We start from the raw sequence: 54233 nt of genomic DNA, 5'->3' as shown, positions 1-54233 counted from the left end.
GGGCAGTCCATAGTGATTGCCTCCTCGTTGGTGATGGTTGTGTGGAAACTCCATTCTACCATACGAGGAAAAGTCACTATGGACTTTTTTGTTAAGTGTTCAACTTCATTTTACAATCAACCATTTTTATTTTTTCTTAATATAACACGTTTATGGCAATCCTCCCAAGTGGCCATGTACTATTGAGTTTTCACCGTTTTAGTTCGTTTTCCGCTTCCAATACCGACTCTTCATAGCGGGAAATCTTGAGATTTAATCGGTCCAATGTTTTTTGCATATCTTCCATTCTTCCTTGCAGCAGTTTGCGCTGTTCAATTAAAATTTCCTTGCGCGCATCCCTGGTTTCCTCCCCTTGTTGAAATAAGCTTACATATTCGATTAATACTTCAATAGGAAGTCCGGCGCCTCTCATACATTTTACAAATTCAACCCAACGGCAGTCATCTTCGTTATAATCGCGGTTGCCGCTCTTGCTTCTCCCTACACGCGGAATTAAGCTGATTCGTTCATAATAGCGAAGTGTATCCGGGGGAAGATTAAACTTTTCACTTACCTCGGTAATTGTCATTGTTATTCACCTCTTTTTATATGTTCATCTGAAAAAAGTTACTTTTTATCCGTTTTCGACGCGGGAAATGAAAGCGACACTTCAAAAATAGCGGCAACATCTTTTGAACAATTCACAATTTCACTATCTCAATCTCCTTGCGTTATCATTTATTTTCAATCATGTTCATATCTCTACTGTACTACTTTGAGTTTACTCCATGTCAATATATTTTTTAAAGAAATAGCAAATTGTCAAGATCACTTCGATTCCTTATTAGAAGCAATTTGCCAGGGCGCTCTGTCTTTTGCATTGTTTACATCCTGGAGTTAACTTTAAGCCAAGAGCAAATTTCAGTTTCTCAGCAATACGATAGTTGACAAACTGGACGTTCTTTTGTTTTTTATGGCATAATGAAAGTAACTTTTTTCCAAAGGAGATGCCTGAATGGATAAAAAAGAAGCAGTTTCCGACGCTGCTAATTCCTGTTCGCTATCGGATGCCGCTTTTCTTCCGCTGCGTGAGGGAGAAACCTATGAGCCCATCTTGAAGCTGCGCCAAAAGCCAAAGGAAGCGACAGGTTACGCGGTCCTGTTGGGCTTGCTTTTTGGTGCCGTTTTTACGGTGGCTTGCACCTATATGCCTTTAAAAGTGGGCCAAGGCGTTTCGGCGGATACGCCTATAGCAGCCATGGCGATTGCGCTGGCGGCGATATTGAAAAGAAGCGATGCGCTGGGAGAAAATATGCTGATGGAATGCATCGGTTCTACTGGGTCCATGGTCAATTCCGGCCTTGTTTTTGTACTCCCTGCTTTGTTTATTCTACAATTGCAGGCCGCGTTTACGGAAATGGTCTGGACTACGCTCTTGGGCGGCCTTTTAGGTATTGCCTACGCTATTATTTTGCGCAACTATTTTGTGGTACATATGCACGGGCATTATCCGTTTCCCGGCTCTTTGGCGACGACGGAGGTTCTCTTGTCTGGAGCGAAAGGCGGCGGCAGTCTGCGCGTAATTTTGCTCAGCAGTCTAGTAGGCGGTGCGGCTGATTTTGCTACCAACTCTTTTGGCTGGTGGCATGCGGCGTTTACTTCCCGCTTTTGTACTTTTGGTAGCTATTTAGCGGAAAAATATAAGCTGTTTTTTGCCATTAATGTAGAGGCCGCTGTTTTAGCCATCGGTTACATGACGGGCTGGCGTTATGCGGTGATTATCGCCGGAGGCTCTTTGTTTGGCTGGTGGGTACTGCTTCCTTTCGTGGCTTCTTTATCGGCTGACAATCAAGCTTGGCTGCTTGGAACTGCTGCGGAAAAAGTATTCCAGGATATGACACCAGAGGCTATTTTTCGCCAATCTGTTCGCTTTATCGGTATTGGGACCTTGGCGATGGCAGGTATTTTGGGAGTGTTAAAGATGACCCCTTTTATCGGCCTTGCCTTTAAGGAAGCCATCTTGGGCATCTGGACGGATAAAAAAAATACATCCGCCTCTGTGCGGACGCAAGAAGATGTTCCGATGGCCTGGGTTGTGGGACTAATTGCATTGATTGCCTTGGTGTTTGCTTTGCTCATTCACCTTCACTATGGAGCTAGCTGGCTGCAAGCGCTTCTTTTAACGGTGGTACTGCTGGCAGGGTCTTTTCTTTTTTCCGTCGTAGGAGCTACATCGATTGCCTTTACCTCCTCTGAACCTGTATCTGGTTTAACCTTATTGACTTTGATTATTGGCGCCCAAGCTATGATCAGCACGGGCTTAGTCGGCGAGGTCGGCATTTTAGTGGTTCTGCTTATGGCGGCGGTTGTTTGCGGCTGCCTCTGGATGACGGGATGCTTTGTAGGGGATTTAAAGGTAGCCTTTTGGCTTGGCATTACGCCGAAGACGCTGCAGATTTGGAAGGTCATTAGCACTCTAATTTCCGCGTTCATTGCCGCCGGAGTCATGCTGCTTCTCGCTAAAAGCATGGGCTTCAGCGGTCCGGGGTCCTTGGCGGCTCCTCAGGCCAATGCGGTAGCCGCGGTCATCGGACCGCTCATGGCGGGCCAAGAAGCTCCTTGGATGTTATATGTTGCAGGCGCTGTATTAGCTGTTTTGTTAGACTGGTTGAAGGTGCCGGCATTGGCGTTTGGCTTGGGCTTATACATCCCGCTGGAGCTCAATACGCCCTTGCTTGCGGGCGGTGGTATTTCCTATTTAATGGCTCATAGCAGCCGCGATGCGCTTTTGAACCAATGGAGGCAGCGGCGAGGCCTTCTCATTAGCTCCGGTTTTATTGCTGGCGGCTCGATCATGGGCGTATGCAGCGCCGGCTTGCGCGTGCTGGGTTATGACTTCAGCCAGTTTTCTTGGGGAAGTACGGAAAACCCGGAAATGTATTCCTTGGTGATGTATGTTTTCTTGTGTGGCTTTTTCATTTGGTACAGTCGACGCGGCCAACCGACCGTCTAAGCTTTTTTAATGCCATTTCATGCGTACATAAAAGCGACCATTTTTTTCAAAAGGTTCTCCTTCGCGCTGAAAGCCGAAAGAAGCGTAAAAAGCTTCTTTTTCTTGACGCGAATCTAGCACAATCGCGCGTCCTTGGGCAAGGTGCGACGATTCCTTCAGCACATGCCTTAGCAGCTTGCTTCCCCAGCCTTGTTGCTGCCGTGATGGCAGGGTGGCAAATTTGCGTAATTGCAAAGCCGCATCGTTGCTAAATACGGACAGACAGGAAACTAGTACTTTGCAGTTTGACGCTGTAATTACAAAGAGGCCAAAATGCACTGCTTTTTCATCGCCAGGAAGTTGTACGAAAGAAATATCTTTGTCCGGCCACATGGCTTCTTGGCGCAGCGCCCAGGTGTCTGCGGCCTGAAGCAATTCAATACAATAGGATGGACTTTGCATATTCATTTTAGGCTGCTCCTTTCTAAAATAAAGTATGAAACGATAATTTAGTGCATGTTTTTTGTTGTTTACTACCAAAAGACAATGTACATGGAACTGCCTAATGGTATGGTAAGGGCATTGCTAAAAACGACGCGTATAGGGGATTTATGGGCGTCGTTTTTTCGGTATACAGACTTTATAATTTCGTGCTTTTCGCGTTTTTCGCGGTTGGATAATAATGTTCTTATATCAATCCACTTGAATGGGAATTTTGCTGGTGTAACGATGCGACAGCTGATCATCCAAGTGGGCGTACTTAGCAGTCGTCGTGGGGCTGGCATGGCGCAGGGTTTCCTGGACGATACGCAAATCTTTCGTTTCCTGGTAGAGCAAAGTACCGCAGGTATGGCGCAATAAATGACAGCTTTTTCCCGGCTTTTTAAGCTTGGCTTCTTGGAACCAATGATCAACAATATCGCGGATGCCGCAGCGTGAAAGACGTCCGCCGTTATGATGACGGCTGATGGAAACGAAAAGCGGCGTGCCTTCCGTGTCCCCCTGCACAGGGCGGCGCTGTTTGGCATAGGCGTCTAACGCGGCAAGGACATCCTCGCGCAGATATACATAGCCGTCTCTTTTTTTGCCGTGCACCAGCATCATGCCGTTGTTCCAATCGACATCTTCGATATTGGCGCGATGGATTTCTACGGTACGCAAGCCTTGTAACGCCATAAGTACCAAAATAGCTTTAGCTCGCAGCGCTTCTTCCCCTTCTTTGGGAATGAGCGACAGCAAATGCTGCATGTCGGCGGCGGTAAGAAAAGACTGCTGCTGCAGCCGCGCGCGACGGTCTTCACCAGCATACACTTCTGCTGCCGGATTTTCTTTGAGGATCCCTCTAGAAACGGCGGCTGCGTAAAAACGGCGCAGCGCCGTTAATTTTAAGGCAATGGTGCTGACTTTATAGCGCTTTTTCTCCCAAAGATACTGGCGGTATACTTTCAATTGGTGTACCGTAGCCTGTTCGGGTTGCAGCCCTTCTTCGCGGCACCAAAGGAGAAACTGACGGATATGAGAAAGATAGGTAGCCATCGTATCGGCAGCGGCGCGGCCATGGGCTACGTCCAAACGGAGAAATTCGCCGAAGCGCTGCAGGAATTCTTCTTTGCTCCAACTGTCTGGACTCAGCAATGAAGCTGGTACTGCTGGCATGGTTACATACTGCCCGTTCATACCTATTTCCCCCTCGTAACGTACCTCATAGCTCCTTAACTCCTTATAATTATACTTATAAGGAGTTATGGAGTCAAGAAAAGGCGGTTTTGGATAAAACCGCCTTTTCGAATATTGCAGGTCTTCTCTTTTACTTTTTAATGAAATCGGCACCGCGCTGGATGGCTGCTTCGTTAATTTTGAAGAGTTCCGGCTTATTGGCGAATTTCTTTTCAAACATTTTTTTGAAAGCTCCCAGCATGGATTCAGTTTTCACCGGCTCCCCTGCTGCAATAATAGCTCCCAGCATGACCATGTTGCCTACTTTGGGATTGCCAAGTTCAGCAGCAATTTCATTGACAGGAACTTTAAAGACATTAATGTCTTTACGAGTAGCATCTTTGTCAATGAGGGAACTGTTGATGATCAAGGTGCCGCCTTTTTGCAAGGATCCTTCAAAGCGAGTCAGAGACGGCAGATTCATGGCCACAACCATGGACGGCTCGCTGACCATAGGGGCGCCGATGGGGTCTTCGGATACGATAACCGAGCAATAAGCGGTGCCGCCTCGCATTTCCGGGCCGTAAGAGGGAATCCAGGTTACTTCCTTGCCTTCAAGCATGCCCGCATAGGTCAATAGCTGTCCCATGAGCATGATGCCCTGACCGCCGAAGCCAGACATAATAATTTCGTGTGTTTGCGACATTATTTAGCCACCTCCTCAGGTGTTTTGAAAACCCCAAGGGGATAGTAAGGCATCATATTGGCTTCCATCCATTTTACAGCGTCAATGGCGCTTAATCCCCAGTTGGTCGGACAAGTGGAAAGAACTTCTACCATGGTGAATCCTTTGCCTTCCAATTGCATCTTGAAGGCTTTTTTAATGGCGGCTTTCGCCTTAGCCATATTGGCGGGATTATTGACAGCTACGCGTTCAATATAAGCAGCGCCGTCCAAGGTAGCCAGCATTTCAGAGACGCGAATTGGGATGCCTGCCGTTTCCGCTTTACGACCGTAAGGCGAGGTTTGGGTGACTTGACCTACCAAGCTGGTAGGCGCCATCTGACCGCCGGTCATGCCGTAAATAGCGTTGTTGACAAAAATAGTGGTGATTTTTTCGCCGCGCGCCGCTGCATGGACAATTTCCGCTGCGCCAATGGCGGCAAGGTCGCCGTCGCCCTGATAGGTGAATACCGGAGCTTCCGGATGAACGCGCTTGATGCCGGTAGCTACAGCCGGAGCACGGCCATGAGCGGCTTCAAACATATCAATGTTGAAATAATCATAAGCAAGTACCGAACAGCCGACAGGTGCGACGCCAATGGCGCTGTCCTGCACGCCCAATTCATCAATAACCTCTGCTACCAGGCGGTGGATAATGCCATGATGGCATCCGGGACAATAGTGTGTAGGTACATCTACAAGTGAAGCAGGACGACCAAAAACTTTTTCAGCCATGAGATCATTTCCCTCCTTTGCCGCTCATAATAGCAACGATTTTTTCGTAAATTTCATTGGGGCTGGGCATTACGCCGCCCATGCGTCCATAGAAATGAACCGGCTTGTCTTTACCGACGGCCAGCCTTACGTCTTCGACCATTTGGCCGGCGCTGAGCTCTACCGTCAGGAAGGCGGAAGCCTTTTGCGCTAATGCTTCGAGCGGAGCTGTGGGGAAAGGCCACAAAGTGATCGGACGGAGCATGCCGACTTTCAGTCCTTCTTTATGCGCTTTTTCCATCGCTGTGCGGGCAATACGGGAGCTAATGCCATAGGCTACAATGACCAATTCGGCATCATCTGTATAAAGCTCTTCATAGCGAACTTCAGCAGCGGAAATTTTGGCGAATTTTTCCTGCAGATGCAGGTTATGCTGTTCCATCGCATCCGGCTGGAGATACAGCGAATTGATGATATTCGGTTTTTTACGGCCTTTCAAGCCAGCTGCAGCCCAAGGCTTAGCCGGAGGAGTGATGGTGCTGGCCTTGAATTCGGCAGGCTCCATCATTTGGCCTAAAGCGCCGTCGCCCAAAAGCATGACCGGCGTGCGATACTGATCGGCCAAGTCAAAGGAAAGAATCGTATAGTCAACCATTTCCTGTACAGAGTTCGGCGCCAGGACGATCAGACGATAGTCGCCGTGACCGCCGCCTTTAGTAGCCTGGAAGTAGTCGGACTGTGCCGGCTGGATACTGCCCAGGCCCGGGCCTCCACGAGCAATGTTGACAATGACACAAGGCAGTTCGGCCCCTGCAATATAGGAAATTCCTTCTTGCTTTAAGCTAATGCCGGGGCTTGAAGAAGAAGTCATGGAACGAGCGCCTGCACCGGCTGCTCCATAAACCATATTGATAGCGGCAATTTCGCTTTCCGCCTGTAAAAACACCCCGTCAATTTTCGGCATGCGTTTGGCCATATATTCGGTAAGTTCGGTTTGAGGGGTAATGGGATAGCCAAAATAATGACGACACCCGGCAACAATGGCAGCTTCACCTATCGCCTCATTGCCTTTCATTAGAACTTTTTCAGCCACAGTACTTCCTCCCCTTTATTTATAGACTTCAATAGCTACATCTGGACAAGTTTTACCGCACAGAGCACAACCGATGCACTGCGATTCGTCCGTACAGAAAGCGGGACGATAGCCTTTACTGTTGAAATGATCTGCAAATGTCAGAATTTTTTTCGGGCAAGCAACGGTGCATAAGCCGCAACCTTTGCATCGCTCTTCGTTGATGACCGGTTTTGCCATGAAAATAACCCCTTTCCTCTCTTCGCCTGTAATGTTGTAAACCACTAACTCGGTATATTCACTTTATTCGGAACTAACATAAAAATTCCTGCTTTTGTACATAAAAATACCCGCAAAAATTGCGGGTATTTTGTATACTGGTCACTAACATTTACTTAGTCGACAATAACTTCCAATTGATCGCCATTTTTGCACAACGCGGCATTTCCTTCATCAGTATCGACATGCATTTCCAACGCATAGTCTTTGTTAACGCGAATCAGCACATTTTCAAAAATCAGGCCGCGATTGCCGCCACAGCGGACTTTAACGAGATCTTTATCTTTGACGCCGAATTCGGCGGCTTCAGCAGGATTCATATGGATATGACGTCCAGCTACAATGACGCCTTCTGTCAGTTGGACTTCGCCTTTCGGGCCTACCAGTTTGGCGCCCGGCGTGCCGACCAAATCGCCGGAATCACGTACAGGAATATTTTTCAGACCCAGTTTCATGGCGTCGCTCATGGAAACTTCTACTTGGCTCTTGCTGCGGATTGGTCCCAAAATACGTACATTTTTAAACGCCGATTTTTCGGTGACTACATCAATGGTCTCGTTGGAAGCAAACTGTCCAGGCTGTGCCAAATCTTTTTTATTGGTCAGCTCATAGCCAGCTCCATAGAGAATATCCAGATGCTCCCGGGTTACATGGACGTGGCGGGCGGAAATACCTGCGGTTACTGTTTTGTTAGACATAAATAACACACTCCCTGTTTTGTTTTAGCGGCATTTTTCTTAAGGAATCGGCGCAGTAACAGCAATGATTCCTTAAATATAAAAATAAACCGAAACTGTCAATAAATCAGCTTCGGTTTATTATATCATGAAATGTTACTCAATGATTTCTGAAAAATAAACAACTGTTACCGTATCGTCTGGAGCAATGCTGCGCTCGTAGACCCCTTCCAAGAAACGGGTCAGCTCTTCGACACTGGCAATATCCGGATTTTCCCCTTGCAGGTCTTCGCGGGTTAATTGACCGATGGGTTTTACCAAAACGCGGTCAATAACAGCGGCATATATCTTCTTGCGCTGATGAAACCGTTTGCCCACCGTTACCCAGACAATGTCGCCTTCCTGATATTTGCTGCGCTTGTCGCCAAAGCGAATGGTACAGGATTTGCGGCGACAGACTAACTGTACATGGTAATTGGATGAATAAAAATTCAATGCTTTCATTGACAATTCCTCCTTTGTCAATCTGGATATTGCTGCAATTCAGCCCTTTTTCAACCATTGCACGGTACGATCAACTGCTTTTTGTAAACTTGCCTCTTCTTCTACCAAGGCGATGCGCACATAGCCCTCGCCTTGCGCTCCGAAAGCGCTTCCCGGCACTACGGCTACCCCTGCTTCACGCAGCCAGGATAACGTAAATTCCATGGAGGTTTCCTTGGTTGGCACCGGTGCCCAAACAAACATGGTGCCTTTAGGCTTGGGAATCTGCCATCCGCAGGCGGCTAAGCCATCAATCAAAAGATCCCGGCGGCGTTGGTAGATGGCGGCTGTGTCCAGTACGGCCTGCTGCGGTCCGCGCAGAGCGGCGATAGCGGCTTCCTGGACAGGAAGAAAAATACCATAGTCAAAGTTTGATTTCAAGCGTCCTAAATAGGAGATAACTTCAGCATTGCCCAAAGCAAAGCCTACGCGGCAGCCGGCCATATTGTATGTTTTGGAAAGAGAGTGGAACTCAATGCCCACTTCCTTGGCTCCTGGAGTTGCCAGAAAGCTCGGCGGGCGATAGCCATCAAAGACCAGCTCGCTATAGGCAAAATCATGGCAAACAACAATTTCATTTTGTTGGGCAAAAGCCACTACCTTGCGAAAAAATTCTTCGTTCGCCACGGCTGCTAAAGGATTATTGGGATAGTTTAGAATCATCAGCTTGGCGCGCTTGCGAATGTCTGCCGGAATAGCTTCCAAGTCAGGTAAAAACTCATTCTCTTTGCGCAAAGGCATATGATATAATTCGGCGCCGGCTACCAAAGGTCCTGCGCTGAAAATCGGATATCCTGGATCGGGAACCAGCACTACATCGCCCGGGTTAAGCAGGCAAAGAGCGATGTGAGCCAGACCGTCCTGGGAACCCATCAGCGTATGTACTTCTGTTTCCGGGCAAAGAGTAACAGCAAATTTATCTTGATACCACTGCGCCATAGCTTCCAGCAGTTCACTTTTACCGCGTGACAAGGCGTAGCGATATTGATGCCCCTCCCTAGCGGCGTTGCATAAAGCATCGACAATATGCGGCGCTGGAGCTAAGTCGGGACTGCCAATACTCAAGGTAATGATGTCGCGGCCTTTGGCTTCTTCCGCGCGGCGCAAAGCGTCAATTTCCGAAAAAACAGCGGACGAAAGTCCGTTCAACCGTTCAGAGCAAACTGGATGAAACAAGTAAATTCCTCCTCGGATCCTTAGTTACGGGCAGTAAGGTGCTGGCTGCGTACAGCCACTTCATGACGCAGTCGTTCAATATCGATTGTTGTGAACTCGCCATTGTCTAGCAATACTTTGCCATCGACCAAGACGGAGTGCACATCAAGGGCATTCGCGGCATAAGCCAGAAGGGAAATACGGTCATAACGAGGCTGCCAGTGCAAGCCATTCATGTTCCAAAGGGTCAGGTCCGCTTTTTTACCGGGAGCAATTTGACCGATTTGCTGCTCCAAGCCCAGCGCAAGCGCGCCCGCGCTGGTAGCCATCTGCAAGGCTTCACTTGCGGATACGGCCAATGGATCGCCGGTATTAGCCTTATGCAGGGTTGCCGCCAAACGGACTTCTTCCAACATATCTAAATTATTGTTGCTGGCGGCTCCGTCGGTACCAAGGGCCACGCACAAACCGGCTTTCAACATAGCCGGCACCGGTGCAATCCCGCTGGCCAGCTTCAAGTTGCTGCCGGGATTATGAGCTACACGAACCTTGCGGCGTACCATCAGTTCGATATCTTCCGGTGAGAGATGCACGCAATGAGCTGCCAAGGTGCCGCATTCCAGCAGACCAAGGCGTTCCATCAAAGCCATGGGCGTAGCGCCGTGGTCTTTTTTGCAGTCTTCCACTTCGCCTATTGTTTCCGCCAGATGAATGTGAATGTTGGCGTTTAGGCAATGGGCCATGGAAACAACGCGTTCCAAATAAGCAGGCGGGCAGGTATAGGGCGCATGCGGTCCGAGCATGACGGTGATTCGGCCATCAGCGGCACCGTGAAATTCCCGAAAGAAGGAAGCGCTTTCGGTCAGTGCTGTTTCCGCATTCGGCGCTACACCGGCCATGCCGCGGGCCAAACTGGCGCGAATACCGCTTTCGGCGACAGCGCGAGCCGCATCAGGCATAAAAAAGTACATATCTGCAAAAGTGGTTGTGCCGGTGCGCAGCATTTCCGCAATCGCCAGCTGCGTCCCCCAGTAGACGTCATCCGCTTCTAAACGGGCTTCTGCGGGCCAAATTTTTTCTTGCAGCCAGTCCATAAGCTGCATATCATCCGCATAGCTGCGAAATAAGCTCATCGCCGCATGAGTATGTGTATTGATAAAGCCAGGCATAGCCAGAAGATCTTTTCCTTCAATAATGCGATCCGCTGACCACGCTTCAGGCACAATGCCTACATAAGCAAATTTACCTTCTGCAATGGCAATATCCCCGGTAGCTACTGCTCCGTCCGGGCCCCAATATTCGATATTGCGAATCAAGATGCGTTCAGTCATTCCCTGTATCCCCTCTCCGCTTGCGATAATGCGAAACGTAAAATTCATGCATAATGTTTACATCTTCGTCGCTTAAGGCCTTAGCTCCTCCTAAAAGATTGGCATAAAGATAAATTTGCGCCGCTTTTTCTACTAATTCTGCTGCTGTCATGGCTTCCGCCAAAGTAGTACCGCAGCATACTGCTCCATGATTGGCCAATAATACGGCCTGTTTGGAGCCAAGAGTGGCGGCAGCTTGCGCCGCCAGTTCTTGGGTTCCAGGCAGAGCATACGGCGCTAAAGGAATTTCGCCGCCCGCTAATTGAACTATGTCTTCAATCACCGGAGGAATGGGCTTATGGGCTACGGCGCAAGCACTAGCGTGAACACTGTGCGTGTGAACAATAGCCATAATATCCGGCCGTGCTTGATAGATCGCCAAATGAAGAGGCATTTCCGAAGAAGCGGTACGGCCAGATGCCTGAAAAATAACCTGGCCGTTTAGATCGACGATAACAACATCTTCGCTTTTTAAGGAGCCATACTCGCGGCCGGAAGGAGTAATCGCTACTTGATCTTCAGCTACGCGCAGGCTGAGGTTGCCCCAGGTCCCTGCAACTAAGCCTTTAGCCAAAAGACTTTGCCCGGCCAGCACAAGCTGTTGGCAAGAAACTTCAAGCATTGTAGCGCCCTCCTTGATTTAAGCCTGTTTCAAATAGGATTCCTGTTCCGCTGAAAGGGCGTCAATGCCAAAGCCCATGGCTTTCAGCTTATAGCTGGCAATTTCCTTGTTTAGATCATCGGAAACGGTGTGAACGGAGTTATCCATCTCTTGATGGTGGTTCAAAATATGCAGAACTGCCATGGCCTGCACCGCAAAAGACAAATCCATGATTTCTGCCGGATGGCCGTCACCGGAGGCCAGGTTTACCAGACGTCCTTCCGCCAACAGATAGATGCGGCGGCCGTCTGCCATTAAGTATTCTTCAATATTGTGGCGAGCGGTCCGCTTTTGCACGGCTAAAGCATCTAGATCGCCTTTGTTGATTTCCACATCGAAATGGCCGGCATTAGAAAGAATCGCGCCAGTTTTCATGACTTCGATATGCTCTTTGCGGATAACATCCTTGCAGCCGGTGACGGTTACAAAAATATCTCCTTGCTTGGCGGCTTCCTCCATAGGCATAACCTGGAAACCGTCAAATACGGCTTCAATGGCTTTAATGGGATCAATTTCGGTAACGATGACATTGGCGCCTAGGCCCTTGGCGCGCATGGAAACGCCTTTGCCGCACCAGCCGTAGCCGGCGACAACAACGGTCTTGCCAGTCACGGTGAGGTTGGTAGTACGCATGATGCCGTCCCAAGTCGATTGGCCGGTACCGTAACGATTATCAAAGAGGTATTTGCAATAAGCATCATTAGCTGCAACCATTGGGAATTTCAGTCTTCCCTCTTCCGCCAGGGCGCGCAGACGATGTACGCCGGTAGTGGTCTCTTCGGCGCCGCCAAGGATATTAGCGGCCAAGTCGCTGCGTTCGCCGTGCAGCAAGGAAACCAGATCGCCGCCGTCGTCAACGATGATGTCCGGTTTGGTATCCAAAGCGCGATGCAGGAAGGTTTCGTATTCTTTATCGGTGCAGCCATGCCAAGCGAAAACAGAAACGCCTTGCTCGCTCAGCGCCGCCGCCACGTCATCTTGCGTAGAAAGCGGGTTGCTGCCGGTAATGGCTACTTCAGCGCCGGCATTTTTAAGAACCAAAGCCAAGTAAGCGGTTTTCGCTTCCAAATGCATGGTGATAACGATTCGCTTGCCTTTGAGCGGCTGTTCTTTACTCAAATCTTTATCCAAAAGGCTGAGTACAGGCATGAAGTTTTTTACCCAATTGATTTTGTCGTGGCCGCCGGGGGCCAGTTTGCTGTCGCGAATCATGGAAGTAGTCATAGTGTCATTCTCCTTTTTATTTGTACGTATTGTTGCGCAGGCTGCGCCGCTTGTTGGCGCATGGCGGCAATGGCTTGGTCATAAGGCGCTCGCAGAACGCCGTACTCGGTAATAATGGCAGATACATATTCGTGAGGCGTTACATCAAATGCCGGATTGAAGACCGCAATGCCTTGTGGAGCGGTGGCTTTACCCGCAAAATGCGTAACTTCGCTTTCGTGCCGTTCTTCAATGGGAATACCCTCTCCGGTAGCCAGGGAAACATCAAAAGTAGAAAACGGCGCGGCTACGTAAAAAGGCAAACCATGTTCTTTCGCCAAAACCGCTACGCTATAGGTGCCGATTTTATTGGCCACATCGCCATTAGCGGCAATGCGGTCAGCTCCGACAATAACCGCTTTGACACGGCCTAATTTCATAACATAGCCAGCCATATTATCCGTAATCAGCGTAACAGGAATAGAATCCTTGGAAAGCTCCCAAGCCGTTAAGCGGGCGCCTTGCAATAGCGGTCTGGTCTCGTCAGCGTAGACTCCGCTGATGCCTCCTTGTCGGTAGGCTTCACGAATAACGCCTAAGGCGGTTCCCTGTTCGACCGTGGCCAGCGAACCAGCGTTGCAGTGCGTCAGAACCGTTATGGGATTGGATGCATCAAATAAATCAGCCCCAAACCGGGACATACGCTGGTTAATCAGCACATCTTCACGGGCAATAGCATTTGCTTCTTCTTCCAAAGCCGCAACAATTACGGTAGCCGGCTGGTGCTCATGGGCTTGGGCTGCTTGCAGCATGCGCTTAATGGCCCAGGCTAAATTAACAGCAGTAGGCCTTGTGGCGTTAAGATCTTTGGCAATGCGCTGTAATTGCGCAGAAAAGTCGTCGGCATGCTCAACGCTTTTAGCTCCCAGTACTAGACCGTAGGCGGCTGCAGCGCCAATCGCCGGGGCGCCTCGTACTTCCAATTTACAGATGGCGTCAGCTACAGCCTGGTAATCTTCACAGCAACGCTGGCATTCTTCTAGCGGCAGCGCTGTTTGATCCAAAAGCCAAAGGCAGCCGTCTTTCCATTCCATGGTTTTCATGAAAGCCGTTCCCCTTTTACTCAAATTTCGTCATGTCAAAGCCGCCGTACTCTTGCAGCGCGTGGCGGCAGGAGCAGTCCGCTTCCGCCTTAATGCGAGTCAGCGTTTTTTCTAAAAGCAAGCGCAGCTTGGCGCTATTTTGTTTCATGATCTCGACAACTTCGCCATGCGTAAGATTTTGCGGCGAAAGGCCTGCTCCGTAATTAGTTATCATAGAGACGGTAGCATAGCACATTTCGGCTTCTCTGGCCAGCACGGCTTCCGGGATATTGGTCATGCCGACAACGTCGCCGCCGAAGGAAGCAAAAAGCCTTACTTCCGCCGGTGTTTCAAAGCGCGGCCCTTCTGCACAGACGTAACAACCCTGGGAGTGAAGAGTTATACCGGTTTCCTGGGCGCTTTCGGCCAGAACGGCGCGCAACGAAGGACAATAAGGCTGGGTAACGTCTACGTGCACTACGCCGCGGCGACCGCCGTCAAAAAAAGTATTGACGCGATTTTTCGTAAAATCAAGAAACTGATCTACCGCAACAAAATCGCCGGGCTTATATTCCATGCGTAGCGAGCCGACAGCTGTCGTGGCCAAAACAGCCACAACACCCAGCTTTTTTAAAGCGTAGATATTCGCCCGGTAGTTAATTAAATGCGGCGGTATGGAATGTCCAGCGCCATGACGTGACAAAAAGACAACTTCCTGACCTTCCAAACGTCCCACTTGATACGGAACCGAGCCAAAGGGCGTCGACATGGTATCTTCCCAAAGAGAACTCAGCATACGGGGATCGTATACTCCTGTGCCGCCGATGACGGCCAAACGATGCGGTGTGGTGGTCATGAATACGCCTCCTACTTACCGGTTTCCCGTCACCAGGAAGACCAGGTCGTTTATTGTTTGCAACACATGATCGGGTTTCGATGCCGCAAGATTTTCCCAGGGCACTAGCGTCCAGGAAACGGCAGCTGTTTTTAAGCCAGCTGCATGACCGCTGGCGATATCAGCAGGGCTGTCTCCCACCATCAGACAAGCGGAAGCCGGCAGACCCAAATGGGACAAGCCTTTTTCCACCGGTTCCGGATGAGGCTTGTGCTGCTGGGTTGATTCCATGCCCACTACATGCCGGATATAACCGTCTAAATGGAACAGACGCAGGCCGCGCCAGGCGGTTTTTTCCGTTTTAGAAGTAACTACGCCCATGGCGACGCCCGCTTTATCAAGAGCCTGCAACGCTTGCTCAACTCCCTCAAAGGAGGCAGCCAGTCGGTCATGGTGCTCTAGATTAAAAGCGCGATAAATTTCAATCAAGTGATCTGCGTCTCCTGGTTCGCCCAGGACCTCCATGGCCGTACGTAAGGGTTCGCCAAAATACCGTGAAATGGCCTCTTCCGGCAGCGTTCGTCCGTAAGCGGTTTGAAAGGTATGCTGAAAAGACGCAATAATTAAGGGTGAAGTATTAATTAACGTTCCGTCCAGATCAAATAAAATGCCTGCAAATTTCACAAAGATCCTCCTGCTTGCAAAATGGTTATTTCGTACTTCGTACAATAATTCACTTCTCTTTATTCTTTGTCCTGCCGGACTTTTTTGCTTACTGTTCCTTAGCCCAAGACTTTACCAGCGGCAAAAGGCTGTGATCCGTCATATCCAGACAAATGGGAGTAATGGAAACGCATCCTTTGGCAACGGCAGCGATGTCGCTATCCTCATCATTGCTGACGTTTAGCACTTCGCCTCCCATCCAATAGTAAATGCGTCCTCGGGGATCAAGACGACGTTCAAAGGTATTTGTATATTGGCGCACACCCAGTTTGGTAACAGCGACTCCTTTAAGCTCCGCTTCCGGCAGCGCCGGAATGTTGAGGTTCAGCAGCATTCCGGGCTGCAGTTGATGCGGTAGAATTATGGTTTCCAGAATGCGTCTCGTGATTTTGGCTGCGCTTTTGAAATCGCCATGGCTCCAAGCATTAAGAGAGACCGCCAAGGACGGAATACCATGCAGGGAACCTTCCATAGCAGCGCTGACTGTACCGGAATAAAGCACATCCGTGCCTAAGTTAGGGCCGTGATTGATACCGGAAATGACCAGGTCCGGTGTCTCACTAAGGAGCGCTTCCAGTGCAATTTTCACACAATCTGTAGGCGTACCCCCGATTCGCCAGGCTTTAATGCCGTCTTCTTTTACAACATGGCGATCCACGCGAATGGGATGGGTCACAGTAATGGCCTGGCTGGTAGCGCTTCGCTCTCGGTCCGGAGCGGCAACAATTACATCCGCCCAAGGAGAAAGCTCTTGCCATAAAGCGCGAATGCCGGAGGCGTCAATTCCGTCGTCGTTTGTCAGTAATATACGCATAGAGAGGCGCCTCCTATCAGTTTGCCCGTGCCTTAGTATAAGCTACAGCGGAATGAAGTGATTCCCAAACTTTTACCTGCGTCAGAAACACATCCCCCTGACGCAGCAGGGGCAATTGTTCTAGTTTTTCATAAACATAACGAGCCAAATTTTCCGCCGTAGGATTCAACTGGCTGAAAGCTTCCAATTCATTCAAATAATGATGATCCAGTTCATTAAGAACCCCTTTGGCAGCGTCCTTAAGATCATGAAAATCGACAAGCATGCCCAGTTCATTTAAGGTCTCACCGCAGACGCTAACCTCAACACGCCAGTTGTGGCCGTGCAGACGACGGCACTTTCCGGGGTACTCGCGAATACAATGCGCGGCTTCAAAATCGAGGCTTATCGTTAAGTCATACATACTATGTTCCTTTCTTTTCTAAGAGATTGTGTTGTTGAAATGGAGAAAAAGAGGTGAGTTAGACTCACCTCTTTTTGAATTATTTCGCTGCTTGTTTGCTGAATACCGGCTCGTTAGCGAATTCATCATTGGCTTTCATCAGCATGTCTTGATAGCTAAGTGCACGGGTATGCTGCGTATGACTCCAAACGCGCTCGTGCCGATGCAAAAAGCCCAGGAAGGTGATGGGAATCCAACTGTAGACAAAGACAGGATACATCAGCAGATACAGCCAGCACTTCCAATTTGCTCGAATCTTGGCCAAAATAATGACAGGGAAAATATATTGGCCAAAAGCGAGAATAGTCCAAACTTCAAGAGGTAAAACTCGCTCTAAAATATTCGTGTAAAAAGGATAAACCGCACCAGCATAACTGGCAATAACGAAGAATGTAGACATCAGCAAAAAGTGAGGCTGTACCAAGTGCAGCACTCCGTCCAACAGACGAATATCGCGGCGGCGGATGCCCTCCTTAATCATGGTGGGAATATAGCGTCCGGCAATGTCGAAATGTCCCTGTGCCCAGCGTTTGCGCTGATTCCAAGCCTGCTTGAACGTTAGCGGTTTTTCATCGTAAACAATGGCATCATGGGCCCAGGTAGTACGAATGCCTTTCAATAAGACCTTCATGGTAAACTCCATGTCTTCCGTCAGACAGGTAGCGCCCCAGCCGAAACGGCGCAGGACACTAGTGGAAATGCACATGCCCGTGCCGCCTAGAACACTGGATAAACCAATATTATACTTGGCTAAATGCCAAATATGATCGATCAGCCAGAAGGCAATGGCAAAGGTTCCGGAAATCCAGGTATCTGTGGGGTTTTTGGCATCCATGTAACCCTGGATAACGGTCTCCCCTTTTTGCAAACGATTATTCATTTCCAAAAGAAAATTTGGATGCACCAGATTATCAGCATCAAAAACCACAACGGCATCATACTGGCGTTTCATCTTAAAAAGCCGCGCGAACATCCATTCCATGGCAAAGCCTTTGCCACGTATTTCCTTGTCAAAGCGTTCATGCACAATAGCGCCGTATTCGCGGGCTACTTTCGCTGTAGCGTCTGTGCAGTTATCTGCGATAATAAAGATGTCATAAAGCTCTTTAGGATAGCGCAAGACATGCAAATTTTCTACTAATTGTCCAATAACCGATTCTTCGTTATGAGCGGAAACCACAATGGCAAAAGTATGTTTCGGTTGGAAATTTTTCTTTTCTTTTTTCTTCCAAAAACCAAAACAAGCGAGAACAAAATAGTACACGCTGAAAAAAGCAATCATTGCTTGAATGGGGATCATGATAATATCCATTATATAGTTCATGGGAGACGCTCCTTTTCGCACACCAAAATTCTAAGATGGTGTCCGTCTATTGCTTTGCTGCTGTTATCCGTTGGCGTCCAAAAAGTCCATAGGCAAAATTTAGCACGCCAAAAAATGCATAAGAGAAGAAAATGACAAAAACAATGGCCTCTAGGGAATGCCAGAGAATATAACCGGCCATGACAGCAGTCAATATAACGGGAATGGCGTGAATCTGCTCATTTCCCTTCCCCTTGAAATCAGGGTAATGAACCGAACTGACCATTAAATAGGCGAAAATAGCAATCAGAATGGGAAATGTCCAGCCGCTGGGCTTGTAGCCGAGAGCCACAAAAGTACCTACCAGGCAGCCGCCTGCCGGAATGGGCAGACCCATGAAATACCCTTTGACCGTAGTGGTGTTTACGTTGAAACGCGCCAGGCGTAAAGCGCCGCATAAAGCAAAGAAGATCGCAACAGAAAACCCAATCCAGCCAAACTCCTTTAGCGCAAACTGATAGGCCAGCAATGCCGGAGCAACGCCAAAAGAAACCAGATCGCAAAGCGAATCAAGTTCCTTCCCAAACTCGCTGCTGACTCCAAGCGCCCGTGCCACCCTGCCATCCAAACCGTCCGCAATCATAGCGGCGACGATAAAAAAACCAGCCGGTACGAAATCTCCCTGCATCGTAAAGCCGAGAGAAATCATGCCCAGAACTAGGTTGAGGGCTGTAACGGCATTGGGAATCCAATACTTCACTCGTGTAACCTCCCTATGATGGTCTTGCCGCCATAAACGCGATCTCCTTTTTTGACCAGCACTTCCACGGCAGCAGGCATGATGATTTCCGTACAGGAGCCAAATTTAATCATGCCGAAGCATTCGCCGGAATGCAGCTGGCTGCCGAGAGTAACCCAGGAGACGATGCGCCGTGCAATAAGACCGGCCACTTGTGTGACCAATACCTGCAAGCGTCCATTATCCAAACCGATGGCATGGCGTTCATTTTCACAGCCTGCCGAAGCTTTATAGGCTGGTTTGAAGCGGCCGCATACATACTGCTGATACTTGATTTCCCCGCCAATGGGGCTGCGATTGACATGTACGTCAAAGACGGAAAGAAAAATTGTAACTTTTGTGCCTTTGGTATGAAGAAATTCCTCGTCAGTCACTTCGCAAACGCTCATAACTTTGCCGTCCGCCGGTGAAAGTACCAAATTATCCCCTGTTGGAATAATCCGATTGGGATTGCGAAAGAAAAAAGTCACAAACAAAGTCAGTACGCCTGGCAAAATGCTCCATACCGGCTCGGCAAAGAAGGCAACCATAACGGTAAGGAGAAATAAAAAGGCAATATAACGGTACCCCTCTTTTACAATGAGGCCTGTTGTCATTATACTTCGTTTCACCTCCTGCCCTCGTCGGGGCAAAAAGAAAAGGGCTTTCTTTAAGTGGCCCATATTCTCAAATAATTATAATATATACCTTCGAGGTTGTCTAACTGTTTTTCCTACTGCAAACATGCCAAATGAAACGAGGTAAAGCCAGCATTCGCAGGCAACGGCTTGGTTGGCATAAAAGACGATACAACCACTCCAGGCTGGCTTTTTGCATCCACTCCGGCGCACGGGTCACCTGCCCGGCCATGACGTCAAAGGTTCCCCCTACGCCCATAGCTACAGGCACACGCAATTGCGCAGCATGACGGCGCAGCCATTTCTCCTGGCGGGGCACGCCCAGAGCCACAAAAAGAATAGTAGCGCCGGAGGCATTAATGTCTTCGATCAGCTTTGCTTCATCTTCTTCTTTAAAAAATCCGTCCCGGCAGCCGAGAATGCGCAGGTTCGGATGCGTTTTCCTGGCGCTGGCGGCAGCTGCTTCCGCTACTCCCGGCGCTGCACCAAGAAAAAAGAAGCCATATTGCTGCTTTACGCCGTCGCTTAAGAGCCGCTGCGCCAAATCAAAGCCAGCCACCCTCTCTTTTAAAGGCGTATTATAATGTTTAGCAGCCCAAACCACACCCGCCCCGTCCGGCACGACCAGCGCGGCGGAACGAAGAATTTCTTTTAATTCCGGATCATCTTGCGCCTGCATGATCATTTCCGCATTGGCGGTAGCTACCAAATGAAAGGAATCTCTTTCTTCTGTAAACTTCTGCACCTTTTTCGCCGCTTGTTCCATGTCCAAACGATCAATAGGAATATCCAAAATAGCAATACAACTTCGTTCTTGCTTCATAGCGTCCTCGTAGTTTCAAAAATTCGTATTCATTTTACCATAAAGCCAGAACTACGTCCAACTACGAAAAAGGGGCCCTTATTCGGCTTCTGCATGAAAACCGTCAGCATCAACCCAGCCCAGCACATCAGGATAAGAAAGAGGCGGCGTTTCGCTCAGCACAAAGGCTGCAACAATCATCTTCATGGCTGCTGCCATTTTTTCGGCGGAAGCGGCATGCAGCGTGGCAAGCTTCTGCCCTTTTTGCACGAAATCTCCCTGCTCGCATGCCAGAACAAGGCCTGCAGCCAAATCCAACGTTTCTCCTTTATAACGGCGTCCCGCCCCTAAGGCTACAGAGGCTTCGCCGATGATGCGGGCTTGAATCTGCTGTACATAGCCGGAATAGGGGCTGAGCAGTTCTTCCTCTAAGGCCGCCCGCGGCAGCAGCGTTGGGGTGGCAACAATATCTGCGCCGCCTTGAGAAAGAATCCACTGGCGAAAGCATTCCAGCGCCTTGCCCGAATCCAACAACGCTGTGAGCTGTAAATCTGCCTCGCCCTGCGTTTTCGCCATTCCTGCCAAGCAGAGCGCTTCCGCCGCCAGGCGCAAGCATACCTGGCGCAAGTGCAACGGCCCTCGGCCGCGTAAAATTTCAATGGCTTCCGCAACTTCTAAGGCATTGCCGACTGCTAAGCCCAGAGGCTGCTCCATGGAGGTAAGGACCGCTTTCACATTGCGTCCCGCGCCTAGGCCAATGGCTACCATGTAACGCGCCAATTCAACAGCGACTTCTTTGGTTTGCATGAATGCTCCCTGGCCTACTTTGACATCCAGTAAGATATGCTCAGCGCCAGCGGCCAATTTTTTACTCATAATCGAAGCGGCAATGAGCGGCAGGCTGTCAACAGTAGCCGTAACATCCCGCAGGGCGTACATTTTTCCGTCTGCCGGCGCAATGGAGGCGCTTTGCGCGGTTAACGCCAGCCCTTGCTTTTGCAAAAGCGCCAGAAACTGCTCTTCTTGTAAAGTGGCGCTAAAGCCAGGAATGGATTCCAGTTTATCAATGGTGCCGCCGGTAAAGCCAAGTCCTCTGCCCGACATTTTCGCAACCCCAGCGCCGGCTGCTGCCAATAGGGGCGCGAGCACCAGTGTGGTCGTATCGGCCACGCCGCCGGTACTGTGCTTATCTATCAGAGGTCTGCCTACACTGTGCAACTGCAGACAGGTCCCGGAGCGCATCATAGCTAAAGTGAGCGCCTTCGTTTCGTCAAAAGTCATCCCCTGCCAGCAGACTGCCATCAGCCAGGCGGACATTTGATAATCAGGAATGCCGTCATTTGTATAGTTTTCCACAAGCCATTGCAGTTCTTCTTCCGTATGCGCCTGGCCTGCTTTTTTATCGGTAATCAGTTGTGTCATTGATTTCATGCGGGGTATCTCCCTTGCAGCAAGTTAAGAAAACTAAGCCCCTCTGCCAACGGCTCCAAGCGGAAATTTTCCAGAATGGTAGCCGACACATCCGCAAAAGTGTTGCGAGTCCCCAGAGAAGCTCCAATCCGCTGCGAAGAATAAGCCAGCAGCGGCACATATTCGCGCGTGTGGTCCGTGCCGGGATGTAGCGGGTCGCAGCCGTGGTCCGCCGTGAGCAGCAGCAAATCATCCCCGGAAAGCTGTGGCAAAAGTTTCGCCAGATGGTGATCTACCGCTTCTAAAGCGGCCGCGTAGCCCTTAGCGTCGTTGCGATGTCCATAGAGCATGTCAAAATCAACTAAATTTAAAACCGTCACGCCGCTCCAGGAATGATCACAAATCCAAGTTTGCAATTTTTTCAGACCATCCTCGTTATTTAGCGTTCCTTCGGCATGATTGAAGGCTTGACCAGCGTAAATATCCCCGATTTTCCCCAATGCTACTGTTGTCAAACCGCCTGCAGTCAGGCGACTGAATAAATTCGGCTGCGGCATAGGCAGACTGTAGTCATGCCTGTGAGGCGTACGCGAAAACTGACCGGGAGTTCCTATGAAAGGTCTGGCAATAACCCGCCCTACAGCATGCTTGCCTATCAGAATTTCTTGACGCGCTATTTGGCACCATTCATATAATTGTTCCAGAGGCACTACTTCTTCGTGCGCTGCAATCTGAAACACGCTGTCCGCGGAAGTATAGACAATAGGAAAGCCAGTGCGCAGATGTTCTTCTCCCAATTCTTCAATGATTACCGTACCGGAAGCCGCTTTGTTTCCTAAAATGCCGCGGCCAATATGCTGACAGAAAGGCGCGGTAATTTCTTCTGGAAAGCCTTGCGGGTAAACGGGAAACGCTTCCATTACAGGAGTGCCTGCCAATTCCCAATGACCGCTCGTAGTGTCCTTGTTAACGGAGCGTTCGGCCATTTTTCCGTAGGACGCCAATGGATGATCGCAGGGAGGAATTCCCTGCAATTTATCAATCAGTCCCAGGCCAAGTCGTTGCAGTTGCGGCAAATGCAGTCCTTTTGCCGCTGCGGCGACATGTCCCAAGGTATGGGCTCCCGCATCGCCGTAACGAGGCGCATCAGGAAGCGCGCCAATACCGACACTATCGAGAACTACCAAAAATATACGTCGAAACATGCTTGTTCCTCCTTATGTCATAAAACAGGACAGAGCCTTGGCAAACTGACAAACAGTCTGCGTCGGCCCTGCCTAGCTGCGTTTTTAGCGCGACTCTTTTTCAAGCCCGCGGGTGGGCCTTGTCATAAACCTCTTTAAGACGATTTTTAGTGACATGTGTATAAATCTGGGTAGTAGAGATATCCGCATGCCCCAGCATTTCCTGAACCGAACGCAAATCTGCGCCGTTTTCCAGCAAATGAGTAGCAAAAGAGTGGCGCAGCGTATGAGGCGTGATTTTTTGGTCAATCTGAGCCTCTAAGGCGTATTTTTTAATGATTTTCCAAAAGCCCTGCCGCGTTAAGCGTCGGCCATGGTGGTTGACAAACATAGCTTCTTCTTGTTTGCTTCGTACCAACGCCGTACGACCTTTACGCAAATACTGAGTTACGCACTTGGAGGCGATAGAACCCAGCGGCACAACACGCTCTTTGGCGCCTCGGCCAAAGCATTTAATATAGCCAAGTTCCAAATTTACATCATTTACATTGATAGTTATCAATTCTGATACCCGAATGCCTGTGGCGTAAAGCAGTTCCAACATGGCTTTATCGCGCAAACCAGCGGGCAGATTGATATTAGGCTGTTTCAACAGCAATTCCACCTGTTGTACGCTGAGTACTTGAGGAAGCTTTTTTTCCAACTTAGGCGATTCAATTTTCGATGCCGGATCCGCATCTAGATGCTGTTCCTTCAGCAGATATTGGTAAAAGGATTTGAGTGCAGCTAAATTGCGAGAAATTGTGGAAACAGCCTTCCCCTGTTTTTTGAGTTCATCCAGGTAGGTGCGGATAATTTCGTTTGTGGAGCCAGTGGCGAAGGTAAGCCGGTTGTTTTCTAAATACTGCTGGAAGTACCGTAAATCCCTGCCGTAGGATTCCAGCGTATTTTGGGCCAACCCCCGTTCGCTCGCTAAATACGAAATGAAATGCTGCACATAATTCTCCATTGCCACCACCCTTTTCGCATTATTCTGCTGAGCCTCTTTGGATCAAAAACCTTAAAAGCTATAATATTATGTATATTCTCTGTTTGTAAGAAAAATCCTTTTACATAATTCTAAATTTATGATAAATGTACGCGACCATAAGAGCCGCCTCCTCCTTGGGCGAACGTTATTTCCCGTTGCAGCACCTGCCAAAGGTTTTTAGCTTTTCGTTCTCCCAGCACAGCAGTCAGCTCCCGTAGGCTGGACTCGTGGCATACCTTCATTTCGCTGCCAAACGCCCGAAGCAACTGTGTTTTGGTTTTTGGACCCAAGCCCGGCACAAAGGAAAGCGGGATCTGGTGATAATAAGGCGGACGATGTTCGGGATGCTGCGGCTTCGTCCAATCAGCAATCGCTTGGATACGTTCCCAGACGCCTCTGGTGCTGCGTTGGCAGCTGCAGGCGCATTGGCTCTGCCCTGCCTCCCAGAGGGCGCCGCATTGGGTGCAAACGGTGCGATAGTATTTACCCAGCTGAGGATCCAGACCGTAGTTGGCTAGGATTTTATTTTCTCCCTGGCGGCGCAAAGCCTGGCGAAAACACGAAAAATCGATTTGCCTTAAAGAAAAAACATTATATTCTCTGGCAATTTTATCCAAAGAATGTGCGTCTGAATTACTCAAAAATGTGTAACCGCTCAATTCTTGCAGGCAATCCGCCAAAAAAGTATCGGCGCTTAAGCCCAGTTCAATGGCATCCAGCCAAGAAAGCTGTTTTTCCGGTAATAACTGAGCTAGACGATTCGTGCAGCAGCCGAAAAGGCTTTTGTGCGGCGTAAAAACATGGGCGGGAATGACAATAGGCTCTAGGGGATGAGTCAGCTCCAAAAGTTGCGTTAAAGAAAGATGCGCATTCTGGGAGCTAAGATGAAGATTGCGTATATGAGAAGTCAAGAGTTTACGCAATTGCCTAATTTCCGCGAGACTTGGCAGAAATAAAAGTGTATGCGCCAAAGAGCCGTCTGCTTCGGCTGTTTCAATTTCCGCTCCCGGCAGCAGCGTCAGCGCCTCTTCGTAGCGATAGCCGCCTCCTGGAAGCAACCGCAGACGTCCTTCGTCCAGCAACTGCTGCCAATCGGCATCCACCCAGGGACTGAGCACATCGACAATGCCGATTAGCTGCAGTCCTTTACGCTGGGCGGCTTCTGCTAAAATATTTTCGCTGGTGAGGTTCTTGGATGTAGGAATTTTCACCCAGCGTCCTTGCGCCTTTCCCACATGAATATGCAAGTCCCCGTATATGGGATTCATAGACTCCCTCCGTTAGCGCCATAGAGAAGCAGCGATACGATGGTTTTTGCGTCTTCAATTTCACCGGAATGAATCATCTTCCTTATTTCTTCCGGCGTGAATACCTGCACCTGTAAGAACTCATCATCATCCGGCTGCAGCTGGCTTGGCTGTAATTGGCTGGCTTCATAGAGATGAATCACTTCATCCGTAAAACCAGGAGCCGTGCAAATCGTAGAAAGATGCTTGATGACTTCCGCTTTATAGCCAGCTTCCTCTTGAAGTTCACGCAATACGCATTCTTGAGGATCTTCCCCTGGTTCCAGCTTGCCTGCCGGGATTTCGAGCGTTTCCCGCCCTAAAGGATAACGGAACTGTTGAACCAGTACGATCCGTCCGTCCGGCAGTACCGGTACAACCGCAGCCGCCCCGGGATGCCGCACCAATTCGCGCGTAGCCTTCCTCCCGTCCGGCAGACGCACATCATCTACCTGCACATGCAGCATGCGCCCGACAAAAACATTTTTAGAAGCAATTTGTTCTTCTCTTAAATTCATCGACAATAACCTCTTCTCTTGAATCATTACTGCTTAGCTCAGAGCCGTTTTGGCGTGAATTATGAGTAAAGCAAAGACTCCTTAAAATTAAATTTCCATCCAAGGATAGCGTGTCTGCGGCTCCAAAACAAAAACGCGGTGCGGCAACGCAGCGGCTTTTTCCGCAAGCCACTGGGGTACAACGACCATGCGCAAAGGCAAAGATAATTCTTGGGCGGCTTGTTCGACAAGGGCGATCCCCTCTTCCACTTCCGCCCAGGTTGTTTCCGCGCCCAGATTGGTATTACATACTAAGCCGCTAAGCTGCAGCTTAGCAACGTTGGTAATTTCCTGGGAGCGCTGACAAATTTCTGCAACAGACTGTGTAAAAGGACGGCGCGTATTAATGATCATCCACGCCTCATAACCTTGCTGTTCCAGCATCTTCTGATATTGCCCCAACGCAATGGCTGCATCGCCTCCGCCTACGTCAACTACAACCTGGTACGATGTATCAGCAGCTACCCGCTGAAATTGCGGCGGCAATATCGGCAAATCACTGTGTGCGAAACGCGTTTCCGGCGCTACCAGCTCAATCTCTTTTTGCATCAGCCATTGTTGGCTTTCGCGGGTGCGAAAATATGGCTTTACTACATCTAAATCGACTACAGCCGTTTTCAAACCTTGCTCGCGCAGCCAGGCGCTGTAGTTTAGAGCCAGTTCGGTTTTGCCGCTGCCGAACTCTCCAATAAAAATACGAATGCGTTGTTCTTCCTGCATCGTTTTTCCTCCTCTATCTTGCTCCTAAGAAACGTTTCCCTATCAAACTATAAAAGTTCTTCCTGTTGAAAGAAGCTCCTGCATAATGCAGGAGCTGAAAATGCTTATTTTTTATCCTGTTGCTGATATTGTTCCAATAAGCGGGCTGTAGCGGAAAGAAGCTCCGGCGTTACCGCATCTCCGTAGAACATGCGCGCCAATTCGTTTACACGTTCAAATTCTTCCAAACGGACTGGTCGTGTTTGCGTGCGCCCGTCCACCATTTCTTTCACCAGGTGAATGTGACGGTCGGCAACAAGAGCCAACTGCGGCAGGTGAGTAATGCATAACACTTGTTTGTTCTGGGCGATGGCGGCAATCTTGTCCGCCACTTGCTGAGCCGCCCGGCCGCCAAGGCCGCTGTCGATTTCGTCAAAAATCATAGTTGGCGTACCGCTGCAAGCGGCGCCGACTGATTTGATAGCAAGCGCCAAACGCGAAAGCTCGCCGCCGGAGGCGATTTTTTGCAAGGCCTTTGGCGCTTCTCCCGCATTGGCCGAAAACAACAATTCCACGCGATCACAACCGTCCGGTCCTAGTTCTGACGTTTCATCAATAGCAAATTGCAGCGTTGGCGTCATACCAAGATCCTGCAAGTGAGCCGCTAAATTTTCTTCCAACAAAGGAGCTGCCTGCCGCCGTTTTGCGTGCAGCAGACGCGCTTGCATCCAGGCTTCTTCCTGTGCCGCCTCACATTCGCGACTTAGCTCCGTTAAGCGGCCTTCCCCTGAAAGCAAGGAATCCAGTTCTTCTTGCGCCTGGGCTGCATAGTTTAAAACGTCTTCCAATTCCGGACCGTATTTGCGTTTGAACTTTTGCAGCAAAGAAAGGCGTTCCTGTATTTTGGCCAGCTTTTGCGGGTTGTATTCTATTTCTTCTAAGCGCTCACGCAATACAGCAGAAACATCTTCCAATTGGTATAAAAAATCATCTAGAACTTTGCATTGTTCTTGACAATCATCAAAACGATTGACTTGCTCCAATTCTTGGCGAGTTTTATACAGCAACGCCAAAGCCCCAGGCGTCTCTTCCTCGTTTCCATTCAACTGTAAAACCGCTCGTTCCAACGAAGCGGCCAACTTTTCCGCATTAGCAAGGCGCTTTTCTTGTTGCGCCAATTCTTGATCTTCACCTTTTTGCAACGCAGCCTGACTGATTTCTTGAAGCTGCCAGCGCAAGAGATCTAAACGCTGTTCCCGTTCTTGCTCTTGGGCTGCCAATTTTCTTTTTTCTGCAGCCATAGCCGTCCAACGATCGTACAATTGCTTGTAAGAACCAAGAAGCTGCATCATTTCCGGTGCAAACGAATCCAAAAGGGACCTTTGAAAGGCCGAGTCAAGAACCGTTTGATTTTCATGCTGTCCATGCATATCCGCCAGCAGCAGGCCCAGTTGGCGCAATACGGCTAAAGGAACTTGACAGCCATTGATTAAAGAGCGGCTTTTCCCGGAGGTGCTGTAGCGCCGCACAAGAATAAGCTCTTCTTCGTCATGAGGAATTTCTTGTTCCTTTAAGAGGGACTCCACTTCTTCCCCCCAGGGTTGAGAAAAAACAGCTTCCACGCGAAATGCTTCGGCCCCTTGGCGGACCCATTCCAAAGAGGCTCTGCCGCCTAAAACGGCGTTCAAGGCATCAATTAAGATGGATTTGCCGGCGCCTGTCTCACCTGTGAGTACATTGAAGCCAGTTGTAAAAGAAAGGGAAGCTTGTTCAATAATAGCAAACTGAGTAACTCCTAAACGTTTTAACATCTTTAGACACCTCTAGAGAAGTCCTCGGAAACGATCCGCAACAGTCGGCGCCGCTTGCGCGGGTTTAACCACTACTAAAATATTGTCATCGCCAGCTACGGTGCCGATAACTTCCGGCCATTTAGCATGGTCGATGGTGGCGGCTACCGCTTGCCCGCCTCCTGGCAAGGTTTTTAAAACGATAATATTCTCGCTGTAATCAATGGCTACTACGGAATCGCGAAACATCCGCTCCATGCGGGATTGAGAAAAAAGCAAGCTTTGTTCCATCGGGTAGGCATAGCGATAACGACCATCGCCAGTGGGGACTTTGATCAGACGCAGTTCCTTAATATCCCGGGATACCGTAGCCTGCGTTACTTCGATGCCATGGCTGCGCAGAGACTCCGCCAGCTCCTCTTGAGTTTCGATTACTTGTTGTTCAACGATTTCCTTGATTTTCGCATGACGTAATATTTTCACTGCCCTTGCACCTCTTTCTCCATCTTTAAGAAGCCCCAATAATCACAAATAACATTCTTTGTTTATAGTGTACCTTATAAATGAATATTTATCCAGAAAAAGAGCGCGGCAGTGATGGTTTATTCAATAGAAAAGGAACTCAGAGAACAGAAAAAAGCCAGATGGGTACGGCTTTTTTACAGGAGTAAAAGGAGTAGAGTGAGGGCACGTTGGAGGGCCCAGGTATTGTATTTTAGAATTTCATTGAAGCAAGACGGCCTACAGAGCGGAAAAGCTGGCTATGAAGAGTATATTTAAAAACCGAAGGTTCCATTATGGACCTTCGGCGTACCCTCTATTTACTCACTTTACTCCCTCTACTCCTGTGCCGTTCTCATTCTAACAAGGCTTTTCTAACAAGAGCAGCTCTGGAGCGCCTTCTTGATGATTCACCATATGCCAATGACTAACGCTGGCTGACGTACGCTCCAAGGAGGACGCCCAGGTAAGAAGAAGCTCCCGTTCCATTTTGCCAGCTTCATGGCCTGGATACATCATAACGCTGCACCAGCCGCCGGGACGCAACAGCTGCAGCGCCTGTCCCAACGCCGGCAGCGTGGTAGCCGCTTGCGTCGTCATAGTATGGTCGCCTCCCGGCAAATAGCCAAGATTAAAAACGATACAATCAGGCGGTTCTGGAATGACTTTCAGCAGCTCCGCATGGCTGTGGCGGCAAAGAAATACTTTATCCTCCAAATGAGCTTCTGTCAAACGCGTCTTTGTTTTTTCCAGCGCCTGTGCTTGAATGTCCAAAGCCCAGATGCGACAGTCTGGCTGCGTATGGGCGGCCAAGAACAACGTGTCATAGCCGTTGCCGGCAGTAGCGTCTACAGCCAAACGAACCGAAGTAAGTTTGGACAAAAACAGGGACTGCCAGATGGCAAGACCGTTAATCGCGATCTTCATAATTTCTCCAGAGTTTGCGGCGCAACGCCTCGTAATAGGAGGTTCCCGGCAAGCGAATAAATGGCGTTTTGGCTGAAGCGCGACGAATACAGATGGCTTCTCCCGGTTGTACATGATACCCGTTTTGCCCGTCGGCGGTAACCAAAATATCTCCTTGCGGCGCAGGAACCCGGATGCACAGCTCTTCATGTCCGGGAATGACAAAGGGTCTTGCATGCAGCGTATTTGAGCAGATTGGCGTCAATAGCAGCACATCTAGTTCAGGATGTACAATAGGGCCTCCTGCAGAGAGCGAATATCCGGTGGAACCTGTTGGCGTAGCGACGATCACGCCGTCGGCGGAGAATTTGGTCACAGGTTCGCATTTCATAGCTATTTCTAAATCGATCAAACGGGAAAAGCCGCTTTTGGTTACTACTACTTCATTCATAGCGTAAGAAAGAAACTCCCGCTCTGTGCTTCGTTCCACCCATGCTTCCACCATAGTGCGCTGCTGCAGCGTATACTTGCCTGAAAAAAGGCAATCCATGCTTTGGGTCAGCTCCGCTACCTCTACATCCGCCAGAAAGCCAAGTTGTCCCAGGTTAATTCCCAAAATAGGTATGCCGCTGCAAGCCAGCCTTCTGGAAACGCTAAGCAAGGTTCCGTCGCCGCCCAGGGTAATCGCCACGTCAATCTGTTCTCGCAAAGTTTCATCAGGGCAAGCAACCTGGTCTCCCAGCCATTCGGTCCCTAAAGATTCCGGCAGCAGGCCTTGGCCGCCTCGTTCTGTGATCAGCTGCAGCAGTGTATTTAAAATGTTTCTGGCTAACGGTTTATTTTTATTAGGGAATATACCGATTCGCAGCATGCCGCAGCCTCCTTAGCGAGTTTCTTTTAAATGCGTATGAGCCTCGTGCACAATGGCGTCCACATTTACGTCTTCCGCTGCCGTTTCTTCGGAAACTCCCAAGTGCAGCAAATATTCGATGTTTCCTTCCGGTCCTTTAATCGGTGAAAAGGTCAGGCCTAATGGGGTAAAGCCAATTTGCCTCGCTGTTTGCAATACCTTTTGAATCACTTGCTTATGAATATCCGGATCACGGACAACGCCTTTTTTGCCAACATGCTCGCGGCCAGCTTCAAACTGAGGTTTAATTAAAGCGATTACTTCACCATGAGGCGAAGCTAAAAGCTGCCGTACCACGGGCAGTACTTTATCAAGGGAAATAAAAGCGACATCTATGGAAATAAAGTCAACCTTTTCTCCCAGCGAATCCGCTGTCAAATTCCGGACGTTGGTGCGTTCCATATTGACAACGCGCTCATCAGTACGCAGCGACCAAGCCAATTGTCCATAGCCGACATCTATGGCGTATACCTTGACTGCGCCGCGTTTTAAGGCGCAGTCGGTAAATCCGCCTGTAGAAGCTCCGACATCGGCCATGACTTTACCTCTGAGATCCAGTGAAAAATGCTGCAACGCTTTTTCCAGCTTAAGTCCGCCGCGGCTGACATAGCCGATGGAGTCTCCAAGAATGCGAATTGTGGCGTCTTCAGGTACCGTAGTACCTGGCTTTTCTATTTTTTGCTCATTTGCTAGTACCATGCCGGCCATAATCGCAGCTCGAGCGCGTTCTCTGCTGGGGAAATGCCCCTTTGTGACCAGCAGAACGTCCAGACGTTCTTTCTTCATGCAAGGCCTTCTTCCGTCAATTCTTTTCCCTGTTTAACAAACTTGCGCACTTTTGCAGCAATGCCTGCAGCGTCAAGACCCAGTTCCTGCAATAGCGTCTGACGTTTGCCATGGGGAATAAAGGCATCAGGAATACCCAGGCGCAGCACAGGGAGATCGTAGAGTTCCTGCTGTTCCAAAAATTCTAAAACCGCGCTGCCAAAGCCGCCAGCTAAGGCATTTTCCTCTACCGTAACAATGCGGCCGCATTCTTGGGCCAAGCGGGTCAGCAATTTTTCGTCCAAAGGTTTTACAAAGCGAGCGTTAACTACACTGGCTCGAATGCCTTCGGCAGCTAATTTTTGCGCTGCCTCTACAGCTGGCGCTACCATCGTACCAGCCGCCCAAATGCTGACATCCTCGCCAAAAGCCAACTCTTCCGCTTTCCCCAGCGCCATTGGTTCCAATGGCCTGTTCAAGGAAGCGCCCAGACCGCAGCCGCGAGGGTAACGCAAAGCAACGGTGCGATTCCATTGAAAAGCGGCATAAAGCATCTGACGCAGTTCGCCTTCGTCTTTCGGCGCCATGACGCATATGTCCGGGATGTGCCGTAAAAAGGAATAGTCAAAGACGCCATGATGAGTCGGGCCATCCTCCCCCACCAAGCCTGCACGGTCTAAGGCCAGAACTACCGGCAATTTTTGCAGGCAGACGTCGTGAAGAATTTGATCATAAGCGCGCTGCGCAAAGGTGGAGTACAGCGCTACAACCGGTTTTTTCCCTTGCGTAGCCATGCCAGCCGCTAAGGTCAAGGCATGTTGTTCGGCAATTCCTACATCAAAGAAGCGCTCTGGATATTTTTGCGAGAAGCTTTTTAAGCCGGTTCCCCCGGGCATGGCCGCTGTAATGGCGACAATTGCCTTATCCTGCTGCGCCAACTCGACAAGAGTATTGCCAAACACTTCTGTATAGGAAGGCGCTCCGGCGCAATGGATCACTTCGCCAGAATCAATGCAAAAAGGGCCGACCCCGTGAAAACGGTCTGCATGATTTTCCGCCGGCGCATAGCCTTTTCCCTTTTGCGTTAGCGCATGAATGAGGACAGGCCCTCCTAAATCGCGGGCTTTTTCCAGCATTTCCATCAAAAGAGGCAGGTCATGACCGTCTATAGGACCTAAATAGGTAAACCCAAGTTCTTCAAAAAGCATCCCCGGAACCAGCATGTAACGGACGCTGTCCTTGAATCGTTCCGCGGTCTTCAGCATGCTCTCACCGATGGCAGGAATGCGTTTGAGCAAAAATTCGACATCCTGCTTGACCCGCGTATAAGTGGGAGCTACCCGCATTTTTGCCAAATAGGAGGACAAAGCGCCTACGTTTTTGGCAATGGACATTTCATTGTCGTTTAATACAACAATCATATTGGTCTTGAGATGTCCTGCATGGTTTAACGCCTCAAAGGACTCCCCGCCGGTCATAGAGCCGTCACCGATGACGGCTACAACTTGGTGGGTTTCTTTGTTCATGTCCCGAGCCAAAGCCATCCCCAAGGCAGCCGAAATAGACGTGCTGGAATGCCCGGTTCCAAACGCGTCGTGGGGACTTTCACAAGGCTTGGGAAAGCCGCTGAGCCCGCCTTTTTGGCGTAGCGTATGAAACTGCTCACGCCGCCCTGTTAAAAGTTTATGGACATATGCTTGATGTCCTACGTCCCAGACGATTTTGTCATGAGGCGTATCGAACACTTTATGCAAAGCCAAAGTCAATTCTACCACGCCCAGGTTAGGCGCCAAATGGCCGCCCGTATGAGAAACGGTTTCCACCAGAAGCTGGCGAATTTCTACGGCTAATTTTTCCAATTGCCGTAAGGAAAACCCTTTCATATCCCGGGGGGAGCGAATGGAATCAAGAAACGGATAATGCAAAAGAAAGTCCCTTCTTTCTACAGCAAGTGTAAAAACTACTCGCAACAAACCTGCATGCTATTTTTCCCTTGATACAAGATACGAAGCCAAACTTCGCAGCACATCGGCTTCTGCACCAAAGATTTCTATTGCCGTTAACGCGCGCTGTACGCTTTCTTCCGCCATGCGGCGGGCGCCGTCCAGCGAATATAAAGACACATAGGTTTCTTTTTCATTGCGTTCATCGCTGCCTACAGGTTTGCCGATTGTAGCTTCGTCGCCGGTGACATCCAAAATATCATCGGTAATTTGAAAGGCCAAGCCAAATTCCTCAGCATAAACAGTCAAAGCGGCCAATTGCTCCTGTGTAGCGCCTGCTAACAAACCGCCGCCGCGCAGGGCGGCCCGGAACAACGCTCCGGTTTTCGCGCGATGCATAAAACGCAGTTCTTCCTGGTTTAAAGGTTGAGCTTGGCCGCTAGCAGCCAGATCAACCGCTTGCCCGCCGACCATGCCGGCCGGACCAGCTGCAGCAGCAATTTCTCTTACCACTTGGGTCAGGCAGGCAGCATCCACCTCTTCTTGGAGCAGCATTTGTTCAAAGGCGGCCGTCAAAAGACCGTCGCCCGCTAAAATTGCCATTCCCTCGCCAAACACCTTATGATTGGTAAGCTTACCCCGACGATAGTCGTCATTATCCATGGCCGGTAAATCGTCATGAATCAGAGAATATGTATGTATCATTTCCAAAGCGCAGGCTACGCGCAAATACCGCCGGCCCTCGCCGCCCACTGCATCTGCCGCCGCCATCAGTAAAACCGGGCGCAGGCGCTTGCCTCCGGCAAAAAGACTGTAGCGCATGGATTCAAAAAGAAACTTTAGAAGCCCCTCTTGCGCAGGAATCCAATGACTTAATGCTTCTTCGATTAACGTGATGCGTTCGTTGCAATAGGTTTTCCACATTACTCAACATCCTCCTGTGGCGTTGTCCAGGGACTTGCCTTGATAACGCCGTCTTCCTGCGTAACTACGGAATCATTCAATACTGCTTCCGCCTGTTGCAAATGTTTATGGCAAACAGCCGCCAGCTCCATACCGTCCTGATAGCTTTTCAGCGCTTCTTCTAAAGACAGCTCGCCTCGTTCCAGCTTTTCCACCAAGTCTTCCAATTTCTCCATGGCAGTTTCGAATTTTAAAGGTTCTTGAACTTCTTTTTTAGCTCTGGCCATCAACTGTCACCTCTTTTTATTTCCATGACACGCAGACGCAAAGCGCCGTCTTGCACACGAGCGTTAAGCTGAGAGTCAACGAACACTTGCTCAACGGACCGGATAGGCTCGCCCGTTTCTTCAAGGCTTAAAAAAGCGTAACCGCGTTGCAGCATGCCCAAGGGGTTTAAAAGCGCCAGCTTTTGAGAAACCAGCAGCCATTGCCGCCTTTTTTCCTCACATTGCCTTGCTGCAGCCCGTACGAGACGTTCTTGCAAGCCATCTAAGCTTTGTCGTTGCGGCGCCAACAGCCGTTCCGGCTTGGTAAATACGGAGGCTTTCCAAAGTTGGCGCAAGTGCTGCTTTCGGCGCAATAAATCGTTAGCAAGAGCTTGGCGCAAGCGAAATTGTCCTTGCTGCAAACGCCGCTCCAATTCCACACGATCCGGAACGGCAAATTCTGCCGCTTGCGAAGGCGTTGCCGCCCGCATATCCGCTGCAAAATCAGCCAGTGTAAAATCGGTCTCATGACCCACTGCGGAAATGACCGGAATAGGTGACGAGGCAATAGCTCTTACGACGATCTCTTCGTTGAAAGCCCAGAGTTCTTCAATGGAACCGCCTCCTCGACCGACGATAAGCACGTCAATCAACGGATGCGACGCCAACAGGCGAATGGCTGCCGTAATTTCTCCAGCAGCAGCCGGTCCTTGCACTGCAACAGGAGATAAAATAAGGGGAATGCCGGCAAAGCGACGTTTAGCCACGGTGCGAATGTCGCGTACAGCGGCTCCTGTTGGGGAAGTAATGATGCCTACTGCTCGCGGCAATAGCGGCAACGGACGTTTTTTTTCTTTTTGAAACAAGCCCTCGCGTTCCAGCTTGTCCTTCAATTGCGCATAAGCAAGACTCAGCTCGCCAATGCCGTCCGGTGTCATACGATCACCATACAGCTGATATTGTCCGTCTCTTTCAAAAACGCTTAGGCGACCGCTGACAATAACCTGCATGCCGTTTTGCGGCTCAAATTTCAAATATTGTGCGCGACTGCGAAAAAGAACCGCACGCAATACCGCGCCTGCATCTTTTAAGGTAAAGTAGCAGTGGCCGGAGGAATGACGCTTAAAATTGGAAACCTCTCCCCGCACGTACACGGAAGAGAGGAGAGCGTCCTTGTCCATCCAACGCTTAACATAGGCAGTCACGTCGCTGACTGTCAAAATTCCCATGGTTCTCTCCTTTGCGTAAAGCCGGCAGAACCTGGCTATTGCTCCTGCTCTTGCAATGCTAACGCGGCCTGATAGGCGGCTCCAAGAGCATGATCGCCGCTCCAGCATGGTTCCGGCAGATAGATATGACAACCCAGTTTTGCTTGCAACCGGCCCAAGCTATGTTCGCGAATACGCGTATTTGCCAACACGCCGCCTACGCCTAAAATAACACGCACGCCGGTTTGCCGCACAGCACGCCGCAGGAGCCGAAACAGAGTCTCTCCCAATAGGTTTTCAGCCGCCGCAGCAAGCAAGGGCGGAGATAATTCTTTTTGCAGCAGCTTTTTTAAATGCGTTTCCGGTCCCGAAAGGCTAAGCTGCAGTCCTTGAACCGCTACCGGAACTTCTGGAGCTTCCTGATGAAATCCTGAAGCTAGTTTTTCCAAATGAGGGCCTGCCGGAAACGGCAGGCCCAAAGCTACTCCAAGACGATCCAGCAGTTGTCCTGCATGCAAATCGGCGCTACCGCCCAATTGCTTAATTTTCAGTTGAGCGCCGCAGCGTTTTACTTGCAAAAGGTCTGTCGTTCCTCCAGATACGTGAACCGCCAAAAAATCCTGCACCTCTTGCGGCATCTTCGCGGACCAAATGCCGGCCCAAAGATGATTAGCCTGATGACTAAGTGCAAAAAGAGGAATCTTTTGGCTCAGAGACACTGCCTTGGCACTGCCATAACCGCACAAAAAAGCCGGCATATAGGAGCCTTCTATATCGCGCGGACAAAACGTCGCGCCTACGGCGCAGCAAATTGCCTCAGGAAAGCGGCGCCAAATAGAATCCAACTGCTCCGGCAACGCTCGGACATGCTGAAATACCATCTCCGATTGAGCCAAGCCGCGTTTGCCTTGCGGCACCTGCAGCAGCCGTCTGGCTGCCGCTAACAAGCTGCCGTTCAAACCCAGCAAAACGGCCGAAGTAGTATAGCAGCTGGTATCTATGCCAAGGACAGCCTTCATGACGATTCTTTGGTTTTGGCCAGAGAACCGAGCACGCCATTGATAAATCGTGCAGAATCCTTATCTCCATATTTTTTGGCAATTTCTACAGCTTCATTAATGACGATGCCAGGCGTCATTTCCTCTTCGCCAAACAAAAGTTCATATACGGCAATACGGGATATGTTGCGATCCACCGCCGCCATACGTTCCAGTTTCCATTGCGAAGAAGTGCAGCTTAAATGCTGATCAATTTGCTCGCTATGAGCGCAAATGCCTTCTACTAGCCGTTTGGCATAATCGACAGCATCCGGGGTAACCTCTTGCTCAAACGCCGCTGCTTCCAGCGCCGCCAACGGTTCTAATTCTGTTTGGAAATCCAGTTGATACAAGGCTTGCATAGCCAATTCTCGCGCTAAACGTCGACTCATATATTACTCCTTTGGGATGTTTCCTATCTTCGATAACCTGGCGGCAAAATGCGATCCAGCAATTCCAGCAGATCTTCTTTGTCATCCAGGCGTTTGCCTACAAAAAAACCGATACCGATGCACAGGAAAAGAAACAACGTCCGGAAAAAGCCCAGAGCCAAAACCAGCACGCCGAAAAGAAGACCGATCGTACAGCAAATGATTTTGCCGCTATGGCGCTGCCAAAAGGCCAGTAGCCATTCCCGATCAAATTCCATGTTCATGTTTCCTTCTCCTCCAACCTTATTCCACGCGCGCCCGTACTTTGCCTTCGGCAGCAATCTCTTCTACGAGTACCTGGATATCATGAACCTCTGCTAACAAAGTTTCTTGCAAGGTGGCCCGTACGCGCTGCTGCAGCTCGGCGGTGAGTTCGGGAACGATCAGATCTGGCAGCACAACAATGCGCAGGTAAATGTTCATGCCCTGCCGACCATTTTCCAGACGGATTTTCGTTTGTTTGACTCCTTTTATCTGGCGGGCTGTACGCTCCACCAAGCTGCGCACGGCGGAAATAGCAACACGCACTTGGCCGTTTTCCGTTTGACAAAGCATGGTATCACGCGGCTCACCGCTAGTCATGCCTGTAAAAAGCAACCGCACAGACGCCAAGAAAAACACCGCAGCCACAGCAGCCGCTTCCCAGTGTCCATAAAGAAGCGCCAAGGCATCATCCAGCCATTCCAGCGGCACAATGGTAAAAGCTGCTAAAACGGTAGACAGCATCAGCAAAGCAAAGGTTACTATACAGAGCAAAAGCAAAATGCGATCAAGAATTCCCATGGCGTTCCCTCCCCTTTATCGCACTCGACTGTCGTCGTCCCGTCCTTCGGCGGTAAAGCCGACGCCTTGCACATGAACGTTCACTTCTACCACTTCCAGACCAGTCATAGACTCAATGGCGTGTTTCACATTTTCCTGTACCTGAATTGCAATATCAGGCAGTCTGACGCCATATTCCATAATGACGTACAGGTCAACAGCGGCTTCCTTTTCGCCGACTTCCACTTTTACGCCTTTAGCCAGGTTTTTCTTGCCCAGCATTTCAGCAATTCCACCGACCAAACCGCCGCTCATACCGGCGACTCCGGGGATTTCCGTAGCTGCCATGCCGGCAATAATTCCTACGACCTCATCGGCGATGCGAATGATTCCCACTTCGTTTTGTTCGCCTTTTTCTTTGCGTGTTTGCATCTGCAGCAGCCTCCTTTTTAATGAAGAACATCGGAAATTTTCTTCAATTATAACAGACCCTACTTCTTTTTACAAACCGCTGACGCGGTCCAAGAAGCGAGCGCAGACCAAACTATACGTTCCTATCTGAAAAAGAAAACCTCCCGCAGCAACGAAGATCATTTCACAGCGGGAGGCCATGCGCCAATTAAGCGCGTTCGATATAGTCGCCAGTACGCGTATCAATACGCAGTACTTCGCCGGTTTCAATGAACAGAGGAACTTTGACATTATAACCTGTTTCCATTTTGGCAATTTTTGTGCCGCCTGTAGCCGTATCGCCACGAATGCCAGGTTCGGTTTCCGCTACAACCAGCTCCACCGAATTGGGAAGTTCAATTCCAATGATGTTTCCTTGGAAAAAGCTGACGCCAATATTCATATTTTCCTTGAGGAAGTTCAGGCCGTTGCCCAACTGCTCGCGAGTCAACTCAATTTGGTCAAAGGTCTCATTGTCCATAAAGGTGTACATGCCGTCGTTTTCATACAGGTACTGCATAGGACGGTTTTCTACATGAGCTTTAGGCATTTTTTCACCGGCGTTGAAGGTGCGTTCTACAACAGCGCCTGTTTTCAGGTTTTTGAGCTTGGCCCGCACAAAGGCGGCGCCTTTTCCTGGTTTTACGTGCTGAAAGTCAACGACCTGCCAAGCGCCGCCGTCAATTTCCACTGTTGTGCCAGTCCGAAAATCATTAGTTGAAATCATGGTTCATCCTCCATTTTACAAGCGATTTCTATCAGTTCCTTGTCGCTTTCCGTCAAAACGACGGCTCCTGCGTCAGAAACGCGGACGGTGTCTTCAATACGGATTCCGTACTGCCCAGGCAGATAAATACCCGGTTCCACCGTAACCACCATATTTTCCTGCAGCACCTGCTGCGTGTTTAAAGAAGACAAGCGGGGTTCTTCATGAATGGCCAAGCCCAGCGAATGCCCCAAACCATGGCCAAAATACTCTCCATAACCAGCTTTGGTTAAAATATCTCTGGATACGGCATCAACCTCGCAGCCCAATTTGCCAGGGCGAATGGCTGCAACTCCCGCCTTTTGCGCTGCAAGCACTAGAGAATAAGCGGCTTTTTGCTGCTCTGTAGCAGGTCCCAAGCAAACAGTGCGGGTAATGTCGGAATGATAGCCCCTGTAGACGGCGCCAAAATCCATAGTTATCCAGTCGCCAACAGCTAGTTTTTTCTCGGAAGCAACGCCGTGCGGCAAAGCGCCGCGCACACCAGAGGCGACAATGGTATCAAAAGCCGGACGCTCCGAGCCAAGACAGCGCATATGCTGCTCCAGCTCAGCCGCTACTTGTCGTTCCTCTAAGCCGGGACGCAAATAGCCAAGAATGTGCGTAAACGCCGCATCCGCAATGCGTACGGCTTCACGAATAGCTTCTAATTCCTCTTCATCTTTGACAAAACGGAGAGGCTCTAATTCAGTATCAATTAATTCGCATTCCACCGGCAGCAACGCTTGAAGTTCCTTATAAGCGGCCACCGTACAATGCTTGCTTTCAAAACCGAGACGGCGAATGCCTTTGCGGCAAACAATTTCTGCAAGCGCCTTCGCTGCAGCGCCCTTATATAGACAAAGCTCGTATAGAGGCGCCTCAGTCGCTGCCTGCTCGTGATAACGAAAATCTGTAAACAATTGCTGCGTCTCAGCTGTAAGGAGCAGTAGGCCGGCAGAACCGCTAAAACCGCTTAAATAACGTCTATTTTGCGCATTACCAACCCAAACAGCGTCCAGGCCAGCTTCAGCAAGATGTCGACGCAGCCGTTGCAAACGCAATTCATTCATTAGCATCGGCTTCCTTTTTCTTTGCTTCCTGCCAAAGACCGTGCGCCGCTTCAACCGCCGCTAAATAACTATAGACCCCAAAACCGGAAATCTGACCGATAACAACCGCTGCCAGCACGGAATGATGCCGAAACTCCTCGCGGCGGTGAATGTTGGAAAGATGCACCTCGATCGCCGATACGGACACGCTGGCCAGCGCATCCCTCAAGGCAATGCTGTAATGGGTGTAGGCGGCGGCATTGATGATGATATAATCCGCTGTTTCCTGAGCCTGATGAATGGCGTCCACCAAATCCCCTTCGTGGCTGAACTGGAGGCATTGCGCTGCAACGCCTAGGGAAGCGGCTTTTTCTTCAATTCTGCGGTTAATTTCCTGCAAAGTCAAAGTTCCATATATGGTTGGCTCCCGACGCCCTAATTGATTCAAATTAGGACCGTGCAAAACCAGTATGCGCACGTCGTCAGCTCCTTTGCACGCAAAGTATCATAGGACATTGTAACACAAAACCTTGCTGCTTGCCTATACTTTCTCCACAAACTGCCAAGGAACAGGCAGATGCGCCAAAATGTCCAGCACCTCAAGGCGTGTGTCCGGCGTAGCCCGAATGACCAAAAGACCGCCTTTGGGTTCCAAGGTGGTAACAACGCCAAGATATTCACAGCCTTCAAAAATACGATTGACAAAATTAACATCTTGAGGCTGTACTCGCAAATAAACGCTTGCATCAACAGATTCCGACATACTTAAGCCTCCTCTCCAGGCGACAAAACACGCCGCAGCAGCGTTCCAACCGGCAGCAGAAGCCCATCCCAAGCCAGACGCAGTTGCTGTTGAGCATGAGGCGCCCGTTCCAAGACAGCGCCGCTTTTCGCATCCCATAAAAAACGCAAGCATTGTTGCTGCCGCTCACCAGTCGGCGGCAGCGCCTCCAAGCAATCTCCTACGGCAAAACGACCGCGCTGTTCCACGAGCAAGTCCGAACCGCTGTGGCCGGTCACCACGCCGCAAAACACTTTGGCGGCGTTCTCCTTCTCTACTGCGTGAATTTGGGCGTCGCCGGCAGCCGGACCTTGAAAAAAGCCGTCCGTATACGCTCGTTGGGATACCAACTGCAATTCCTCCAGCCATTCCGGAGGGATTGCAAATTCTTCGGGATTCCTAGCGAAAAGATCCAGCGCTTGACGGTAGACGCGCACCACCGTAGCGACATAATGAATACTCTTCATGCGTCCTTCAATTTTCAAGCTGTCAACACCGGCAGTCACTAACGCCGGCAAGTGCGGCAGCAAGCACAAATCTTTGGAATTCATAAAATAAGTGCCATGAGCGTCTTCTTCAACAGGATAAAACTGACCGGGTCTAGTTTCTTCCTGCAACGCGTATTTCCAGCGGCAAGGCTGTGTGCAAGCGCCGCGGTTGGCGTCTCTGCCGGTAAAATAATTGCTTAATAAACAACGCCCGGAATAGGATACGCACATCGCTCCGTGTACAAAGGTTTCCAATTGCACCTCCGCCTGACTGCGGATATCCAAAAGTTCCTTATACGTCACTTCCCGCGCCAGTACAACGCGTTTGGCTCCCAACTCCTGCCAAAAGCAGGCCGCCGAGGCGTTAACCGTGTTGGCCTGGGTGCTGATATGAACGGCCAGGTTTGGCGCTTCTTGGCGTACTAAACGAAAAACGCCGGGGTCGGCGACAATAACGGCATCAATCTTAGCGTCCAGCAGTTCTGGCAAATAGGCGGCAATTCCCTGCAACTCTTTTTGATGGGCAAAAACATTGAGGGCGACATAGACTTTTTTGCCAAGTTCATGAGCATATTGTACGCCCTCCTGCAGCGCAGCAAAGTCAAAATTGTCGCTTTGCGCACGAAGGCTGAAGTTTTTTCCGCCTACATATACCGCATCAGCGCCAAAAAGAAGGGCGGTCTTTAATTTCTCCAAATTGCCTGCAGGGGCAAGCAGCTCAGGTAATTTCATTAGTTTCTGCTCCTTTATAAATCGAGACCGCCAGACCGTCGCCTTCCGAATAAAGAGTAGTCTGGAATTGGTCCGTATTTTGTACAAACTCTAAATACTGGCGCATGCGCTTAGCGATGGTGCGCATACGACGGGGACAGGGACCATATACTTGGCCGTAAAACAACACATCGTCAGCTAAAATAACGCTGCCCTGACGTAAATACGGCAGTACTTGTTGCAAATAGCTTAGATAATGCCCTTTGGCAGCGTCAATAAAAACAAAATCAAACGTTTCGTTCAAGGCGCTTAACCGTTCAGCTGCATCGCCTTCCCAAAGGCGGATACGTTCACTGATGCCAGGATCGCGCTGCCAAAAGCGCTGGGCATCGCGAATGCGTTCTTCGTCTTTTTCCAAAGTGAGAATGCGGCAGTTTGGAACTAACTGCGCCATCAGCAGCGCCGAATAGCCAATAGCCGTACCAATTTCCAGAATACGCAGCGGCTGATAGCGTTCCATCAATAAACGCAAGAGGCGTTCCGCTTCTTGGCGAAGCACTGGAACGCCTTGTTGATCTGCAAAGGTTCTCATTTCAAGTAACAATTCATTCATTACCGCACCTGCTCAATGGCGGCCAAGTGTTCTTCATAGGTCCGGCTGAAATGATGCTTACCCTGCTTATCTGCAACAAAATATAAGTAATCCGTCTGGGCTGGATTCAAAGCGGCCTTAAGAGCGCCTAACCCGGGATTGGCAATCGGCCCTGGCGGCAGGCCAGGATTTAGATAGGTATTATAAGGTGAAGGAATTTGCGTATCCTGCAAGCTTAATTCTTCTTTGGGATATCCCAGTAAGTACTGAATTGTGGCGCAAGACTGCAGCGGCATGTTTTGCTGCAGCCGGTTCAAAAACACCTTGGCAATAACAGCCTGCTCTTCCGGGCGCTGCGCTTCTTTTTCCACTAAAGAAGCAAGCACGACAACCTGTGTTGGCGTAAGGCCGCTGGCATTGCCGCTTTTCAGCAAAGAGCCGAAGCGTTTATCAAATTCCTTCTGCATCTTGGCAACTAGGTCTTCCTCTTTCATTCCCGGCGAAATCCGGTAAGTATCCGGAAACAAATAGCCTTCCGCTCGAAATTGCACGCTCTCTCCTGCAGCAGGACCGGAAAGGCGGGCTAACTGTAAAAACCGGTCTCCATTGCCAAGTTTTTGCTCTTGCAGCAATTTGGCAATCTGCCGCACCGTATATCCTTCTGGAATGGTAAGATTGGCGTAACGCGTTTCTCCGGCCGCCAGTCTCGCCACTACCTCTCGCGTACTCATGCCTGGAGCAAAAACGTATTCGCCAGCCTGAAGGGAGTGATCTAAACGGCTGAACTTAGCCAATACTTGAAACAGCCAAATGCTGCGAATAGCCTTCTGGCTTTCCAGCTCTTTGGCAATCTCACCGGCGCTCATGCCGTCTTTTACAGTCAATACAGCATCAGTAGTCCTGGAAGGCGGCGACTGCAGCACCAAAAAGGCGCTAATAAGCACGGTGAAAAAAAAGACCGTAATGCCCGCCAAAATAATCCAGAGACTTTTGCCCCGAAATCCTTTTTCCCAAAGTCGATCCTTCATTCCAACACCTCGTGTTCCGCCTTTAGAATTCTATTTTAAAAGTCTTAAATTCGTTTCTTACTGTCACGGGTTTTATTATACACACAGCAACAAAAAAAAAGCAACCGTTTCCGGTTGCTTCAGGCATTCTACTCTTCGTCGTCCGCCAGTTCTTCATAAGCTTTGCGAACTTCGTCAAACTCTTCGTCCGTAGGATCGGTATAGACATCTTCGCCATTTTCATCCACATCGATACGTGCGATGAAGACATCCGTATCTTCGTCTTCACAACCGCATTCGCAGGTGCAGCCGCCTTCTTCATCCACTTTAATCGGTGCCAGAACAGCAAAGCGCTTTTCGCCGACTTCCACGATTAATTCTTCGCGGTAGTAAAATTCGTTGCCTTCCTCATCGGTCATGACAACAACAACATCCTCATCTTCTTCCATTTCTTCAGGGTTGAATTTTTCATCTGTCATGGGCGCTCACCTCTTTCTCTTATTGCTATTGCCATTGTATCTTACACGGCATAGCCTGTCAACCGCTGCGGCTCTGCAGATCCATCCAGCCTTGCAGGATAATAATAGCCGCCATTTTATCAATCACTTTACGCCGTTTATTGCGACGCACATCCGCCTCAATAAGCGCTTTTTCCGCCGCCACCGTGGAAAGGCGTTCATCCCAAAAAACAATTTTAACGTCCGGCAGCTGCTCTTGCAGCTGAGCGGCAAATTCCTGGACTAACTCGCCGCGGGGGCCTATAGTACCGTTCATATTTTTGGGCAGACCCACAACAATGGTACCCACTTCGTATTCCTGACATAAAACAGTCAGTCTTGCAAAGTCAGCTTGCGGGGAAGTACGCCGTATGACCTCTACGCCTTGCGCCGTTAGAGCCAATAAATCGCTCACCGCTATGCCTATGGTTCTATCTCCTACATCCAAGCCCATACTGCGCACAACACATCTTCCTCCTAAAAAGCGGCAGGGAGCCACGCACTTTGCATGCTCCCTGTCCCTTGATACTGACTATTGAATTTCCTTCACATAGGCCCGGACCAATTCTTCCAAAATTTCATCTCGCTCCAATTTGCGAATTAAGGCGCGAGCGTTGCGATGACTGGTGATATAGGTAGGATCTCCAGATAAAAGATACCCCACCAGTTGATTGATAGGATTGTACCCCTTTTCCTTCAAGGCCTGACAGACGGTAGCAATGGTGAGGGCGGCAACATGATTTCCTTCGCTGCCAGCGCGAAACATCATCGTATCCTGCGATACATTCTGCTCATGATCCGACATCGTTCCATCCTCCTTTCGCGCCGTTAGGGAGCTGCTTGTAATCAGCGAGCCCCTTAAACTTAATATAATAATTCTATTCGACGATCCATTGCCATTCCCTGCTATCTTTTTCAGGAATTAGTTTTTTACCTAGGCCTTTAGAGACCCAGCTGCTGGCGCAGCGTTTCTTTGGCTTTTAAAAGCGCTTCAGCCAGTTTAGCCGGATCCTTGCCGCCAGCTTGCGCCATATCCGGCCGGCCGCCGCCGCCGCCGCCAACGATTTTGGCTACTTCCTTCACTAAATTGCCTGCATGCGCTTTAGCGGCCACCGCTTCTTTGGTCGCCATCGCCACCAAGCTGACTTTGTCTTCTTGTACGCTGGCTAAGAGCACAACGCCTTTTTTCATGCGATCCCGCAATTGGTCGGCTAAGGAGCGCAATAATTCCTGGTTTGGAACTTCCACTTGGGCAATCACGGCTTCTACCTCGCCGATCATTTCCGGTTGCAGCGCCTGAAGCTGCGTCTGCGCTGCCTGAGCTTCCTTGTCGGCTATTACGGTTTCAAGCGCTTTAAGTTCCTGCTGCAACTGGGCGGCGCGGGCGGGAACTTCTTCAGGCGCTTGGGTTTTCAAAATAGCTGCTGTTTCTAACAGCAAGGAGCGCTGCTGTTGCATGCGCGCATAAGCTGCACGCCCCGTCACCGCTTCAATGCGGCGTACGCCGGCGCCCGTGCTGGCTTCGCCGACGATCTGGAACAGGGAGATTTCCGAGGTATTGTTTACATGGCTGCCGCCGCAAAGTTCTTTACTGACCTCGTCAATAACAACTACCCGAACCACGTCGCCATATTTTTCACCAAACAAAGCCATGGCGCCCATGTCTTTGGCGATCTCTTGACTTGTCTCCAAGCAAGAGACAGCGCGGTTTTCCAAGATGGCTTCATTAACAAGGGCTTCTACGGCTGCCAGTTCTTCCGACGTAACCGCCGCAAAATGCGCAAAGTCAAAACGCAGGCGATCCGCTTCTACCAAAGAGCCTGCCTGATGCACATGCTCCCCTAGAACCTTGCGCAGCGCATGATGCAATAAATGGGTTGCCGTATGGTTGCGGGCAACATCTTGGTGTTTCGCTGCATCTAGGCGTATTTCCACGGTTTCACCGGTCCGCAGCATGCCTTCTTGCACAAATCCTTGGTGATAAATTGCACCGTTAGCCAATTTTTTGGCGCTTTGCACTTCCATTTTGCCCAGGGCTGTTTCCAAACGGCCGCTGTCGCCGATCTGGCCGCCGCCTTCCGCGTAAAAAGGAGTGACATCCAAAAGCACAGCGACTTCTTCGCCATCGCCGGCTTCCTCAACCACAACGCCTTCTTTCCAGATACGCAAAATGCGTCCTTGCTGCGCTGCAGCGTCTATACGCAGGCCATCGGTTTGCAGACCTGTCAGTTCCAACACAAAAGTACGCTCGTTTTCATGACGCGCGGCGCGGGCGCGCAAGCGCTGCTCTTCCATGGCAGCATCAAAACCGGCTTTGTCGAGGGTCATACCTTCGTCAAACAACATTTCTTCCGTAAGTTCCCAAGGGAAACCATAGGTATCATACAAACGGAAAGCCGTTTCACCCGGCAGTTGATTTTCCCCTTTAGTACGCAAGGAAGCCACTTCTTGCGATAAAAGTTCTTCGCCAGTAACCAATGTAGTCTGAAAGCGACTTTCTTCTTGGCTTACTACCTTGCGGATGTAGTCTGCTTTTTCCAACAGCTCCGGATAGGCCGTGTTGAAAATATTTGCAGCTACGTCCACGCAGTCGGCCAAAAAGGCTTTCTTTACGCCCAACAAGCGTCCGTGACGCAAGGCGCGACGCAAAATTCGGCGCAGCACATAGCCGCGGCCTTCGTTAGACGGCAATACGCCGTCATTGATCATGACGACCATGCTGCGCGCATGGTCAGCGATGACTTTGAGCGAAATGTCATTCTTTTTATCAACGCCGTAGGCGACGCCAGACAAGGCTGACATATGCGCAATCAAAGGAAACAGCAAATCCGTCTCGAAATTGGAAGGCTTGCCCTGGAGCACCGAAGCCAACCGTTCCAGGCCGGCGCCAGTATCAATGTTTTTCTTAGCCAAAGGATGGTAATTTCCTTCGTCATCTCGGTCATACTGCGTGAAAACGAGGTTCCAGATTTCCAAAAACCGATCGCAGTCGCAGCCTAGCTTGCACTCAGGACCACAGCCGCGCTCTTCCCCTAAATCGATATGTATTTCCGAACAAGGGCCGCAGGGGCCGGGGCCGATTTCCCAGAAATTATCAGCCATGCGCACAATGCGCTCTGGATCAATGCCGATTTCATCATGCCAGATGTCATAGGCTTCATTGTCTTCCGTATAGATGGTAATCCACAGACGATCAGCAGGAAGTTCCAATTCTTTGGTTAAAAATTCCCAAGCCCAAACAATGGCTTCCCGTTTAAAATAATCGCCAAAGGAAAAATTGCCCAACATTTCAAAAAAGGTCTGGTGCCGCGCGGTACGGCCTACATTTTCAATATCGCCGGTACGGACGCATTTTTGGCTGCTGGTGATGCGCGTATGGGGGGGCTTGATCTTGCCGGTAAAAAACGGCTTAAAGGGCGCCATGCCGGCTCCGACTAGCAACAACGTAGGATCATCATGAGGAATCAAGGGAGCACTGGGCATTACCAAATGCTCTTTTGATTTAAAAAACTCCAGAAAGCGTGTGCGAATTTCATTACCTGTCATAGATTTCACGTACTTCATCCTCCGCTCATTACAGATGGCTTATTCTTAAAAATTATACCCGACCAGCCAGGACGTGTCAAAGGGAAGGTCAGCCCGTCAGCCTCTTGATTATTGCGGAGCGGCATAATTGCATTTGAGACACGATTTGCGCGCGCCTCAAAAAAACTGACTAAGTCGGCAGTTTCTTAACTCGCTGTGCTCAAACAAGCGAAACTGTAATCCGTCTTAGCCAGCTTTTTCGTCCTTCGGACCGGCTTGCTCCAATAAAAGTCTCAAATACAATCATTGCCGCCGGTGCAGTCTAACCGCACCATCCCTATTTCTGTTCAAAACCGTTGCCCCGTTCTTCTCTTGCGTATCCTCCATCTACTCCTTTTACTCCTGTTCAATTTACTTCGTATGCTTCCTTTACAAACAGGCTTTGTGGATGACACCGCCGCCAACCACTTTTTCACCATGGTAAAAAACAACAGACTGCCCCGGGGTAATCGCTCGCTGCGGTTGTTCAAATTTCACCCGCACCATGCCGTTGGCTTCCGGAAAAACCATCGCCGGCGCTTCATGTGCGGCATAGCGAATTTTTGCATGTACCTGCAGTGGCTTTTCAAGGTCGTCCATGGCAATCCAGTTTAAGTCATCTGCAAGCAGTTCCGAAGCGTATACTGCTTCGGGTGGTCCAACGACCACCCGATTATGGGCCGCATCTATTTCCACGACATACAAAGGATGCGCCGCAGCGATACCCAGCCCTTTGCGCTGGCCGATCGTATAAAACGGCAGTCCCTCATGGCGGCCCAAAACTTGCCCGTCTTGGGTTACGATATCTCCGGGCCTCAGCGACTGCGGCGCATGTTCGCGCAAAAAGCGCTTGTAATCGTCATCAGGAATAAAGCAGATTTCCTGGCTTTCCGGCTTGTTCGCCACTACCAGATTAAACTGCCGCGCCAATTCCCTTGTTTTTGTTTTTTCCATGCCGCCCAGAGGAAATAAAAACTTCTGCAGTGTCTGTTGATTTAAATGATACAACACATACGACTGATCCTTGGTCGCATCCACGCCCTTGCACAGCAGCACCCTTCCAGATTGCTCGTCTTTTATAACGCGCGCGTAATGGCCGGTAGCCACATAATCAGCCCCCAAGGCTGCCGCCTTGGTCAAAAGGCGCTCAAACTTGATATGGCGATTGCAGGCAATGCAGGGATTAGGCGTGCGTCCAGCAGTGTATTCGCGGATAAAATACTCTACTACCAGATGATGAAAATCGTCGCGGAAGTTCATCACATAATGCGGAATTCCCAGAGTCTGCGCGACGCGACGCGCATCTTCCACTTCGGATAAAGAACAGCAGCCGCGATGATTGGGATCATCAACAGGAACATCCTCTGTCCATAATTGCATGGTGACGCCAATCACTTCGTACCCTTCCTGCACTAAAAGGGCGGCGGTGAGGGAACTATCCACACCGCCGCTCATGGCGACAACCACTTTTGTCTTTGCGTTAAGCACTTAAACTTCCTTGGGCTGCTTGCTCATATAATCCTTAATGGCTTCGTGCAGAGCATCGGCTGCCAGATTGGAGCAGTGCATTTTAGCCGGCGGCAAGCCGCCCAAAGCTTCCGCTACTGCCTGATTGGAAATCTCCAAGGCGTCTTCCAGCGTTTTGCCGATAACCATTTCCGTGACCATGCTGCTCGTAGCGATAGCGGCGCCGCAGCCGAAGGTTTTAAATTTCACATCTTCGATCACATTGTCTTTGACTTTCAAGTAAATGCGCATAATATCGCCGCATTTGGCGTTGCCAACTTCGCCGATTCCATTGGCATCAGGAATTTCACCAACATTGCGGGGATTGCTGAAATGATCCATTACTTTTTCGGTATACATAATTCAATTTTCCTTTCAAGGTAAAACACATTAGGAGCGACAATTTTGGCAAGGATTGCTTTCCAACATGGCGCCCGCATTAGCCGCCAACGGGGACATGCTGCGCAGGCGTTCAATGATCGGCGGCAATACTTCCAAAACATAATCGATATCTTCTTCCGTAGTGCCTCTGCCCAAAGTCAGCCGTAGCGAACCGTGAGCAATTTCGTGACTCAACCCCATCGCTAAAAGCACATGGGACGGATCCAGGGAGCCGGAAGTACAAGCAGAACCGCTGGAAGCGGCAATTCCCTTCATATCCAAGCTCAACAGCAAGGATTCACCTTCTACATAGCGGAAGCTATAATTAACATTACCAGGCATGCGCTGTGTCGGATGGCCGTTCAGCTTGATTTCGGGAATGCGTTCTTCAATGCCGCGCATTAAGCGATCACGCAGAGCCGTAATCCGAGCCACTTTGTCCGCCATTTCCTCTTTTGCTGCTTCCGCAGCTTTACCTAAGCCGGCAATGCCGGGGACATTTTCCGTTCCGGGACGCAGTTTGCGTTCTTGACCGCCGCCGTGCTGTACCGCGTCAATACGGACGCCGCGTCGGATAAACAGAGCGCCGATGCCTTTGGGACCATGCAGCTTATGCCCCGACAAGGTCAGCAGGTCAATATTCATATCAACCACGTCAATGGGCACATTGCCTGTAGCCTGTACCGCGTCAGTGTGAAAAATAATCCCTTTTTCGCGAGCGATTTTACCAATTTCACGAATTGGTTGAATGGTTCCTACTTCGTTATTGGCGAACATAACGCTAATCAAGATGGTTTGCGGCGTAATGGCCTGCTGCAAATCCTCCAAACGGATCATGCCGTACTCGTCCACAGGCAGGTAGGTAACCTGGAAGCCTTGTTTTTCCAGATATTCACAAGGATGCAAAATAGCATGATGTTCAATAGCCGTAGTAATGATATGATTGCCTTTTTTGCGATTAGCTGAAGCAATGCCTTTAATGGCCAAGTTGTCAGACTCAGTACCGCCGCTGGTGAAGAAGATTTCTCCAGGCTGGGCGTTAATCAGGGCCGCTACCTGCTGACGGCCTTCGTCAACAGCCTGCCGCGCCGTACGACCAAAAGCATGTACGCTGGATGCATTACCAAAGTCTTCGGTCATATAATGACTTACAAGTTTTGCCACTTCCGGCAGAGCCTGTGTTGTTGCAGAATGATCCAAATATACCTGTTTCATGTGAATAAAGCCTCCCCTTTAATTTCCTTCCCCTATGAAGCCGCAGGTTAAAGCTGCGGTTTTCCTGCCTCATTTTCCACCTGGTTGCACAAATCTTGCAAAGTGATGGAATCCAACACCTGCGTAATGCTGTCTCCAACTTTGGCCCATACGCCGCGGGTGACGCAAGTACAGGCTTTAGTACAGTATTTGTTATCCTCTTTGCCTGAGAGCAAACAGTCTACAGGAGCAATAGGCCCTTCCATCACTCGGATAATATCGCCTACCGAAATTTCTTCGGGAGTCTTGGTTAAGCTGTAACCGCCTTGTGCGCCGCGAACGCTTTTAACGAAGCCGGCTTTGCGCAAAGTCCCCATCAGCTGCTCCAGGTAATGCTCGGAGATTTCTTGACGCTGTGCGACATTTTTTAAAGAAATGGGCCCCTGACCGTAATGAACGGCTAAATCGTACATGGCGGATACCCCATAACGTCCTTTGGTTGATAGCTTCACGGCAATCCCCTTTCTTTTCCGACTAATACGATTGGTTTTATTTGCTTTTACTATAGCAAATAACAAGAAAAAAAACAACCCCAATCTGAGGTTGTTTTAAAGCTAAGTCAGGTTTATCTTTTGCAACTATTCCTTATTATCTCGTATCCCTCTGTTACTCCGTTACTCTTGTTCCGGTCCCCTCGGCCCGCCCTTGACGGCGTTTGGTCTCGTCCCAGCGCGTCTTTTCCGGTCCCAGAGCGGCTTCATAGTAACGCCGGCCTTGCAGCGGCTCCGGCAAGTACTCTTGCTCTACCCAATGGCCGGGGAAATCGTGGCTATAGCGATACCCCGCACCATGTCCAAATTGGGCGGCGCCGCGATAATGAGCGTCTCGTAGATGCAGGGGAACGCTGCCGCATTCCTGATGGCGCACATCTCCTAAGGCTGCGTCAATAGCCAGATAAGAGGCATTGCTCTTGGGCGCCGTCGCAATATAGACGACCGCCTGAGCCAAAGGAATGCGCGCTTCCGGCAAGCCTACAAAACGGGCCGCCTCAGCCGCCGCCATAGCCAGTACCAGCGCCTGGGGATCGGCGTTGCCCACGTCTTCGGCCGCACAAATTACGATGCGCCGCGCAATAAATTGCAAATCCTCCCCTGCAGCCAACAGCCGGGCCAGATAATGTACTGCCGCATCTGGATCGGAGCCGCGCATACTCTTAATAAACGCGGATACTGTATCGTAATGAGCGTCGCCGTTTTTGTCAAAACGCTGCAGCTTTTCGTCGGCAACTTTTTCTAACACCGCCAAATTCAGCGTTGCCTCATCTTCCACCATGGCGGCGCATTGCTCCAGAAGATTCAAGGCGGTACGTGCGTCGCCGCCAGCTAAGCCGGTAATACCGCTCCAAAGAGAAGCTTCCGCCTGCAAATGTCTTTTGCCCAAACCGCGCTCTTTATCTTCCAGGGCCCGCTTAAGCAGAGCTTCCAGTTGTTGCGGAGTCAACGGCTTCAGACGCAAAACCCGCATGCGCGAAAGCAAGGGCCCGTTAATTTCAAAATAAGGGTTTTCCGTCGTGGCGCCGATCAGCGTAATCCGCCCATCCTCTACATAAGGCAGCAGCACATCCTGCTGGGCTTTGTTAAAACGATGAAACTCATCGACAAAAAGAATGGTAGCTTTGCCATAGAGCTGGCGTCGTTCCTGCGCTGCCGCCAGTTCTTTGCGCAAATCCGCCGTGCCCGCAGTTACCGCGTTCAGGCGCTCAAAAACCGCTCCGGTAGTAGTGGCGATCAGTTCCGCCAATGTCGTCTTTCCGGTACCGGAGGGACCGTACAAAACCAGGCTGGGCAGCGTATCCGCCTGAATCATACGCCGCAGAAAAGAGTCGGGACTAAGAAGATGCTCCTGCCCTGCCAGTTCAGATAGCTTTTGCGGGCGCATGCGCACGGCGAGTGGTTTGCGGTTCGTGTTCTTCTCTTCAGCCAATGAAAACAAATCCAAAATAACAGCCTCCTTTGTTCCTATGCTAAACGCAGCAAAGAACGCACAACATAGCCGGCTAATAACAGCCCCGCCGTAGAGGGAACAAAGGAAATGCTTCCCGGTACCTGGCGGCGCAAATGGGATTCTTCCGGCTCGGCGTCAGCCGAAGCAAAGGGCTTTTCCGTAGAAAACACCACAGGAATTCCTTTAGTGATTCCTGCTTGTTTCAAAAGACGTCTGACGTTTCTGGCCATAGGGCAAGTGTGGGTTTTAGCAATATCTACAATATGAAAAGCCTCAGGGTCCAGCTTATTGCCAGCGCCCATGCTCGAGACAATGGGTATGCCGAGACGATGGGCGCGGACAAGCAAATCAATTTTAGCATCCATTGAATCGATGGCATCCACAATGAAATTCCAACGTTCAGGCCGCAGCCAGTCTCCTTTTTCTTCTCCATAGGCTTCTAGAATGACTTCCACTTGACAATCCGGGTTAATATCCAAAATTCGCTCTTTCAGCACGGCGGCTTTAGGCAGCCCGATAGTGCTTGATAAAGCCGGCAGCTGTCGGTTTAAATTCGTTAGGCTAACCACATCATGATCAATTAACGTCAGTTGACCAATCCCTGCTCGCGCCAAGGCTTCTACCGCAAAGGAGCCAACGCCGCCGACGCCAAAAACGGCCACAGCGGAATTTTGCAAGGTCTGTAATCCTTGAGAACCTATAAGCATTTCAGTGCGTGAAAAACGATGCATAGTTAAAGAAGCCTCCTGCATGATCTAAGAAAACACAACATAGAGCTCTCATAATAGGTAAAAAGACTCGACAAAATTGTCGAGTCTAAAAATTGTTATGAAAAAACTAACCCCACCATGCCGTCTCGCCCACTAGTTTTGAACCTGCGTTAGCAGGTGGGTGCCCTCCTGAAAAATCAATGGATCCCCGTAAAGGGCCTGCACGTCTTATTCAGAGACCGGACTCCCGTCGTAAAAGTGTTGGCTCAAAACATACCAGGCAGCATACGCACACAGTCGGGTTAAGAGTGTTGCTCTTTTCTTCAACTTCATAATAGCAGAATTATCGCTATTTGACAAGTGTCGCCTGGTTTTCTGCGCTTTGAAGCCTGGCTGAAAGAAAAGAAACCTTAGCTTTTAGCAATAACGGTCGACTTAATATGCAATTCCCGCAGCTGACGTTCAGACACGTCACTGGGCGCTTGCGTCATAGCGCAGCTGGCGCTTTGCGTTTTGGGGAAA

60 protein-coding genes and 1 other RNA gene are annotated in these 54233 nt (G+C 49.9%); 1 reads left to right on the top strand and 60 read right to left on the bottom strand.

Going from position 1 to position 54233, the window contains the following annotated elements; genetic code table 11:
* Positions 1-190: 190 nt before the first annotated feature.
* Positions 191-568: a MerR family transcriptional regulator gene (locus tag PHF27_RS02090; protein ID WP_300065416.1), complete on the bottom strand. Its 378-nt coding sequence runs from the start codon at positions 566-568 to the stop codon at positions 191-193.
* A 426-nt stretch (positions 569-994) separates the two neighbouring features.
* On the opposite strand from PHF27_RS02090, the gene PHF27_RS02085 reads away from it, so the two are divergent.
* Positions 995-2992: an oligopeptide transporter, OPT family gene (locus PHF27_RS02085; protein ID WP_300065414.1), complete on the top strand. Its 1998-nt coding sequence runs from the start codon at positions 995-997 to the stop codon at positions 2990-2992.
* A 6-nt stretch (positions 2993-2998) separates the two neighbouring features.
* On the opposite strand, the gene PHF27_RS02080 is transcribed toward PHF27_RS02085, so the two are convergent.
* The 59 genes from PHF27_RS02080 to ssrS form a co-directional block, all read right to left on the bottom strand.
* Positions 2999-3439 (bottom strand): GNAT family N-acetyltransferase, encoded by a 441-nt coding sequence (locus PHF27_RS02080; RefSeq protein WP_300065412.1) that lies wholly within the window; start codon positions 3437-3439, stop codon positions 2999-3001.
* Between the two features lie 225 nt (positions 3440-3664).
* Positions 3665-4648 carry a tyrosine-type recombinase/integrase gene (locus PHF27_RS02075; protein ID WP_300065410.1) on the bottom strand — a complete coding sequence of 328 codons (984 nt, stop codon included), beginning with the start codon at positions 4646-4648 and terminating at the stop codon, positions 3665-3667.
* A 130-nt stretch (positions 4649-4778) separates the two neighbouring features.
* Positions 4779-5333 carry a 2-oxoacid:acceptor oxidoreductase family protein gene (locus PHF27_RS02070; protein WP_300065408.1) on the bottom strand — a complete coding sequence of 185 codons (555 nt, stop codon included), beginning with the start codon at positions 5331-5333 and terminating at the stop codon, positions 4779-4781.
* Positions 5333-6085, bottom strand: a complete 753-nt coding sequence (locus PHF27_RS02065; RefSeq protein ID WP_300065406.1) for a thiamine pyrophosphate-dependent enzyme — start codon at positions 6083-6085, stop codon at positions 5333-5335. The genes PHF27_RS02070 and PHF27_RS02065 overlap by 1 nt, the downstream gene beginning before the upstream one ends.
* 4 nt (positions 6086-6089) lie before the next feature.
* Complete coding sequence (locus PHF27_RS02060) at positions 6090-7157, bottom strand: 3-methyl-2-oxobutanoate dehydrogenase subunit VorB (RefSeq protein ID WP_300065404.1); 1068 nt, start codon at positions 7155-7157, stop codon at positions 6090-6092.
* A gap of 15 nt (positions 7158-7172) precedes the next feature.
* The gene (locus PHF27_RS02055; protein WP_018703199.1) at positions 7173-7376 is read right to left on the bottom strand and encodes a 4Fe-4S binding protein; all 204 of its coding nucleotides are present in this window, start codon (positions 7374-7376) and stop codon (positions 7173-7175) included.
* A gap of 155 nt (positions 7377-7531) precedes the next feature.
* Positions 7532-8113 (bottom strand): phosphate propanoyltransferase, encoded by a 582-nt coding sequence (locus PHF27_RS02050; protein ID WP_300065401.1) that lies wholly within the window; start codon positions 8111-8113, stop codon positions 7532-7534.
* A gap of 135 nt (positions 8114-8248) precedes the next feature.
* A complete protein-coding gene (locus PHF27_RS02045; protein WP_300065399.1) occupies positions 8249-8596 on the bottom strand; it encodes an ASCH domain-containing protein in 348 nt (115 codons plus the stop codon).
* Positions 8597-8635: 39 nt separating this feature from the next.
* Positions 8636-9811 carry an aminotransferase class I/II-fold pyridoxal phosphate-dependent enzyme gene (locus PHF27_RS02040; RefSeq protein WP_300065397.1) on the bottom strand — a complete coding sequence of 392 codons (1176 nt, stop codon included), beginning with the start codon at positions 9809-9811 and terminating at the stop codon, positions 8636-8638.
* A gap of 20 nt (positions 9812-9831) precedes the next feature.
* Entirely contained in the window at positions 9832-11121 is a 1290-nt protein-coding gene (locus tag PHF27_RS02035) for an amidohydrolase (RefSeq protein WP_300065395.1), read from the bottom strand.
* Positions 11114-11782, bottom strand: coding sequence for a class II aldolase/adducin family protein (locus PHF27_RS02030; protein WP_300065393.1), 669 nt, complete (start codon positions 11780-11782; stop codon positions 11114-11116). The genes PHF27_RS02035 and PHF27_RS02030 overlap by 8 nt, the downstream gene beginning before the upstream one ends.
* Before the next feature lie 18 nt (positions 11783-11800).
* Positions 11801-13045 (bottom strand): adenosylhomocysteinase, encoded by a 1245-nt coding sequence (locus PHF27_RS02025; RefSeq protein WP_300065391.1) that lies wholly within the window; start codon positions 13043-13045, stop codon positions 11801-11803.
* On the bottom strand, positions 13042-14127 hold the full coding sequence (mtnA, locus tag PHF27_RS02020; RefSeq protein WP_300065389.1) for an S-methyl-5-thioribose-1-phosphate isomerase: 1086 nt from the start codon (positions 14125-14127) through the stop codon (positions 13042-13044). Before mtnA ends, PHF27_RS02025 begins: the two co-directional genes overlap by 4 nt.
* Positions 14128-14143: 16 nt before the next feature.
* Entirely contained in the window at positions 14144-14962 is an 819-nt protein-coding gene (gene mtnP, locus PHF27_RS02015; RefSeq protein ID WP_300065387.1) for an S-methyl-5'-thioadenosine phosphorylase, read from the bottom strand.
* A 15-nt stretch (positions 14963-14977) separates the two neighbouring features.
* Positions 14978-15625: a pyrophosphatase PpaX gene (gene ppaX / locus PHF27_RS02010; protein WP_300065385.1), complete on the bottom strand. Its 648-nt coding sequence runs from the start codon at positions 15623-15625 to the stop codon at positions 14978-14980.
* An 88-nt stretch (positions 15626-15713) separates the two neighbouring features.
* Entirely contained in the window at positions 15714-16478 is a 765-nt protein-coding gene (gene surE, locus PHF27_RS02005) for a 5'/3'-nucleotidase SurE (RefSeq protein ID WP_300065383.1), read from the bottom strand.
* A gap of 16 nt (positions 16479-16494) precedes the next feature.
* On the bottom strand, positions 16495-16881 hold the full coding sequence (gene queD / locus PHF27_RS02000; RefSeq protein ID WP_300065381.1) for a 6-carboxytetrahydropterin synthase QueD: 387 nt from the start codon (positions 16879-16881) through the stop codon (positions 16495-16497).
* A gap of 79 nt (positions 16882-16960) precedes the next feature.
* Positions 16961-18244, bottom strand: a complete 1284-nt coding sequence (locus tag PHF27_RS01995; protein ID WP_300065379.1) for a glycosyltransferase family 2 protein — start codon at positions 18242-18244, stop codon at positions 16961-16963.
* A 46-nt stretch (positions 18245-18290) separates the two neighbouring features.
* Entirely contained in the window at positions 18291-18983 is a 693-nt protein-coding gene (pssA, locus tag PHF27_RS01990; RefSeq protein WP_300065377.1) for a CDP-diacylglycerol--serine O-phosphatidyltransferase, read from the bottom strand.
* Entirely contained in the window at positions 18980-19618 is a 639-nt protein-coding gene (locus tag PHF27_RS01985) for a phosphatidylserine decarboxylase family protein (RefSeq protein WP_300065420.1), read from the bottom strand. The genes pssA and PHF27_RS01985 overlap by 4 nt, the downstream gene beginning before the upstream one ends.
* Positions 19619-19721: 103 nt before the next feature.
* Positions 19722-20462: a WecB/TagA/CpsF family glycosyltransferase gene (locus tag PHF27_RS01980; RefSeq protein ID WP_300065375.1), complete on the bottom strand. Its 741-nt coding sequence runs from the start codon at positions 20460-20462 to the stop codon at positions 19722-19724.
* A gap of 78 nt (positions 20463-20540) precedes the next feature.
* Positions 20541-21872, bottom strand: coding sequence for a thymidine phosphorylase (locus PHF27_RS01975; protein ID WP_300065373.1), 1332 nt, complete (start codon positions 21870-21872; stop codon positions 20541-20543).
* A complete protein-coding gene (locus tag PHF27_RS01970; RefSeq protein WP_300065371.1) occupies positions 21869-23056 on the bottom strand; it encodes a phosphopentomutase in 1188 nt (395 codons plus the stop codon). The genes PHF27_RS01975 and PHF27_RS01970 overlap by 4 nt, the downstream gene beginning before the upstream one ends.
* Positions 23057-23156: 100 nt before the next feature.
* Positions 23157-24044, bottom strand: a complete 888-nt coding sequence (gene xerD / locus PHF27_RS01965) for a site-specific tyrosine recombinase XerD (protein WP_300065369.1) — start codon at positions 24042-24044, stop codon at positions 23157-23159.
* A gap of 116 nt (positions 24045-24160) precedes the next feature.
* Positions 24161-25333 carry an endonuclease Q family protein gene (locus PHF27_RS01960; protein ID WP_300065367.1) on the bottom strand — a complete coding sequence of 391 codons (1173 nt, stop codon included), beginning with the start codon at positions 25331-25333 and terminating at the stop codon, positions 24161-24163.
* Complete coding sequence (locus PHF27_RS01955; RefSeq protein WP_300065365.1) at positions 25330-25869, bottom strand: NUDIX hydrolase; 540 nt, start codon at positions 25867-25869, stop codon at positions 25330-25332. The genes PHF27_RS01960 and PHF27_RS01955 overlap by 4 nt, the downstream gene beginning before the upstream one ends.
* An 87-nt stretch (positions 25870-25956) precedes the next feature.
* The gene (locus PHF27_RS01950) at positions 25957-26628 is read right to left on the bottom strand and encodes a hypothetical protein (protein WP_300065363.1); all 672 of its coding nucleotides are present in this window, start codon (positions 26626-26628) and stop codon (positions 25957-25959) included.
* A gap of 104 nt (positions 26629-26732) precedes the next feature.
* On the bottom strand, positions 26733-28418 hold the full coding sequence (gene recN / locus PHF27_RS01945) for a DNA repair protein RecN (RefSeq protein WP_300065361.1): 1686 nt from the start codon (positions 28416-28418) through the stop codon (positions 26733-26735).
* 12 nt (positions 28419-28430) lie between these two features.
* Positions 28431-28880: an arginine repressor gene (gene argR / locus PHF27_RS01940; RefSeq protein WP_018703176.1), complete on the bottom strand. Its 450-nt coding sequence runs from the start codon at positions 28878-28880 to the stop codon at positions 28431-28433.
* Between the two features lie 378 nt (positions 28881-29258).
* A complete protein-coding gene (locus PHF27_RS01935) occupies positions 29259-29825 on the bottom strand; it encodes a class I SAM-dependent methyltransferase (protein ID WP_300065358.1) in 567 nt (188 codons plus the stop codon).
* Positions 29809-30675: an NAD(+)/NADH kinase gene (locus PHF27_RS01930; protein ID WP_300065356.1), complete on the bottom strand. Its 867-nt coding sequence runs from the start codon at positions 30673-30675 to the stop codon at positions 29809-29811. The genes PHF27_RS01935 and PHF27_RS01930 overlap by 17 nt, the downstream gene beginning before the upstream one ends.
* A 12-nt stretch (positions 30676-30687) precedes the next feature.
* Positions 30688-31500, bottom strand: a complete 813-nt coding sequence (locus PHF27_RS01925; RefSeq protein ID WP_300065354.1) for a TlyA family RNA methyltransferase — start codon at positions 31498-31500, stop codon at positions 30688-30690.
* Complete coding sequence (gene dxs, locus PHF27_RS01920) at positions 31497-33404, bottom strand: 1-deoxy-D-xylulose-5-phosphate synthase (RefSeq protein ID WP_300065352.1); 1908 nt, start codon at positions 33402-33404, stop codon at positions 31497-31499. Before dxs ends, PHF27_RS01925 begins: the two co-directional genes overlap by 4 nt.
* Before the next feature lie 57 nt (positions 33405-33461).
* Positions 33462-34346 (bottom strand): polyprenyl synthetase family protein, encoded by an 885-nt coding sequence (locus PHF27_RS01915; RefSeq protein ID WP_300065350.1) that lies wholly within the window; start codon positions 34344-34346, stop codon positions 33462-33464.
* Positions 34346-34612: an exodeoxyribonuclease VII small subunit gene (gene xseB / locus PHF27_RS01910; RefSeq protein WP_300065348.1), complete on the bottom strand. Its 267-nt coding sequence runs from the start codon at positions 34610-34612 to the stop codon at positions 34346-34348. The genes PHF27_RS01915 and xseB overlap by 1 nt, the downstream gene beginning before the upstream one ends.
* Entirely contained in the window at positions 34612-35820 is a 1209-nt protein-coding gene (gene xseA, locus PHF27_RS01905; protein ID WP_300065346.1) for an exodeoxyribonuclease VII large subunit, read from the bottom strand. The genes xseB and xseA overlap by 1 nt, the downstream gene beginning before the upstream one ends.
* Before the next feature lie 35 nt (positions 35821-35855).
* Positions 35856-36818 carry an O-sialoglycoprotein endopeptidase gene (locus PHF27_RS01900; protein ID WP_300065344.1) on the bottom strand — a complete coding sequence of 321 codons (963 nt, stop codon included), beginning with the start codon at positions 36816-36818 and terminating at the stop codon, positions 35856-35858.
* On the bottom strand, positions 36815-37228 hold the full coding sequence (gene nusB, locus PHF27_RS01895; RefSeq protein ID WP_300065342.1) for a transcription antitermination factor NusB: 414 nt from the start codon (positions 37226-37228) through the stop codon (positions 36815-36817). The genes PHF27_RS01900 and nusB overlap by 4 nt, the downstream gene beginning before the upstream one ends.
* Positions 37229-37251: 23 nt before the next feature.
* A complete protein-coding gene (locus PHF27_RS01890; RefSeq protein ID WP_300065340.1) occupies positions 37252-37491 on the bottom strand; it encodes a DUF2273 domain-containing protein in 240 nt (79 codons plus the stop codon).
* Positions 37492-37510: 19 nt separating this feature from the next.
* Positions 37511-38050 carry an alkaline shock response membrane anchor protein AmaP gene (gene amaP / locus PHF27_RS01885; RefSeq protein ID WP_300065338.1) on the bottom strand — a complete coding sequence of 180 codons (540 nt, stop codon included), beginning with the start codon at positions 38048-38050 and terminating at the stop codon, positions 37511-37513.
* Between the two features lie 15 nt (positions 38051-38065).
* Complete coding sequence (locus PHF27_RS01880; protein WP_300065336.1) at positions 38066-38461, bottom strand: Asp23/Gls24 family envelope stress response protein; 396 nt, start codon at positions 38459-38461, stop codon at positions 38066-38068.
* 187 nt (positions 38462-38648) lie between these two features.
* Positions 38649-39206, bottom strand: a complete 558-nt coding sequence (gene efp, locus PHF27_RS01875; protein WP_018703163.1) for an elongation factor P — start codon at positions 39204-39206, stop codon at positions 38649-38651.
* Positions 39203-40297, bottom strand: coding sequence for an aminopeptidase P family protein (locus tag PHF27_RS01870; protein WP_300065333.1), 1095 nt, complete (start codon positions 40295-40297; stop codon positions 39203-39205). The genes efp and PHF27_RS01870 overlap by 4 nt, the downstream gene beginning before the upstream one ends.
* Positions 40290-40754, bottom strand: coding sequence for a type II 3-dehydroquinate dehydratase (aroQ, locus tag PHF27_RS01865; RefSeq protein WP_300065331.1), 465 nt, complete (start codon positions 40752-40754; stop codon positions 40290-40292). The genes PHF27_RS01870 and aroQ overlap by 8 nt, the downstream gene beginning before the upstream one ends.
* Before the next feature lie 63 nt (positions 40755-40817).
* A complete protein-coding gene (locus tag PHF27_RS01860; RefSeq protein WP_300065329.1) occupies positions 40818-41039 on the bottom strand; it encodes a DUF4911 domain-containing protein in 222 nt (73 codons plus the stop codon).
* Positions 41040-41041: 2 nt separating this feature from the next.
* Entirely contained in the window at positions 41042-42277 is a 1236-nt protein-coding gene (locus tag PHF27_RS01855) for a U32 family peptidase (protein ID WP_300065327.1), read from the bottom strand.
* Positions 42264-42869: an O-methyltransferase gene (locus PHF27_RS01850; protein WP_300065325.1), complete on the bottom strand. Its 606-nt coding sequence runs from the start codon at positions 42867-42869 to the stop codon at positions 42264-42266. The genes PHF27_RS01855 and PHF27_RS01850 overlap by 14 nt, the downstream gene beginning before the upstream one ends.
* Positions 42869-43876, bottom strand: a complete 1008-nt coding sequence (gene mltG / locus PHF27_RS01845) for an endolytic transglycosylase MltG (RefSeq protein WP_300065323.1) — start codon at positions 43874-43876, stop codon at positions 42869-42871. The genes PHF27_RS01850 and mltG overlap by 1 nt, the downstream gene beginning before the upstream one ends.
* Before the next feature lie 128 nt (positions 43877-44004).
* Positions 44005-44334: a DUF1292 domain-containing protein gene (locus PHF27_RS01840; protein WP_300065321.1), complete on the bottom strand. Its 330-nt coding sequence runs from the start codon at positions 44332-44334 to the stop codon at positions 44005-44007.
* 58 nt (positions 44335-44392) lie between these two features.
* Positions 44393-44815, bottom strand: coding sequence for a Holliday junction resolvase RuvX (ruvX, locus tag PHF27_RS01835; protein WP_300065319.1), 423 nt, complete (start codon positions 44813-44815; stop codon positions 44393-44395).
* 69 nt (positions 44816-44884) lie between these two features.
* On the bottom strand, positions 44885-45157 hold the full coding sequence (locus tag PHF27_RS01830; protein WP_018703154.1) for an IreB family regulatory phosphoprotein: 273 nt from the start codon (positions 45155-45157) through the stop codon (positions 44885-44887).
* A 137-nt stretch (positions 45158-45294) separates the two neighbouring features.
* On the bottom strand, positions 45295-47916 hold the full coding sequence (alaS, locus tag PHF27_RS01825; protein WP_300065316.1) for an alanine--tRNA ligase: 2622 nt from the start codon (positions 47914-47916) through the stop codon (positions 45295-45297).
* 390 nt (positions 47917-48306) lie between these two features.
* A complete protein-coding gene (mnmA, locus tag PHF27_RS01820; RefSeq protein WP_300065314.1) occupies positions 48307-49404 on the bottom strand; it encodes a tRNA 2-thiouridine(34) synthase MnmA in 1098 nt (365 codons plus the stop codon).
* Positions 49405-49782 carry a Fe-S cluster assembly scaffold protein NifU gene (nifU, locus tag PHF27_RS01815; RefSeq protein WP_324292596.1) on the bottom strand — a complete coding sequence of 126 codons (378 nt, stop codon included), beginning with the start codon at positions 49780-49782 and terminating at the stop codon, positions 49405-49407.
* 30 nt (positions 49783-49812) lie between these two features.
* On the bottom strand, positions 49813-51018 hold the full coding sequence (gene nifS, locus PHF27_RS01810) for a cysteine desulfurase NifS (protein ID WP_300065312.1): 1206 nt from the start codon (positions 51016-51018) through the stop codon (positions 49813-49815).
* Positions 51019-51065: 47 nt separating this feature from the next.
* Positions 51066-51509 carry an Rrf2 family transcriptional regulator gene (locus PHF27_RS01805; protein WP_300065310.1) on the bottom strand — a complete coding sequence of 148 codons (444 nt, stop codon included), beginning with the start codon at positions 51507-51509 and terminating at the stop codon, positions 51066-51068.
* A gap of 154 nt (positions 51510-51663) precedes the next feature.
* Positions 51664-52995: a replication-associated recombination protein A gene (locus tag PHF27_RS01800; RefSeq protein WP_300065308.1), complete on the bottom strand. Its 1332-nt coding sequence runs from the start codon at positions 52993-52995 to the stop codon at positions 51664-51666.
* Between the two features lie 20 nt (positions 52996-53015).
* A complete protein-coding gene (locus tag PHF27_RS01795; protein WP_300065306.1) occupies positions 53016-53732 on the bottom strand; it encodes a tRNA threonylcarbamoyladenosine dehydratase in 717 nt (238 codons plus the stop codon).
* A gap of 105 nt (positions 53733-53837) precedes the next feature.
* Positions 53838-54017: non-coding RNA, 6S RNA (gene ssrS / locus PHF27_RS01790), on the bottom strand.
* Positions 54018-54233: the final 216 nt, after the last annotated feature.

The organism is Anaeromusa sp., assembly GCF_028691475.1.
Classification (GTDB): Bacteria; Bacillota; Negativicutes; order Anaeromusales; family Anaeromusaceae; genus Anaeromusa.
The sequence above is the reverse complement of the archived record's forward strand: the minus strand, read 5'-3'. Positions and strand labels throughout refer to the sequence as shown.

Bases quoted from the DNA above. Each gene is read 5' to 3' on its own strand.
- PHF27_RS02090 (WP_300065416.1), bottom strand. From the start codon at position 568: ATGACAATTACCGAGGTAAGTGAAAAGTTTAATCTTCCCCCGGATACA.
- PHF27_RS02085 (WP_300065414.1), top strand. From the start codon at position 995: ATGGATAAAAAAGAAGCAGTTTCCGACGCTGCTAATTCCTGTTCGCTA.
- PHF27_RS02080 (WP_300065412.1), bottom strand. From the start codon at position 3,439: ATGAATATGCAAAGTCCATCCTATTGTATTGAATTGCTTCAGGCCGCA.
- PHF27_RS02075 (WP_300065410.1), bottom strand. From the start codon at position 4,648: ATGAACGGGCAGTATGTAACCATGCCAGCAGTACCAGCTTCATTGCTG.
- PHF27_RS02070 (WP_300065408.1), bottom strand. From the start codon at position 5,333: ATGTCGCAAACACACGAAATTATTATGTCTGGCTTCGGCGGTCAGGGC.
- PHF27_RS02065 (WP_300065406.1), bottom strand. From the start codon at position 6,085: ATGGCTGAAAAAGTTTTTGGTCGTCCTGCTTCACTTGTAGATGTACCT.
- PHF27_RS02055 (WP_018703199.1), bottom strand. From the start codon at position 7,376: ATGGCAAAACCGGTCATCAACGAAGAGCGATGCAAAGGTTGCGGCTTA.
- PHF27_RS02050 (WP_300065401.1), bottom strand. From the start codon at position 8,113: ATGTCTAACAAAACAGTAACCGCAGGTATTTCCGCCCGCCACGTCCAT.
- PHF27_RS02045 (WP_300065399.1), bottom strand. From the start codon at position 8,596: ATGAAAGCATTGAATTTTTATTCATCCAATTACCATGTACAGTTAGTC.
- PHF27_RS02035 (WP_300065395.1), bottom strand. From the start codon at position 11,121: ATGACTGAACGCATCTTGATTCGCAATATCGAATATTGGGGCCCGGAC.
- PHF27_RS02030 (WP_300065393.1), bottom strand. From the start codon at position 11,782: ATGCTTGAAGTTTCTTGCCAACAGCTTGTGCTGGCCGGGCAAAGTCTT.
- PHF27_RS02025 (WP_300065391.1), bottom strand. From the start codon at position 13,045: ATGACTACTTCCATGATTCGCGACAGCAAACTGGCCCCCGGCGGCCAC.
- mtnA (WP_300065389.1), bottom strand. From the start codon at position 14,127: ATGAAAACCATGGAATGGAAAGACGGCTGCCTTTGGCTTTTGGATCAA.
- mtnP (WP_300065387.1), bottom strand. From the start codon at position 14,962: ATGACCACCACACCGCATCGTTTGGCCGTCATCGGCGGCACAGGAGTA.
- surE (WP_300065383.1), bottom strand. From the start codon at position 16,478: ATGCGTATATTACTGACAAACGACGACGGAATTGACGCCTCCGGCATT.
- queD (WP_300065381.1), bottom strand. From the start codon at position 16,881: ATGTATGACTTAACGATAAGCCTCGATTTTGAAGCCGCGCATTGTATT.
- PHF27_RS01995 (WP_300065379.1), bottom strand. From the start codon at position 18,244: ATGAACTATATAATGGATATTATCATGATCCCCATTCAAGCAATGATT.
- PHF27_RS01985 (WP_300065420.1), bottom strand. From the start codon at position 19,618: ATGACAACAGGCCTCATTGTAAAAGAGGGGTACCGTTATATTGCCTTT.
- PHF27_RS01980 (WP_300065375.1), bottom strand. From the start codon at position 20,462: ATGAAGCAAGAACGAAGTTGTATTGCTATTTTGGATATTCCTATTGAT.
- PHF27_RS01975 (WP_300065373.1), bottom strand. From the start codon at position 21,872: ATGAAATCAATGACACAACTGATTACCGATAAAAAAGCAGGCCAGGCG.
- PHF27_RS01970 (WP_300065371.1), bottom strand. From the start codon at position 23,056: ATGTTTCGACGTATATTTTTGGTAGTTCTCGATAGTGTCGGTATTGGC.
- xerD (WP_300065369.1), bottom strand. From the start codon at position 24,044: ATGGAGAATTATGTGCAGCATTTCATTTCGTATTTAGCGAGCGAACGG.
- PHF27_RS01960 (WP_300065367.1), bottom strand. From the start codon at position 25,333: ATGAATCCCATATACGGGGACTTGCATATTCATGTGGGAAAGGCGCAA.
- PHF27_RS01955 (WP_300065365.1), bottom strand. From the start codon at position 25,869: ATGAATTTAAGAGAAGAACAAATTGCTTCTAAAAATGTTTTTGTCGGG.
- PHF27_RS01950 (WP_300065363.1), bottom strand. From the start codon at position 26,628: ATGCAGGAAGAACAACGCATTCGTATTTTTATTGGAGAGTTCGGCAGC.
- recN (WP_300065361.1), bottom strand. From the start codon at position 28,418: ATGTTAAAACGTTTAGGAGTTACTCAGTTTGCTATTATTGAACAAGCT.
- PHF27_RS01935 (WP_300065358.1), bottom strand. From the start codon at position 29,825: ATGAAGATCGCGATTAACGGTCTTGCCATCTGGCAGTCCCTGTTTTTG.
- PHF27_RS01930 (WP_300065356.1), bottom strand. From the start codon at position 30,675: ATGCTGCGAATCGGTATATTCCCTAATAAAAATAAACCGTTAGCCAGA.
- PHF27_RS01925 (WP_300065354.1), bottom strand. From the start codon at position 31,500: ATGAAGAAAGAACGTCTGGACGTTCTGCTGGTCACAAAGGGGCATTTC.
- PHF27_RS01915 (WP_300065350.1), bottom strand. From the start codon at position 34,346: ATGTGGAAAACCTATTGCAACGAACGCATCACGTTAATCGAAGAAGCA.
- xseB (WP_300065348.1), bottom strand. From the start codon at position 34,612: ATGGCCAGAGCTAAAAAAGAAGTTCAAGAACCTTTAAAATTCGAAACT.
- xseA (WP_300065346.1), bottom strand. From the start codon at position 35,820: ATGGGAATTTTGACAGTCAGCGACGTGACTGCCTATGTTAAGCGTTGG.
- PHF27_RS01900 (WP_300065344.1), bottom strand. From the start codon at position 36,818: ATGAAGGCTGTCCTTGGCATAGATACCAGCTGCTATACTACTTCGGCC.
- nusB (WP_300065342.1), bottom strand. From the start codon at position 37,228: ATGAGTCGACGTTTAGCGCGAGAATTGGCTATGCAAGCCTTGTATCAA.
- PHF27_RS01890 (WP_300065340.1), bottom strand. From the start codon at position 37,491: ATGAACATGGAATTTGATCGGGAATGGCTACTGGCCTTTTGGCAGCGC.
- amaP (WP_300065338.1), bottom strand. From the start codon at position 38,050: ATGGGAATTCTTGATCGCATTTTGCTTTTGCTCTGTATAGTAACCTTT.
- PHF27_RS01880 (WP_300065336.1), bottom strand. From the start codon at position 38,461: ATGCAAACACGCAAAGAAAAAGGCGAACAAAACGAAGTGGGAATCATT.
- efp (WP_018703163.1), bottom strand. From the start codon at position 39,206: ATGATTTCAACTAATGATTTTCGGACTGGCACAACAGTGGAAATTGAC.
- PHF27_RS01870 (WP_300065333.1), bottom strand. From the start codon at position 40,297: ATGAATGAATTGCGTTTGCAACGGCTGCGTCGACATCTTGCTGAAGCT.
- PHF27_RS01860 (WP_300065329.1), bottom strand. From the start codon at position 41,039: ATGTCGGAATCTGTTGATGCAAGCGTTTATTTGCGAGTACAGCCTCAA.
- PHF27_RS01855 (WP_300065327.1), bottom strand. From the start codon at position 42,277: ATGAAATTACCTGAGCTGCTTGCCCCTGCAGGCAATTTGGAGAAATTA.
- PHF27_RS01850 (WP_300065325.1), bottom strand. From the start codon at position 42,869: ATGAATGAATTGTTACTTGAAATGAGAACCTTTGCAGATCAACAAGGC.
- mltG (WP_300065323.1), bottom strand. From the start codon at position 43,876: ATGAAGGATCGACTTTGGGAAAAAGGATTTCGGGGCAAAAGTCTCTGG.
- PHF27_RS01840 (WP_300065321.1), bottom strand. From the start codon at position 44,334: ATGACAGATGAAAAATTCAACCCTGAAGAAATGGAAGAAGATGAGGAT.
- PHF27_RS01830 (WP_018703154.1), bottom strand. From the start codon at position 45,157: ATGTCGGATCATGAGCAGAATGTATCGCAGGATACGATGATGTTTCGC.
- alaS (WP_300065316.1), bottom strand. From the start codon at position 47,916: ATGAAGTACGTGAAATCTATGACAGGTAATGAAATTCGCACACGCTTT.
- nifU (WP_324292596.1), bottom strand. From the start codon at position 49,782: ATGTATACCGAAAAAGTAATGGATCATTTCAGCAATCCCCGCAATGTT.
- nifS (WP_300065312.1), bottom strand. From the start codon at position 51,018: ATGAAACAGGTATATTTGGATCATTCTGCAACAACACAGGCTCTGCCG.
- PHF27_RS01795 (WP_300065306.1), bottom strand. From the start codon at position 53,732: ATGCATCGTTTTTCACGCACTGAAATGCTTATAGGTTCTCAAGGATTA.